The organism is Variovorax sp. CCNWLW225, assembly GCF_037204045.1.
Classification (GTDB): Bacteria; Pseudomonadota; Gammaproteobacteria; order Burkholderiales; family Burkholderiaceae_C; genus Variovorax.
Genome location: NZ_JBBCBV010000001.1, coordinates 782,139 through 838,004, shown reverse-complemented (window position 1 = coordinate 838,004; position 55,866 = coordinate 782,139). Strand labels below are relative to the sequence as shown.

The window sequence follows — 55,866 nt, the reverse complement described above, 5'->3', positions numbered from 1 at the left end:
CCCGAACTGCCCCCTGAGCCCGTTGCGGCGCCTCCGCCGCAAGCCGCCGCCCCCGAGCCTGAACCGGAGACCGAGCCCCAGCGCATGCTGCTGCACATGCCGGTCGATGTGCGCAGCGCCTCGCTGGTGGTGCTTGCGGTGCTGGCCGGTGTCTTCGCGCTGCGATGGGCTTCGGCGGTCTTCATTCCGCTGATGGTGAGCCTGCTGCTGAGCTATGCGCTGTCGCCCCTGGTCGACCGGCTGGAGCACTGGAAGGTGCCGCGCTGGATCGGCGCCACGGTGATCCTACTGGGCCTGACCGGCGGCCTGGGCTGGACGGGCTATTCGCTGTCGGGCAGCGCCTCGGAGCTGCTCGATTCGCTGCCGGTTGCCGCGCAAAAGCTGCGGCAGGCCACGCGCAGCAACAAGAGCGCCACCGCCACGCCGCTCGACAGCGTGCAGCAGGCTGCCGCGCAGCTCGAACGCGCGGCCGAGGAAAATTCGGCCCGCGTTGCGGCCCGCAAAGGCGTGGCGCGCGTCGTCATCGAGCGGCCGGCCTTCAATGTGCGCGAGTACCTGTGGAGCGGCACCGTCGGGCTGCTGGCCGCCGCGGGGCAGTTCACGCTGGTGATCTTTCTGACCTTCTTCGCGCTGTGTTCGGGCAACACGTTCCGGCGCAAGCTGATCAAGATCACCGGCCCCAGCCTCGAAAAGAAAAAGATCACCGTGCACGTGCTGGACGACATCACGCGCAACATCGAGCGCTACCTGCTGGTGCAGATACTCACCAGCGTGCTGGTCGGTGTGGCCACGGGGCTCGCTTTCTGGAGCCTGGGGCTGGAGAACGCTGCCGTGTGGGGCATTGTTGCGGCGGTGACCAACCTCATTCCGTACATCGGTTCCGTCATTGTCATGGCCGCCGCGGGGCTGGTGGCCTTCCTGCAGTTCAACACGCTTGAAATGGGGCTGCTGGTGGCCGGCACGTCGCTGCTCATCCACACCCTGGTGGGCAACCTGCTCCTGCCGTGGCTCACCAGCCGCACCAGCCGCATGAACCCGGTGGCGGTGTTCGTCGGCGTGATCTTCTGGGGTTGGCTCTGGGGCGTGTGGGGGCTGCTGCTGGGCATTCCCATCACCATGGTGGTCAAGTCGATCTGCGACCGGGTGGAAGACCTGCAACCGATCGGGGAGCTGCTGGGAGACTAGGCAGGTGGCGCCACAAGGGCTTCAGCCGGGCCGGGCGCTGGCCTGGTTCAGCCTCGAGAAGCGCACGATCATCCACGGTCCGAGCAGCGCACCCAGGCCGACGGAGCTCCATGCCGCGACCCAGCCGTAGGTCCTGCCGGAGCCGAAGTGCGACTGTCCCCAGTCCAGCGCCAAGCCGAACACCCAGGGGCTCAAGGCACCGGCGCCGAAGCCCATCACCGAGCGCACGGAGTACGCCACGCCCAGGCGGTGCGGCGCCACCACGTCGGCCAGCGCGGTCGAATAGACCGACGAGTCGGCGATGGCAAGCAGGTTGTAGATGGCGGCCATCGCGGCCAGCAACCACAGCGGCCAGGTCCACATCCAGCCGAAGCTGAACGACATGCACAGGCTGGCCACCGTGGCAACCATCATGATTCGCGCACGGCCGAACCGGTCGGACGCGGCGCCGCCCGCGATGCTGCCGAACACGCTCACCAGGTGCGCAAGCGCGGCCAGTGCAATGCCCGCGCCTTGCCACGGCGCGCTACCGCCCGCGGACGCCACGAGGTAGGCGGGCAGCCACGCCCACAGGGCCATCAGCTCCCAGCAATGAAAGGCGTAGGCCCAGTTGCCGGCCATCGCGGGCTTGTCGCGCACCGTTTCGCGCAGCGCCTGCCAAGTGCCATCGCGCGGCGTGCCGGCACTGGCGGGCGGTGCGGGTGGGCGCATGCGCCGCAGCGCGGGCAGGGTCAGCAATGCACCCGCCAAGGTGCAGCCCGCCGCCACGAACAGCCCGAGCCGCCAGTGCTGCACATGGCTCAACACCGCCACCACCGCGAGCGACAAGGCATAGCCCATCGACGCCGCGCCGAGAAACAGCCCCATCGCGCGGCCGCGCACGGCGGGTTGGGTGTTGCGCGCCAGGAGCTGCAGGCCGGGCGTGTACGAGGCGCCTGCGCACAGCCCCGTCAGGCCGTAGAGCAGCATGGCCGAACGATGGTCGTGCGCGAACACCGCGAAAGCCGCTGCCGCCACAGCACTTATGACGCTGCCGATGAGGAACACGCGGTGTGGGCCGAAGCGATCGGCCAGCAGCCCCACGGCGAACAGCGAGCTCATGTAGCCGAGGTGCCAGGCGCTCTGGATGGAACCTGCCTGCGCGGCCGTCATGTGCCAGTCGGCCATCATGAACGGCAGCACGCCGGAGTAGGCGGTGACGATCATTGCCTGCAGCAGCCGGCTCGCGCACAGCAGCGCCAGCCATCCGCGTGCGGGTGCGTCCTCAGCGCAGTGCACGTTGCATGAGCACGGTGTCGACCCACTGCCCGAACTTGAAGCCCACGTTGCGCAGCACGCCCACCATCTCGAAGCCGAGGCTTTGGTGCAGGCGCTGCGATCCGGCATTGGCGCTGTTGCCGACCACCGCCACCATCTGCGTGAAGCCGCCATCGGTGCAGCGCCCGATCACCGCCTGAAGCAGCGCCTTGCCGATGCCGCGGCCCTGCATGCCTTGCGCGATGTAGACCGAATCCTCCACCGTGTGGCGGTACGCGGACCGGCTGCGGTAGGGGCTTGCATAGGCATAGCCGGCCACCTCGCCGTCCTTCATTGCCACGAGGTAGGGCAGGCCGCGTGCAAGCACGTCGGCGCGCCGCGCTTGCATCTGCTGGACGGTGGGAACCTCTTCCTCGAAGGAGCACAGGTCGTGCAGCACGTAGTGGCTGTAGATGGCCTGCACCGCGGGCATGTGGTGCGGTTCGGCGTCGAGGATCTCCAAGGAGGTGGAGGCGAGAGTCTGTGAGGGCATGCCCCGGATCTTGACGCTGCTTCATGGATAAGTGAAGCTTGGCCAGCCTATGCAAAGCATAAGGAATACTTTGGAAAAGACATTGAACCTCGACCAGTTGAAGTCCTTCGGGCTGGTCATTGAAACCGGCAGCTTCTCCGCCGCGGCCGACAGGCTCGGCCTTACGCAGCCGGCGGTAAGCCTGCAGATCCGCCAACTGGAGCGCAAGCTGGCCGTGCGCCTGGTGGAGCGTGTGGGCCGGCAGGCCAAGGCCACGCCCGCCGGTGCGGCACTGCTGCTGCACGCCCAGCACATCGAGACCGCGGTGGAGAACGCCATCGACGCGTTGGCGGACCACACCAGCGGCGTGACGGGCCGTGTTCGGCTGGGCACCGGCGCAACGGCCTGCCTTTATTTCCTGCCGGGCTTGCTGCGCGGCCTGCGGGAGCAGTTTCCGGCGCTCGGCATCGTGGTGAGCACCGGCAACACCGACGACCAGGTCCGCAAGGTGGAAGAAAACAGCATCGACCTCGCACTGGTCACGCTGCCGGCGGCGGGCCGCTCGCTGAGCGTGCTGCCGGTGCTCGACGACGAGTTCGTCGCCATCGGCCGCGGCGACCTCGCGCCGCTGAAAGCCCGCGTGGGGCCTGCCGACCTGGCCGCGCTGCCGCTGGTGCTGTTCGAGCCTGCGGCCAACACGCGCAAGCTGGTCGACCGGTGGTTTGCCGCCGAAGGCCTGCAGCCGCAGCCCGTCATGGAGCTAGGCAGTGTCGAGGCCATGAAGGAGATGGTGGCCGCGGGGCTGGGCTACGGCATCGTGCCGCGCATGTCCATGGCGGGCCGCGGCGCCCACCCCGGGTTGAAGACAAGCCGGCTGAGCCCGGGCATGCACCGCACGCTGGCCATCGTGATCCGGCGTGACAAGCCGGTCAGCAAGGCCCTGCGCGTGGTGCTCGATGCGATTCTTGCGGCGGGCAAGAAGGGGAGTTCGGCCTTTACTCCGGCCGTTATTCCGGCCGTCACTCCGGCGAAAAGGCCGAAGACGTAGCCCGTGCCGCGCCGCCGGGTGCGCGGCCCAGCGTTCCGACGATGAGCGCGGCAACCAGCACCAGCGCGCCGCTGAGCACCATCGCGCTCGAGATGCCGTAGTTGTCGACCGTCACGCCGCCGATCAGCGCGCCCGAGGCAATGGCCACCTGGAAGCCGCTCACCAGCAGTGCTTGTCCGGCCTCGGGTGCATCAGGCACCGCTTCCATCATCCAGCCCGTGAGCGCCACCGGAATCAGGCCGAAGGCCACGCCCCAGATGAAGACCACGACCGCGCCCGCGACGAAGCCGCTGCCGATCACCGTCGAGAGCAGCAGCGCGGTTGCCAGCATCAGCGCCGCGAGCAGGGTGGTGCCGCGCACACTGCGCGCCACCAGGCTACCGCCCAGGAATGTGCCGATGAAGCCCACGGCGCCGTACACCAGCAGCAGCGTGGAGACGGAGTGCGGCGCCAGGCCGAACACCTGCTGCAACAGCGGCTTCAGGTAGGTATAGGCGGCGAAATGGCCGGCAATGAAGAACAGCACGGCAAGCAGGCCGACCTGCGCCATGCGGCGCGTCAACGGCGTGAGCAGGTCGCGTGCGCCGATGGCGCGCACCGGCGGTATCGCGGGCAGCAGCCACAGCTGCACCAGCAGCACGACCGCGGCAAGCGCGCCGGTCACCGCGAACGAGGCGCGCCAGCCGAACAGCGTTCCAAGCAGGGAACCGGCGGGCACGCCGAGCACCGTGGCCGCGGACACGCCCGCCAGCACAAGCGACATGGCCCGCGCCTTCGAGGCTTGCGGCACCAGTTGCGTGGCTGCCGCCGGTGCAAAGGTCCAGAAGCCGCCCACGCACAGGCCCAGCATGAGCCGCGCAACCAGCATGGTGGCGAAGTTGGGCGCAAAGGCCGCCAGCAGGTTCGATGCGATCAGCAGCGTGGTGAGCGCGATCAGCACCGTGCGCCGGTCCAGGCGACCCGAAGCGACGATGAGCCCGGGTCCTGCGAGAGCGGCAAGCACGCCTGGCATGGTGATCATGAGCCCCGCCGTGCCGTCCGACACATCGAGCCCGCGGGCGATGTCGGTCAGAAGGCCGATGGGCATGAACTCGGTCGAAACCATTGCAAAGGTGCCGACGGCAATCGAGCTGACGGCCAGCCAGGCCGAACGGGTCGTCTTGACCGGCTCCGGCGACAGATCGTCGATGCAGGGGTTGCTGCTGGGTGAATTCATCATGGGAGGGTCCTGGAGTCGCACCGGCCAAAAAGGCGCGCGCCGATGCGTTGTTGCGAAAGGCTGTCCAGTGTCGAAGCGGACGGACTCTTCACAAAGGGCCTTGCCGGCAGTAGTCAGTTTCCCGGCGGCGAACAATCGCCGGTTTCAGCGCAACCTCAGGTGGCCGCCGAGCGATGCTGCAGCACCCGTCCGTCGGCGATGAAAGAGTCGCCGACCAGTACACGAAAGACCGCACCGTCGGGCAATCGCGCGCTTGCCGTCTCTGGCGTCAGCAGCTCGACGTCGAGCGCGTGCGGCTTTCCGCGTTCGAGCTGCGCGCCGTGCGGCACGAGCCAGCGCGCGGAAAAGCCTTCGTTGCCGATCACCAGCGCGCAGCGGTATTCGCCGGCCGCCAACGGCACGTCGTGCGAAGGCAGCGCTGGCGGGCGCAGCGTGAGTTCGACGGAAAGATGCGGCGTGAAGACGCGCGCCGAATCGAAGGTCGGAGGCTGCGCTGGCGGTGCACGCCGCGGCAGCTTGCCGATGAGCCACGCGATGACGTTGCCGATGATCGGCACCCACAACACCATCAGCAGCGTGCCGATGTCGCGCGTGGTCGAGCCGGGTGTTGCGTAGTGCCGCACGACCGCGCCGCCGACAGCCACGCACAGCAGAACGGCGACGATCAGCTTGCGCCGGGACTGTATGGTGCTCATGGCGGAGCGGTTGCCTGTGCGTTCACTCGCATCAGCCCGTGTTGCGCAAGCCGGCCGCCACCCCGTTGATCGAAATGTGGATGCCCCGCTGCAGTCGCTCGCCGCCTTCGCCCGCGCGGTAGCGCCGCATCAGCTCGACCTGCAGGTGATGCAGCGGATCGATGTACGGAAAGCGGTGGCGCACCGAGCGCTGCATCTCGGCGTTGCCTTCGAGGCGCTGCTTGGCGCCGGTGATCAGCGTGAGCGCGTCGGAGGTGCGATGCCATTCGGTGTCGATCATCGAGAACACCTTCTGGCGCAGCTTGCGATCGCCTACCAGTTCGGCATAGCGCGAAGCCAAGGCGAGATCGCTCTTGGCAAGCACCATGTCCATGTTGGAGAGCAGGGTGCGAAAGAACGGCCACTGCGCATACATGCGGCGCAGCAGCGCCACGCGCTCCTTGCGCGCAGCCGGTGTGCCGGCCGACGCGAGGAACTGCTCCACGCCCGAGCCGAAGCCGAACCAGCCCGGTATGGTGAGCCGGCACTGGCCCCAACTGAAGCTCCATGGCACGGCGCGCAGGTCGTCGATCTTGTGGCTCGGGTTGCGCGATGCGGGGCGTGAGCCGATGTTGAGTTCGGCAATTTCGCGAATCGGTGTGGAGCCAAAGAAGTAGTCGCCGAAGCCTGGGGTTTCGTAGACCAGCTTGCGGTACGCCGCCATGCTCGCGGTCGACAGCTCCGCCGCCGCCGAAAGAAAGGTGGCGGGGGCCGACTTGCCCTGCGGCAGCAGCGTGGCTTCGAGCGTGGCGGCCACCAGTGTCTCGAGGTTGCGCCGGCCGATCTCGCGGTTGGCGTATTTCGAGCCGATGACTTCGCCCTGTTCGGTCAGACGGATCTGGCCACGCACCGTGCCCGGCGGCTGCGCGAGGATGGCCTGGTAGCTCGGGCCGCCGCCGCGTCCCACCGTGCCGCCGCGGCCATGGAACATGCGCAGGCGGATGGGGATGGTCTTCTTTTTCTTGTTGAGCTCGTCGAACAGCGACACCAGCGCAATGCCGGCGCGGTAGAGCTCCCAGTTGCTGGTGAAGATGCCGCCGTCCTTGTTGCTGTCGCTGTAGCCGAGCATCACGTCCTGCTCAGCGCCGGAGCGTTCGATCAGCTCTGCAATGCCGGGCAGGGCGTAGAAGGCGCGAACGATGGGGGCGGCATTGCGCAGGTCTTCGATGGTTTCGAACAGCGGCACCACGATCAGGTCGCAGGTTGCGTTGCTGTTCATTGCACCGCGCAGCAGGCCCACTTCCTTTTGCAGCAGCAAGGCCTCGAGCAGGTCGCTCACCGTTTCGGTGTGGCTGATGATGTAGTGGCGAATGGCCGCCGCGCCGTAGCGTGCACGCGCGGTGCGCGCGGCCGCGAAGATCGCGAGTTCGCTCTGTGCGAGCGGCGAATATTCGGCATCGGGCACGCGCAGCGGACGTGCATCGTCGAGCAGCTTGAGCAGCAATTGCTGCTTGGCTTCTTCGGCCAGCGACGCATACGAGGGCTCGATGCGCGCGGTGGCCAGCAGTTCGGCAATCACGGCCTCGTGCTTGTCGGAGCTCTGGCGCAGGTCGACAGTGGCCAGGTGAAAACCGAACACCTCGACCGCGCGGATCAACGGCCGCAGGCGCGGCGCGGCGAGCACGCTGCCGTGCTTTTCGTTGAGCGACTCTTCCACGGTGCGAAGGTCGGCCAGGAATTCTTCGGCCGCGGTGTAGGGGTTTTGCGGCGGCACCGCGTGGCGTGCCGCCTCGCCGCCGGTCAGGTCGCGCAGCGTGGCCGCAAGGCGTGCATACACGCCCGTGAGTGCGCGGCGGTAGGGCTCGTCCTTGCGGTGCTCGCTGGTGTCGGGCGAACGCTCGGCCAGCGCCTGCATCTCGACCGACACATCGACCAGCGTGGCCGACAGCGAGAGCTCTCCGCCGAGGTAGTGCACTTCGGTCAGGTAGTGGCGCAGCGCCAGCTCGGCCTGACGGCGCAATGCGTACTCGAGCGTTTCGGCCGTGACGTTCGGGTTGCCGTCGCGGTCGCCGCCGATCCACTGGCCCATGCGCAGGAAGGGCGCCACCGAGGGCACCACGCCGTTCTGGCCCAAGGTCTTTTCCAGGTCGGCATAGACGCGCGGTATTTCGCGAAGGAAGGTGGCTTCGTAGTAGCTCAGCGCGTTTTCGATTTCGTCGGCCACGGTGAGCTTGGAGAAGCGCAGCAGGCGCGTCTGCCAGATCTGCGTGACGCGGATGCGCATCTGTGTTTCGTTCTCGGCAAATTCGAGCGGCGTGAGCGCGTCCTTGCCGCCCGCGTAAGCGTTCTGGCGCAGCTTGATTTCATCGCGCGTCGTGAGCAACTGCGCAATGGCGCGCTCGGCGTCGAGGATGCTCTTGCGCTGCACTTCGGTGGGGTGCGCGGTGAGCACCGGCGACACGTAGCTGTGCGCGAGGGAGGCGACCACTTCGTCGGGCTTGACGCCGGCCTTGCGGATGCGTGCAAGAGCGGTCTGCAGGTCGCCGTCGGCGCTCTCGCCGGCACGCTCGGCCTCGGTGCGGCGGCGAATCAGGTGCCGGTCTTCCGCCAGGTTGGCCAGGTGGCTGAAGTAGGTGAAGGCGCGAATCACGCGCACTGTTTCGGCCGCGCTCAGGCCCTTGAGCAGGTTCTTGAGTGCGCGGTCGGCCGCATGGTCCGCGTCACGCCTGAAAGCCACCGAGAGCGTTCGGATCTTCTCGACCAGCGCGTAGCTTTCTTCGCCCTCCTGCTCGCGGATGACGTCGCCGAGGATGCGGCCCAACAGCCGGATGTCGTCGATCAGTGGCTGGTCTTCGGCTTGCCGGCGCTTGGCGGGCGCAGGAGTCTTGCTGGCTTTCATTCGATGTTTTTCCTGGACTAGAAAGGAGACGTCGCCTGCGTTGCTGCGGCGCAACATGCTAGCATTCCGGCGGTCTGAAACATGTACTTTTTGGGAGCGATCTTGAGCAACATCGTGATCGCCACGCGCGAAAGCCGGCTGGCCCTGTGGCAAGCCGAACACGTGCAAGCGCTGCTGCAAGAAAGAGGCCACACGGTCAGCCTGCTGGGAATGACCACGCGGGGCGACCAGATCCTCGACAAGTCGCTCAGCAAGGTGGGCGGCAAGGGCCTCTTCGTGAAAGAACTCGAACTCGCCCTGGAAGAAGGCCGCGCCGACATCGCGGTGCATTCGCTCAAGGACGTGCCGATGGATTTGCCCGAGGGCTTTGTGCTGGCCTGCGTGCTGGAGCGCGAAGACCCGCGCGACGCGCTGGTGTCGCCCCGCTACGCCTCGCTGGACGAACTGCCGCAGGGCGCAGTCGTCGGTACCTCCAGCCTGCGGCGCGTGGTGCTGCTGCGCGCCATGCGGCCCGACCTGCGCATCGAGCCGCTGCGGGGCAACCTCGACACCCGGCTGCGCAAGCTCGACGAAGGCCAGTACGACGCCATCGTGCTCGCTGCAGCCGGGCTCAAGCGGCTTGGCCTTGAATCGCGCATCCGGGTTGCGTTCGATCCCGACATCATGCTGCCGGCCGCAGGGCAGGGTGCGCTCGGCATCGAGGTGCGGGCCGACCGCGCCGACCTGATTGCATTGCTCGCGCCGCTGTCGTACCGCAGCGACTGGCTGGCCACCGCCGCCGAGCGCGCGGTGAGCCGTTCGATGGGCGGCAGCTGCTCGATGCCGCTGGCGGCGCACGCGCGCTGGCAGGCCGACGGCACGCTGCGCATCGACGCGGCCTGGGGCGATCCGGAAGGAAACGCCGCGCTGGTGCGGATTCACGCCCAGGCCGAAACGGCCGATTTCGCGCAGGCAGGCGCGCTCGGCGAACGGGCCGCAGACCTGCTGCGCGGCGCAGGCGCGCACTGAGCGCAGACCAAAGACAGATGGCCGCCAAGCCCGTCATCGTCACGCGGCCGGCGCGCGAGGCCGCGCAGTGGGTGGACGACTTTCGCGCCGCAGGGCTGGTTGCTGCGGCACTGCCGTTGATCGTGATCGAACCGGCCGCCGACGCCGAGCCCCTGCGGGCCGCTTGGCGCCGCATCTCGGAATATGCCGCGCTGATGTTCGTGAGCGCGGCTGCAGTGGAGCACTTCTTTTCCTATGCCGAGAAGAATGCCATTGCGGCGGGTCCGCGCTTCTGGGCCACCGGCCCCGGCACGGCGCGCGCCCTTCGGCGCGCCGGCGTGCCCGACGAAGCCATCGACGCACCGCCGCCCGATGCATCGAGCTTCGACTCCGAAGCCTTGTGGGAGCGCGTGAAAGGCCAAGTTTCGGCGGGCGTGCGGGTGCTCATCGTCCGCGGCGGCGACGCGGCGGGAAACCCGAAGGGGCGCGACTGGCTCGCCAATGAAATCGATGCCGCGCGTGGATTGCGCGACACGGTGGTCGCCTACCGCCGCCTGTCGCCCTCATTCGGCGACGAGGAGCGCGCACTCGCACTCGATGGTGCAGAAGGGCGCGCGGTCTGGCTGTTCAGCAGCTCCGAGGCCATCGCCAATTTGCAAGTGGCAATGCCCACGATCGGCTGGCAGGCAGCCAGCGCCGTGGCAACGCACGCACGCATCGGCGAGGCCGCGCGCGCCGCGGGATTCGGATCGGTGCGCGTGTGCAGTCCCCAGCGTGAGGCGTTGATCGCGTCGATAGAATCCTTCTCATGAGTGCCGCGTCTCCGTCCGACGACTTCTCCCCCCCAACTGCCGCCGCGCCGGTGCCCGCAACGCTCGTGGCGCCGCAGTCGCCAGAGGCGCTGGCGGCCGCCGCAACAACGCTCTCCCGTATCGGCTTGGGCCTGCTGGCCCTCGTGTCGCTCGCGGCATTGGCCATTGCGATTGCGCTCTGGCAGAAGGTGAGCGGCATGCAGGAGCAGCTGGCGCGCCAGAGCGCGGATGCGCAGGCCCAGTCGCTCGAGGCGCGCACGCTCGCGCGGCAGGCCATGGACACCGTGCGCGACACCGCAGCGCGCGCCGCCCTTACCGAAACCCGTGTCGCCGAAGTTGCGCTGCAGCGCTCGCAACTCGAAGAACTCATGCAAAGCCTCTCGCGTTCGCGCGACGAGAACCTGGTGGTCGACATCGAATCGGCCGTGCGCCTGGCGCTGCAGCAGGCCCAGGTCACCGGCAGCGTGGAGCCCTTGCTGGCAGCGCTCAAGTCCGGCGACCTGCGTATCGCGCGCGCCGCGCAGCCCAGGCTCGCGCCGCTGCAACGCGCCATGCAGCGCGATGCCGACCGCCTGCGCAGCAGCGCCAGTGCCGACAGCGGCGAGGCGCTGCAGAAACTCGACGAACTGATGCGCAGCGTGGACGACCTGCCGCCGCTCAACGCCGTGGCGACGCGCGGCTCCGGCGTCAACGCCTGGCAGCCAGAGCCCATTCCGGCCGATGCGGCCTGGTGGGAGCGGGCGCTGCTGACCGTGCGTGCCGAACTGCGCTCACTGGTGCGCGTTGGCCGCATCGAGCGCCCCGAAGCCGTGCTGCTGGCGCCCGACCAGACGTACTTTCTGCGCGAGAACCTCAAGCTCAAGCTGCTCAACGCAAGGCTTTCGCTGCTCTCGCGGCAGGTGGATGCCGCGCGCAGCGAGCTCGCCACGGTGTCCGCATCGCTGAACCGCTATTTCGATCCCGCGTCGCGGCGCACGCAAGCGGCCGCCACGCTGCTGCAGCAGCTCCAGGCACAGGTGAAGACCTCCGAACCTCCGCGCATCGATGACACGCTGGCCGCGCTGGCAACCGCAGCGGCGGGGCGCTGACATGAGCCCCCACGCTCATCACTTCGTGTATTCGCTGCCCCCCCAGGGGGCGCAGGCCCCCCTTGGGGCGGCCCGGCGGAGGGCCTGACATGCGGGCGGCACTCTGGCTTCTGGCGCTGTTCGCCATCGCCGCGGCGGTGGCGCTGTTCGCCGGCAACAACCAGGGCACGATCACCGTGTTCTGGCCGCCGTGGCGCGTGGATCTTTCGCTGAACCTGGTACTGGTGATCCTGCTGGGCGCCTTCGCTTTGCTGCATCTTGCGCTGCGGGGCCTGGCGGCGCTGTTCTCTCTTCCGACCCAGGCACGCCAGTGGCGGCTGCAGCAAAAGGAACGCACGCTGCATTCGGCTTTGCTCGATGCCATGGTGCAGTTGCTCTCAGGCCGCTTCTCGCGTGCGCGCAAAGCCGCGCAAGCCGCGCTGGTGCAAGAGAAAACGCTGGCAGCGCTGGGCGCCAACCTGCCGCAGGCGCAGCAGGTCCGCGTGATCTCGCATCTGCTGGCCGCCGAGAGCGCACAAGCATTGCAAGACCGGCCGGCGCGCGATGCCCATCTGCAGCAAGCCCTCAATGAAAGCGTCGACCGGACCGTGCTGGCAAGCCCCGAGACGCGCGAGGGCGTTCAGCTGCGTGCCGCGCGCTGGGCGCTCGAAGACCACGATCCAGCAGGCGCACTGGCCCGGCTCGAAGAGCTTCCGCAAGGCGTGCAGCGCCGAACGCTTGCGCTGCGCATTCGCCTGAAGGCGGCCCGCCAGGACCGGCGCACTTTGGAAGCGCTGGAAACCGCACGCCTGCTTGCCAAGCACCGCGCTTTTTCCGACGCCGCTGCGCAGAGCATCGTGCGCGGCCTGGCCACCGAACTGCTGGGCGGCGCGCACGACCCGGCGCAATTGCTCCGCGCCTGGGGCGAGCTCGATGCCGCCGAGCGCGAAATGCCAGAGGTGGCGATTCACGCCGCCCAGCGCATGGTGGCCTTGCGCGGCGACCTGGCGCTGGCACGCGGCTGGCTGCTGCCGGCCTGGGAGCGCATGGTGTCGCAGCCGCGGGGCCTCGGCGATGCATTGCGCGTCAGGTTGGCGCGCGCGCTCGAGGCGGGGCTCGATTCGGTGGACGCCGATTGGCTCGCCCGCATCGAGACGGCGCAACGCAACAACCCGAGCGACCCCAATCTGCAATACCTGGCCGGCATGGCGTGCATGAAGCGGCAGCTGTGGGGCAAGGCCCAGCAGCTGCTCATGCAGGCCGGCATGGGCTTGCAGGACACGGACCTTTATCGCCGTGCATGGCTCGCGCTGGCCGAACTGGCCGAGGCGCGTGGAGACGCGGAGCAGGCCGCTGCAGCGTGGAAGCGCGCGGCCCAGGCGGAGAAGGCCTGAGCATTCGGCTGCGACGTTGCTGCGGGTCGCTGTTGCCGGCAGGCATCTCTTCGTTTCCCCCTAAAAAAACGGCGCCAATCGGCGCCGTTTTTTATTGCGTCAGGCCCGAGGGCCTGAGCATCTTCAGTTCACGCCTTGCGCGTCGGTCGATGCCTTCTCGAAAGGCAGCGTCATCGCGCTGAGCTCGCGGCGGGTTTCAACCAGCACCAGCGGACCTTCATCGAGCGTGATCGCGGGCGGGCGTTCGCGCGGCACATGCACCGGCTTCGGCTCGGCCGCGATGGCGGCGCGGGCCTGTGCAATGCGCTCTGCATCGGAGTTGACCCACTGCAGACCCGAGCGCTCGGCGATTTGCGCGAGTTCGTTCAGCGGCAGTTCGAAGGGCTGAACCTTAGGCAGGGCACGGCCGTTGGCTGCGGGCTTGCTGCTGCTCTTTTCGACGGCAATCGGTGCCGCGGCGGGAGCGGGAGCGAAGCTTGCCACCGGTGCAACTGCTTCCACAGGCGCAACGGCTTGCACAGGTGCCACCGGCGCGGCAACCGGTGCAGGCGCCGCTGCAGGGCGGTCGAAGTAGCTCCGCGGTGCTGCGGGTGCACGCGATTCTTCTTCGGGCATTGCGGCGCGGGCTTCGTTCGGCTCGGCCACGGCGTTGTCGGCCGATGCGCCCGCCACGTTGGCTTCGCTTTCGTCGCGCGGACCGCGTTCACGGCGGTCGCGGCCGTAACGGTCGCGCGAACGGCCGCGGCGCTCGTCGCCTTCACGGCGCGGTGCCTGATCGTTGGCATCGGTTTCGCCTTCAGCGCCCGGAGCGACGGCAGTTGCCTCGTCGGCGGGTGCCTGTGCTTCGCCGTTGGCAAAGCGCGGCTGGCCTTCATTGCGGCGCTCACGGCGGCCGTCGTTGCGCTCGCCACGCTGGCCACGCTCTTCACGGCCATTGCGCGGTGCGCGCTCGGCTTGCGAGCCGTCCTGCGGAGCGACGTTGTTGTCGTCGCCGGACGCTTCGCGCGGTGCGTCGGTGCCATTGCGCTGTTCGTTGCGCTCACCGCGTTCGCCACGGTCCGCACGTTCGCCGCGCTCACCGCCACGTTCACGGCGTTCGCCGCGGGCGCGGGGCGCGCGTTCTGCCGGGGCATTGCTTTCGTCGCCGGTGGGCGCGAGTTGCTGCGCTTCGAGGTTGCCGTCGATCAGCTCGGCCGATGCGGGCCGTGCTTCGCGGCCTTCGCCTTCGCGGCGCTCGCCGCGGCCACCACGGCGCTGTTCGCCTTCGCGCGGACCGCGTGCTTCACGGGGTTCGCGCTGTTCGCGGGGCTCGCGCTGTTCACGCGGTTCGCGTTGCTCGCGCGGCAGTGCGGCTTCGTTGCGCAGTTCGCCGCTGCGGCCTTCGCGGCCTTCGCGGCCTTCGCGTCCTTCACCACGGCGCTCGCCACCGCGACCGCCGCGGCGTTCGCCGTCGCGGCCGCCGGAACGGCCACCGTTTTCGCTGCGGCCTTCGCCGCCGCGGCCACCGCGGCGCTGCTCGCCGTCGCGGGCGCCGCGTGCTTCGCCGTCACGGCCGGAACGGCCGCCATCACGGCGCGCGGGCTTCGGCGCTTCCACGGGAATCACGGCAGGTGCGGGCGCCGGTGCCGGCGTGCCGCCGAACCAGCTCTTGATGCGAGCGAAGAAGCCCATTTCGGCCGGTGCGGGTGCGCTTGCCACGGGCGGTGCAACCGGCGCCGGAGCAACGGCGGGCGTGCGCACGGCTTCGGGCTTGGGCGGCACCACGGGTGCCGGTGCGTCGGGCAGCACACCCTTGATGACCGGCGTCTGCTTGTTGGTCGGTTCCTGCGAACGGCGCGTGACGGCCGTCGGGTCTTCGATCTCGTCAGCCATCTTGTAGCTGGCTTCGATGTGGTCGAGGCGCGGATCGTCGTGCTTCAGGCGTTCGAGCTTGTAGTTCGGCGTTTCGAGCGTCTTGTTGGGCACCATCAGCACGGTGACGCGCTGCTTGAGCTCGATCTTGGCGATTTCAGGGCGCTTTTCGTTCAGCAGGAACGACGCCACTTCGACGGGCACCTGAACGTGCACGGCGGCCGTGTTGTCCTTCAGGCACTCTTCCTGGATGACGCGCAGGATCTGCAGCGCGCTCGATTCGGTGTCGCGGATGTGGCCCGAGCCGCCGCAGCGGGGGCAGGGGATCGACGAACCTTCGCTGAGCGCCGGCTTCAGGCGCTGGCGGCTCATTTCCATCAGGCCGAACTTGCTGATGGAGCCGAACTGCACGCGGGCGCGGTCTTGCCGGAGCGCGTCGCGCAGGCGGCTTTCGACTTCGCGGCGGTTCTTCGACTCGTCCATGTCGATGAAGTCGATGACGATCAGGCCGCCCAGGTCGCGCAGGCGCATCTGGCGGGCCACTTCGTCGGCGGCTTCGAGGTTGGTGCGGGTGGCGGTTTCTTCGATGTCGCCGCCCTTGATGGCGCGGGCCGAGTTCACGTCGACCGAGACCAGCGCCTCGGTGTGGTCGATCACGATGGCGCCGCCCGAGGGCAGCTGCACGGTGCGGGCGTAGGCCGATTCGATCTGGTGCTCGATCTGGAAGCGGCTGAACAGCGCCGCGTCGTCGCGGTACCGCTTCACGCGGGCGGCATGCTCGGGCATGACGTGCGCCATGAACTGCTGCGCCTGGTCGTAGATGTCGTCGGTGTCGATCAGGATGTCGCCGATGTCGTGATTGAAATAGTCACGAATGGCGCGAATGACGAGCGACGATTCCTGATAGATCAGGAAGGCGCCCTTGCCGCCCTTGGCCGCGCCGTCGATGGCCGTCCAGAGCTTGAGCAGGTAGTTCAGGTCCCACTGGAGTTCGGGCGCCGAGCGGCCGATGCCGGCGGTGCGCGCGATGATGCTCATGCCCTTCGGGTACTCGAGCTGGTCCATCGCCTCCTTGAGTTCGGCGCGGTCGTCGCCCTCGATGCGCCGGCTCACGCCGCCGCCGCGCGGGTTGTTGGGCATCAGCACCACATAGCGGCCGGCCAGCGAAATGAAGGTGGTGAGGGCTGCGCCCTTGTTGCCGCGTTCTTCCTTCTCGACCTGGACGACCAGTTCCTGGCCTTCCTTGATGACGTCCTGGATGCGTGCCTGGTTGGCAGAAACGCCTTCGGCGAAGTATTGCTTGGAGATTTCCTTGAACGGCAGGAAGCCGTGGCGGTCTTCGCCGTAGTCGACGAAACAGGCTTCGAGCGAGGGCTCGACGCGCGTGACAACGGCCTTGTAGATGTTGCCCTTGCGCTGTTCGCGCCCTTCGATCTCGATTTCGTAGTCGAGCAGCTTTTGCCCGTCGACGATGGCCAGGCGGCGTTCTTCGGCCTGCGTGGCATTGATCAGCATCCGCTTCATGATGCGTTGTCCTTATATGTATCGTTCTACCGGCCCATGACGGGCCAACGATGCACGGACGACGCCCGCGAAACGAGGGGAATTGCCGCTTGGCCCCGGATGCTGTCACTGCCGCGGCAAGCGCGAGCAGGCCTCTTGAACGTCAGTTCAAGAAGACAGCCGGGGTGGGGGCGCGTGGATGGGCGCGAGCCAGATTCGGTGTTGAGCAGCTATCTTATTGATAGCTGGTTGCGCAATGGTGGCGCGCGGTGCGGATGATTCAATGCCTGAGGCCGCTGGCAAAAGCCAGGTGGGCCAACGCAGGCACAGTTGAATCAGCAGCATCAACACAAGGGACTCGCTTCGATCCGCCTGCAGCTTGGAAGCTGCAGGCTGGGTATTCCGTATCGGTGTTTCGTGGGTGTCGGCTTGACTTGGGCGCAGGGGCTGCCACTTTGCGCAATTGCGCGGGGTTTGCAGTCTCGGCGCCAAAGCGGCATCGACCTCGCAGCGTTGTCCTGGGCGTTTGACTGCAGTGATCTAAACTTCTGTCTAATCAAGCACTTACACGACCGCGCTGGTGAAAAACATTATAGGTGCGAAGCGAAGCCCCGCGGCCGCTCCAAATCCCGCAGTTCCGGATCCCGCGGCTCAAAAAGCCGCGGAGGGTGCGGGGGCGCCGCACGCCTCCATCAAATTCATTACCGTGGATGCGGAATCCGCGGGCCAGCGGCTCGACAACTTCCTGTTCCGCCACCTGAAAGGCGTGCCCAAGACGCACGTCTACCGGATCATCCGGTCGGGCGAGGTGCGCATCAACAAGGGGCGGGCGCAGGCCGAAACCCGCATCGAGGTGGGCGACGTGCTGCGGCTGCCGCCGGTGCGCATATCTGCCCGCGCCGAAGAAGGCGCCACGCCGCCCGCGCCGCCGCGCGAATTTCCGGTGCTGCTGGAAGACGACGCGGTGCTGGCCATCGACAAGCCGGCCGGGGTGGCGGTGCATGGCGGCAGCGGTGTGAGCTTTGGCGTGATCGAGCAACTGCGTACCGCGCGGCCGGCCGCCAAGTTCCTGGAACTGGTGCATCGGCTCGACCGCGAGACCTCGGGCATTTTGCTGGTCGCCAAGAAGCGCAGCGCACTGGTGGCGCTGCAAGACCAGTTCCGCGACCGCGAAACGGGCAAGACCTATCTTGCGCTGGTCGAGGGCGCCTGGCCCGCCAACAAGAAGGTGCTCGATGCGCCGCTTGCCAAATACCTGCTGCCGGGTGATGGCGCCGGTGCCGGCGAGCGTCGTGTGCGCGTGGTCGCCAAGGACCATCCCGACGCGATGCGCGCCGTCACGCTGGTGCGCGTGCTGGCGCGGCTCACGCTGCCGGGCGACGCCACGCCGCTGTCATTGCTGGCGGTCACCATCAAGACCGGCCGCACTCATCAGATTCGCGTGCACCTTGCTTCGGCCGGCCATCCGATTGCGGGCGACGACAAGTACGGCGACTTCGAGCGCCAGCGCACGCTGCAAAAACTCGGCCTCAAGCGCATGTTCCTGCACGCCTGGCGCTTGCAGTTCAGCCACCCAGCGACCGGCGAGCGCGTGGCGCTGCAGGCCAGCCTGCCGCCTGAACTGCACGGCTTGATGCCCCCGCAGGCGCTCGAGGCGCTCGCCCAACATCCCACTCCCACGGCCAATGACTGATTCTTCCCGACCCCTGCGCTTCGATCTGATCGCCTTTGATTGGGACGGCACGCTTTACGACTCCACGCGGCTCATCGTGCGCTGCATTCAGGCGGCCGTGATCGATGTCGGCGGCGCCAAGCCGAGCGAAAACGATGCCGCATGGGTCATCGGCCTGGGCCTGGCCGAGGCCCTGGCGCGCGCGGCCCCCGATGTGCCGAAGGAAAAATACGCCGAGCTCGGCGCGCGCTACCGCTATCACTATCTGCAACACCAGGACGACCTGGTGCTGTTCGACGGCGTGCTGCAGATGATCGATGCCCTGCGCGCGCGCGGCCACAAGCTGGCCGTGGCCACGGGCAAGTCGCGCCGCGGATTGAACGAGGCGCTGAAGACGGTCGCGCTGCGCGACCGTTTCGATGCGTCGCGCACCGCCGACGAGACATTCGGCAAGCCGCATCCGCGCATGCTGCTGGAGCTGATGGAAGAGCTCGAGGTGCCGGCCGAACGCACCCTGATGATCGGCGACACCACGCACGACCTGCAGCTGGCGCTGAATGCCGGATGCGCGAGCGTGGGCGTGAGCTACGGAGCGCACGAGCCCGAAAGCTTCGACGCGCTGAAGCCGCTGTTCATTGCCCACTCGGTGGCCAGCCTCGAGGCATGGCTCCTGGACAACGCCTGAGCGAAGATCTTGCGATGAGCGAAGAAGAGCCCATTCCCCTTTGCAACGCCTCGGACCTGGTCGAAGGCAGCCTCGCCATACCTTTCGACGTGGTCTACGGCGGCGAAACCTGCCGTGCTTTTGCAGTGCGCTTCGAAGGGCAGCCGCACGCCTACCTGAACCGATGCAGCCACGTGGCCATGGAGATGGATTTTCAGCCCGACCGCTTCTTCGACGACAGCGGCCAGTGGCTGCTCTGCGCCACCCACGGCGCGGTCTACAAGCCGGACACCGGCGAATGCGCCGGCGGCCCGTGCCGCGGCGGCCTGGTGAAGATCGCCCTCAGCGAACGTGACGGCGTGGTGCACTGGCATACTGCCTGGAACCTCCATCCCCTGACCTTTTGACAATGACCGACCCGAACCGCACGGAACCTGAAGGTTTTGATCCTTTTGAGCCGGCCACTCCCATTGCGTCTTCTCAAGGCGCGCCGAAAAACATGGCCAAAGACCCCACGCAGCGTCCCGGGTGGGAGCGCGCAACGCTCGAGAAACTCGCCTTCGCCTCCCTGAACGAGCAGAAGGCCGCACGCCGCTGGAAGACCTTTACGCGTCTGTCGTGGCTCGCCTTCTTCATCTTCCTGGTCTGGCTGGCCATGTCGCGCAGCACGCCGAGCACCGCCAAGACCACGGCCCACACGGCGGTTGTCGAGATCAAGGGCGAAATTGCCAACGGCGGCGACGCGAGCGCCGAATTCGTCATTGCCGCAATGAAGACGGCCTTCGAGGACGAGGGCGCCAAAGGTATCGTGCTGCTCATCAATTCGCCCGGCGGAAGCCCCGTGCAGGCCGGCATCATCAGCGACGAGATCAAGCGGCTGAAGGCCAAGCACAAGAAGCCGGTGTATGCCGTGGTCGAAGAAACCTGCGCCTCAGCCGCCTATTACATTGCCGCCGCCACCGACAAGATCTTCGTCGACAAGGCCAGCATCGTCGGCAGCATCGGCGTGCTGATGGATGGCTTCGGCTTTACCGGCGTGATGGAAAAGGTCGGCGTCGAGCGCCGGCTGCTGACGGCCGGAGACAACAAGGGCTTTCTCGACCCGTTCAGCCCCATGAGCGATGCGCAGCGCGCGCACGCCCAGGCCATGCTGAACCAGATTCACCAGCAGTTCATCAACGTGGTGAAGGCGGGGCGCGGCGACCGGCTCAAGCTCGATACCCCGGGCCTTTTCAGCGGACTCTTCTGGAGCGGCGAGCAGGCCGTCGAATTCGGCCTGGCGGACCAGCTGGGCAATGTCGACTACGTGGCACGCGAAGTCATCAAGGCCGAAGAGGTGACCGATTACACCCGCCGCGACAACGTGGCCGAAAAACTCGCCAAGAAGTTCGGCGCCGCCATGGGCGACGCCACGGTGCGCTCGCTGCAGTCCGCCGCCCCGGCGCTGCGCTAAGGCTTCCCCCGGCGGCCGGCTCAGGCGGGCTGGTCGCCGCCGCTGTTCGTGTATCGGGCGGAGGCCGCAAGCGCCACGGCAAACACCACCACCACATACAGCGCGGCCGTCAGCGAACTGGCCCGTGCCAGCAAGCCGATGACTGCCGGCCCGGCCATGAACCCGAGATAGGCCACGGCCGAGACGGCGGCAATGCCGGTGGCGGGTTCGACGCCGGGCACGCGCGCCGATGCGCCGAACAGAATCGGCACCACGTTCGCGAAACCGACGCCCACGCCCGCAAAGCCGATCAGCGCAAGCCAGGGGAGGTTTGTCAGCAGCACCAGCGTCATGGCCGCCGCCGCCAGCACGCCGCTGCCGAGCAGCAGCGCGGCCGGCGAAAAGCGGGCGCGCATGGCGTCGCCGCCGAAGCGCGCGGCCGCCATCGCCGCCGAGAAGCTCGCGTACGCCAGCGCGGCCTGCTTTTGCGGGCTGCCGAGTTCCTGCTGCATGTAGAGCACGCTCCAGTCGTAGATGGCGCCCTCGGCAATCAGGCCCAGCGCCGCGAGCACGCCCAGCACCGCAAGCGCGCCGCGGGGCAGCCGGAATTTGCGGTCTGCGGCAGTTGCATCGCTTGCGGCCGGCGGGTTGGGCAGCATGCGCATCGAAGACACGGCCACCAGCAGCGCCATGGCGCCCGCAACCCACAGCAGGTGCGCCTGCGCGCCCAGGCCTGCCGCGAGTGCGGCGCTGCCGCTCGCGGCTCCGGCCATGCCGCCCAGGCTGAACATGCCGTGCATGCCGCTCATCAGCGGCGTGCCGCCATGCAGTTCGAGCTGCGCCGCTTCGGTATTGATGGCCACGTCGAACACGCTGGTCACCAGGCCGAAGGCCGCCAGCAACGCCAGCAGGGCGAGGTAGCCGGGCATGGCGATGAGCCCGGCCAACAGCAGTGCGTAGACGCAGCCGCAGACGGCCGCCATGCGCCGGGGGCCGTGGCGCCCGATCCAGCGGCCGGCGCTGGTCAGGCCGTACATCGCACCGGCACCGGCCGCGAGCATTGCGAGGCCGAGCTGGGCCTCGTCGATGCCGTAGTGGGCCTTGACGGTGGGAACGTGCACGCCCCAGGTCGCAAAGATGAAGCCGGAGGAAAAGAACTGCGCGCGAGAGGCCCAGCGGGTGCTGGCGGTGACCACCATCGTCAACGCCCGATCGCGAACACCGCGGGCAGGCGTTCGTCCGTAGCGGCGCCGGGCGCCTTGGCGCGCCAGACCTTCACTGTTTCGCTGCGCACGTGGGCGGTTGCCAGCGTGAGGCCGCGCGCCACCGCAAGGCGGGTGTTGTGCTGGAGCGTTTGCACCAGCGCCTGGAGCAGCGCGGCGTTGCGATAGGGGGTCTCGATGAAAAGCTGCGTCTGGCCGGTCTTGAGCGCCAGCGCCTCGAGCTCGCGGATGCGGCTTTGCCGCTCGCCCGAGTCCTGGGGCAGGTAGCCGACGAAAGCGAAGTTCTGGCCGTTGAGGCCGCTCGCGGCCAATGCGAGCAGCAGCGACACCGGACCGGTGAGCGGCACCACGGCAATGCCCAGGTCATGCGCGGCGCGCGCCACCGAAGAGCCCGGGTCTGCCACAGCCGGCATGCCGGCTTCGCTCAGCAGGCCGATGTCGTGGCCTTCGAGAGCCGCAGCCAGCAAGGGCCGGGCATCGAATTGACCGGCGTGGTCGCCCTTCTTGTGCACTTCGCGCGGCAACTCCCGGATGTCCTGCGCCTGCAGGGGAGCCGCCAGCGGAACGACGGCATCGATCCGCTTCAGGTACGCGCGCGCCGACTTGGCGTTTTCGCAGATCCAGTGGGTAATGCCGGCGGCCGCCTGCAGCGTGCCGAGGGGCAGGGCGTCCTGGAGCGGTGCCTGGGTGTCGCAGCCGAAGTCGAGCGGTGCGGGTACGAGATAGAGCTTGCCCGGCATCACAGCAATTCGACTCCGGCGGAACGCAGCATGCGGCAGGTGCGAATCAGCGGCAGGCCGACCAGGGCGGTGGGGTCGTCGCTGTCGATGGCGCTCAGCAATGCGATGCCGAGTCCTTCGCTCTTGGCGCTGCCCGCGCAGTCGTAGGGCTGTTCGGCCTGCAGGTAGCGCTCGATGGCCGCATCGCTGAGGTCCCGGAAAACGACCCGGACCGGCGCCAGATCGCGTTCGACAAAGCCGGTAGCTTGGCAAACGACGGCCACGGCAGTCTGGAATATCAGCGTCTGGCCGCGCATCTTGCGCAACTGGGCCGTGGCGCGCGCGTGGTCGCCGGGCTTGCCGAGCGCCTCGCCGGCCAGGTCGGCCACCTGGTCCGAGCCGATCACCACGGCCTCGGGAAAGCGTGCGGCCACGGCGCGGGCCTTTTCCAATGCCAGGCGCTCGGCCAGTTCGCGCGGGGTTTCGCCGGGAAGCGCGGTTTCGTCGACATCCGGGGGCTGCACGTCGAAGGGCAAATGAAGGCGGTTCAGCAGTTCGCGCCGGTAGCGCGAGGTCGAAGCAAGAATCAGGGGGCGTTGCATGGAGACGATTGTGCGTGAGGCCGCAAGAGCCTTTGGCCGCACTGCGCCAATTCCCCCGGCTGGCGCGCTAGACTGGTGCGGATGAAGAGAGAATTTGTTCCCCAGCGGCTCGACGTGGCCGCCTTTGCCGCTGAAGCCGCGGTGCTTTCAGCTGGCGACCCGGTGCCTGATTACTCCCGGCTGGCGCAAGAACTGGCCGCACCGGCGCCAGAAGCCCTGGTGCACTGGGAGGCGACCGGTGAACAGCGCACCGGCGCCGACGGCAAGGCCGAACCCTGGCTGCACCTGGTGGCCGAAACGACGGTGCCGCTGGTGTGCCAGCGCTGCCTGGCACCGGTTGATACGCTTGTTGCATCCGACCGCTGGTTCCGTTTTGTGGCCGATGAGGCCACCGCCGACGCCGAAGACGACGAATCCGAAGAAGACCTGCTGGTCGTGAGCCGCGATTTCGACCTGCATGCCCTCATCGAGGACGAGCTTTTGATGGAAATCCCCGTCATGCCCGTCCACGAGGTGTGCCCCACGCCGATCCAGCTTTCGTCCAGCGACGAGGACTTCAAGGCGGCCGAAGAGGCCAAGCCCAACCCGTTTGCGGTGCTCGGCGCGTTGCGTTCGCGCAAGCCGGAAGAGGGCAAGTAGCCCTTTCTCGCAGGCTGGGCTATAATCATGGGCTTCGCGCGCGCCGCCGTGAGCAGCAAGACAGACAAAGGCATTCCATACATGCCCCTGTATTGCCACCGCAAGAGAGCGCATCCACTCACTCACCTAACAGTCCAGGAGCCATCATGGCCGTCCAGCAAAACAAGAAGTCGCCTTCCAAGCGCGGCATGCACCGTTCCCACAATGCGCTGGTCGTGCCCGGCATTGCCGTGGAACCGACCACCGGTGAAACGCACCTGCGTCACCACATCAGCCCGAACGGTTTCTACCGTGGCCGTCAGGTCCTCAAGAACAAGTCCGAAGCCTGATTTCGCATCCCAAGGCCGAGGCCCGAAGCTACTTTTGCTGTAGCGTCGGGCCTTTGTTTTGATGGTTACGTCTTCCTCCTCCGAATCCTCCGCCGCGCCCGCCGCAATCACGCTAGCCGTGGATTGCATGGGTGGCGATCATGGGCCGCGCGTCACGCTTGCGGCCTGCCGCGCGTTTCTCGATCGGCATGCGGAAGCATCGCTGCTCCTGGTCGGCGCACCTGCGGCCCTGGCCGCTTTCGGCGAACACCCGCGGGCACGCATCGTTGCCGCCAGCGAAGTGGTGGGCATGGACGACCCGGTCGAAATTGCACTGCGCAAGAAGAAAGACTCTTCGATGCGTATCGCAATTCAGCAAGTCAAGGACGGTGCCGCCCAAGCCGCCATCTCGGCCGGCAACACGGGCGCGCTGATGGCAATTGCGCGCTACCTGCTCAAAACGCTCGACGGCATCGACCGCCCGGCGATCGCTCCGCAACTGCCGAACATCAAGGGCGGCGCCACCACCGTGCTCGACCTGGGTGCGAATGTCGACTGCGACGCTGAAGACCTGCTGCAGTTTGCCGTGCTCGGCTCGGCGCTGGTTTCCGCGCTCACGGGCAACGAGTCGCCTTCGGTCGGCTTGCTCAACGTGGGCGAAGAAGCGATCAAGGGCAGCGAAACAATCAAAAAAGCGAGCCAACTGCTTCGTACTGCGGCTAATTCCAAAGATTTGAACTTCTACGGAAACGTGGAAGGCAACGATATCTTCAAGGGAACGACCGACATCGTCGTGTGTGACGGTTTTGTCGGGAACGTTGCGCTGAAGGCGAGCGAAGGCGTCGCGTCAATGATCGGCGAATTCATTCGCGTGGAATTTTCGCGGAGCATTTTCACCAAGGCTGCAGCTATCGTTGCCTATCCGGTGCTAAAAGCGTTTAAAAATCGCCTGGATCACCGTCGTTACAACGGTGCGGCCTTGTTGGGCCTGCGCGGGCTGGTTTTCAAGAGCCATGGCTCGGCTGACGAAGTGGCTTTCGGCCATGCGCTGGATCGCGCTTATGATGCCGCTCGCAACAACCTGCTCGATCGCGTGCGGGCCCGCATCGCCCACGCCGCGCCTTTGCTCGCGCGGCAGGAGCCAGCGGTGCCAGCGGACGCGACGGCCCTTCACGCTTGATGAGCCCTTATTCACGCATCACCGGCACTGGCAGCTATCTGCCTCCGCGCCGGGTGACCAATGACGACCTTGCCAAGGAATTGGCAACGCGCGGCATCGAAACCTCGGATCAATGGATCGTCGAGCGCACCGGCATCCACGCGCGCCATTTCGCGGCGCCCGAGGTGACGAGCAGCGATCTCGGCCTTGAAGCCGCCCGAAGCGCCCTAGAGGCTGCGGGACGCAAGGCGGAAGAGGTCGATCTGATCATCGTGGCCACGTCGACGCCCGACATGGTGTTTCCGTCGTCGGCCGCCATCCTTCAGAACAAGCTCGGCATCGCCGGTTGCCCGGCGTTCGACGTGCAGGCGGTCTGCAGCGGCTTTGTCTATGCGCTGACCGTGGCCGACGCCATGATTCGCACCGGCACCGCGCGTTGCGCGCTGGTGGTCGGCGCCGAAGTGTTCTCGCGCATTCTCGATTTCAACGACCGCACCACCTGCGTGCTGTTCGGCGACGGCGCCGGCGCCGTGGTGCTCGAAGCGAGCGAAGAGCCCGGCATCCTGGCGAGCGACCTGCATGCGGACGGCAAGCACGTCGGCATTCTTTGCGTGCCGGGCCATGTGTCCGGCGGCAACGTGCTGGGTACGCCCCTGCTGCATATGGACGGCCAGGCCGTGTTCAAGCTGGCAGTGCGCGTGCTCGAAGAAGCCGCGCGTGCCACGCTCGCAAAAGCCGGCAAGACCGACGCCGACATCGACTGGCTCATTCCGCACCAAGCCAACATCCGCATCATGGAAGGCACGGCCAAGAAGCTGAAGCTTCCGCGCGAGAAGCTCATCGTCACGGTCAACGAGCACGGCAATACCTCGGCCGCCTCGATTCCGCTTGCGCTTGATGAAGCCGTGCGCTCCGGCAAGGTGAAAAAGGGCGAAACCGTCATGCTCGAAGGTGTGGGCGGTGGCTTCACCTGGGGCGCGGTGCTATTGAACTTGTAGCGTGTTGCGGCGCCTGTAGGGGCCGCAGTGCGACATGACGCTTTAAAACAATGAAATCCTTCGCTTTTGTCTTTCCGGGTCAGGGCTCGCAGGCGGTCGGCATGCTCGACGCCTGGGGCGACCACCCGGCCGTTGTCGAAACCTTGCGCGAGGCCTCCGAGGCGCTGGGCGAAGACATTGCCACGCTGATCAAGAACGGCCCCAAGGAAGAACTGGCGCTCACCACCAACACCCAGCCTGTCATGCTGGTGGCCGGCGTGGCGGCTTGGCGCACCTGGCTGGCCGAAGGCGGCGCAGCCCCTTCCGTCGTGGCGGGACATTCTCTGGGCGAATACTCCGCGCTGGTGGCGTCCGGCGTGCTCACGCTGGCGCAAGCCGCGCCGCTGGTGCGGTTTCGTGCGCGGGCCATGCAGCAGGCGGTGCCTGTGGGCACCGGCGCCATGGCCGCCGTTCTGGGCATGGAAGCTGGCAAGGTCGTGGCGGGCTGCGCGGAAGCCACCGCATCTTTCGGTGCAGGCAGCGGCGAGATCGTCGAAGCCGTGAATTTCAACGATCCGATGCAAACCGTGATCGCAGGCAGCAAGGCGGCTGTCGACAAGGCCTGCGAGCTGCTCAAGGCCAATGGCGCCAAGCGCGCGTTGCTGTTGCCCGTCTCGGCGCCGTTCCATTCGAGCCTGATGAAGCCCGCGGCCGAAGCGCTGCGCGAAAAGCTCAGCACCATCACCCTCGCCGCGCCGCAGATTCCGGTACTCAACAATATCGATGTGGCCGTGGAAACCGATCCGGCCCGCATCCGCGAAGCCCTGGTGCGCCAGGCCGCCGGCCCGGTTCGCTGGGTTGAAAGCGTGCAGGCCTTGAAACTGCGCGGTGTAGCCGCCATCATCGAGTGCGGGCCCGGCAAGGTGCTGGCCGGAATGGTCAAGCGCATCGCCCCCGAGCTCGAAGCCGCGTCGGTGTACGACCCGGCAACGCTCGCGGACACCCGACAACTGCTCGCCGCCTGAACGGCGAAAGGCCCGGACACTTCTTTTATGAGCATTCCCAAATTCGAAGGGCAAGTCGCCCTGGTCACCGGCGCATCGCGCGGCATTGGCGCAGCGATTGCACTCGAGCTCGCCCAGCGTGGCCTCAAGGTGGTCGGCACCGGCACCACCGAAGAAGGCGCGGCCAAGATCACCTCGGCGCTCAGCGCCTTCGGCGGCCGCGGCCGCGCACTTGACGTGAACGACGGTGCCGCCGTCGAGGCCCTGATCGACGAGATCGTGAAGGCCTATGGCGCCATCCACGTGCTGGTCAACAACGCCGGCATCACGCGCGACACGCTCGCCATGCGCATGAAGGACGACGACTGGGACGCGGTGCTGGCCACCAATCTCAAGGCTGTGTTCGGCCTTTCGCGTGCCGTGATTCGCCCGATGATGAAGCAACGGTATGGCCGCATCATCAGCATCACCAGCGTGGTAGGCGCCTCCGGCAATGCCGGCCAGGCCAACTACGCCGCCGCCAAGGCCGGTGTGGCGGGCATGACCCGCGCGCTGGCACGTGAACTCGGCAGCCGCAACATCACGGTCAATTGCGTCGCGCCGGGTTTCATCGAAACCGACATGACCGCCAGCCTGCCTGAGGCACAGCAACAGGCGCTGCTCCAGCAGATTCCGCTGGGCCACCTGGGCAAGCCGGCCGACATCGCGCATGCGGTCGCGTATCTCGCATCTCCGCAGGCTTCCTATGTGACGGGGCAGGAACTGCACGTCAACGGCGGCATGCACATGTAATTGGCCGCAAGGCGCAATCTTTCCCCGTCCCGGGTGCACGGCAAATGCCACAATGCGCCCGGCTAAAATCCACCGATTACCTACAACCCTCAGAGGGAACCAAATGAGCGATATCGAAGCACGTGTCAAGAAAATCATCGCCGAGCAACTCGGCGTGGAAGAGTCCCAAGTAACGAACGAAAAGGCCTTCGTGGCCGACCTCGGCGCGGACTCGCTCGACACGGTCGAACTGGTGATGGCACTCGAAGACGAATTCGGCATTGAAATTCCGGATGAAGACGCCGAGAAGATCACCACGGTGCAAAACGCCGTCGACTACGCCACCAAGAATCAAAAGGCCTGATCGGGCCGGCTGCAACTGCGACGGCCGGCGGCGCTTCTTTCAAGCACCGTACGCGCCGCCAGCAGCTGTTCAGCGCTTCCAGAAAGGTTTGCCGGCATGACCAAACGCCGCGTCGTCGTGACCGGACTCGGTTGCATCGCTCCTGTCGGAAACACCGCAACCGAGTCCTGGGCCAACCTGTTGGCCGGGAAGTCGGGCATTGCGAACATCACCGCATTCGATGCAAGCGCCTTCGCCTGCAAGTTCGCAGGTGAGGTGAAGGGTTTCGACATCACCCAATACATCTCGGAGAAAGAAGCGCGCCACATGGACCGCTTCATTCATCTGGGGCTTGCCGCCGCCATCCAGGCGGTGCAGGACAGCGGACTGCCGACCGGCGAAGCGCTGTCGTACGAAGAAGCCGTGCGCATCGGCTGCAACATCGGCTCCGGCATCGGTGGCCTGCCGATGATCGAAGAGACGCATGGCGAATACGCCAGCCGCGGCCCGCGCCGCATTTCGCCGTTCTTCGTGCCGGCTTCGATCATCAACATGATCTCGGGCCACGTGTCGATCAAGTACGGCTTCAAGGGCCCGAACATTGCCGTGGTCACCGCCTGCACCACCGGCCTGCACGCCATCGGCACCTCGGCGCGCATGATCGAATACGGCGATGCCGACGTCATGATCGCGGGCGGCGCCGAGTCGACCATTTCTCCGCTCGGCATCGGCGGCTTTACCGCGCCGCGTGCACTGAGCACGCGCAACGACGATCCCGCCACGGCTTCGCGTCCGTGGGACAAGGACCGCGACGGTTTCGTGCTGGGCGAGGGCGCCGGCGTGCTGGTGCTCGAAGAGTACGAACACGCCAAGGCGCGCGGCGCCAAGATCTACGCGGAAGTGGCGGGCTTCGGCCTGACCGGCGACGCGTACCACATGACGGCGCCCGACGTCGACGGCCCGAGCCGCTCGATGGCCATGGCGCTCGCCAATGCGGGCGTGAATGCGGACCAGGTGCAGTACCTGAATGCCCATGGCACTTCCACGCAGATCGGCGACCTCAACGAGACCAATGCGGTCAAGAGGACTTTCGGCGATCACGCGAAGAAGCTGGTCGTGAACTCGACCAAGTCGATGACCGGCCACTTGCTGGGCGGTGCCGGCGGCATCGAGTCGGTGTTCACGGTGCTCGCACTGCATCACCAGAAGAGCCCGCCGACCATCAACATCTTCAACCAGGATCCGGAGTGCGACCTCGACTACTGCGCCAATACGGCGCGCGATCTCAAGATCGATGTCGCGGTCAAGAACAACTTCGGCTTCGGCGGCACCAACGGCACGCTGGTGTTCAAGCGCGCTTGAGCCTTGCTCTTTCATGCATAGCGCACCGTCGGTGACCTATCCGGTGGGGCGCTCGCGCGGCGCAACCCGGATACTGATTGCCACCTGGGCCCTGGGCGCCTGCTGCGCAGGCCTCTCCTGCTATCTCTTCGATAGTGCGGGCTGGCGCCAGCTGCTCCTGGTTCTGAGTGTTCTGTTCGCCGGCATCGCGGCCGCGCTCGGCCTGCGAAGCGACGGCGCTGGCGTGTTGCACTTCGACGGGCTCCATTGGACCCTGACGGGTACCGACCGGGGCCGCGCCGTTCATGCCGCGCAGGCTTCCGTGGCGCTCGATCTTCAATCGCTGCTGCTGGTCCGGCTGACCGAGCCAGGCCGCGCCGCACGTTGGATATGGATTGAACAGCGCTCCCAGCCTGAGCGCTGGCGCGATTTGCGCCGTGCGGTATATTCGCGCCCCCCGTCCGCCTCGCCTGCCGCAGAGCCTTGGCGGGCGACCGTGCCGGCCGACGCGCCCTGAATCTCCCCGATGACCACTTCTCCGCCGCCAGTGCCACCGGACTCCGGCTTGACCGATGTGTCCGTCGAGGCGCCGCGCCCGGGTGAGGTCGATCTCCAGCTCGTCCAGCGCACTGTGGCGGGCGACCAGAAGGCGTTCGAGCTGCTGGTCATCAAATACCAGCGCCGGATCGAGCGCCTGATCGGGCGCATGGTGCGCGATGTCGACCTGGTCGAGGACATCGCGCAGGAAACCTTTATCCGGGCCTACCGGGCGCTTCACCAGTTCCGTGGCGACGCCCAGTTCTACACCTGGCTTTACCGGATTGCGGTCAACACCGCCAAGAAGGCGCTGGTCGACATGAAGCGCGACCCCACCATCTCCGAAAGCGCCTTGCGGCCGTCTTCTGACGAAGACGATGAAACTTACCGCCCCGGAAACGAACCAATCAGCGACGAAACCCCCGAATCGGTGCTGGCGGCAAACGAAATCGCCAGCGTGGTCGAAGCGGCCATGGAAGCGCTGCCTGCCGAGCTGCGGCAGGCTGTCACCCTTCGCGAGATCGAGGGCATGAGTTACGAAGAGATTGCCGAGGTCATGGATTGCCCTATCGGCACGGTGCGTTCGCGTATTTTCCGGGCGCGCGAGGCCATTTCGGCCAGGGTCAAACCGCTGCTGGACAACCAGTCGGGCAAGCGTTGGTAGGTAAGCAGGTGAATGAAATGAATCAGACGATGACGGCTCGTGAACAGGTGTCCGCACTGGCGGACGGTCATTTGCAGGGCGACGACTTCGCGCGGGCCATCGAAGCCGTCTGCGCCGAAGACGATGCGCGCGCTGCCTGGCGCTCCTATCACCTCGTGGGCGATGTTCTGCGCTCGGGTGCCCATGCGCCTTGCAGCGACAGCAACGCGTTCCTGACCCGGTTCCAGCAGCGCCTTGCGGCTGAGCCCGTGGTTGCAACCCCGATCCTGGCGCCGGTAACGGCCACCAAGGTGGTCACGCTGCAGCGCAGGGCCGATGCCGCCAACGAGCCGGTGTTCCGCTGGAAGCTGGTGGCCGGCGCCGCGTCGCTGGTGGCCGTGGCCGCCATCAGCTGGACATTGGTGGGCAACGGAGCGGGTTTCCCGTCTTCCGGGGCGCAGATTGCGGCCCAGCAGCAACCGGCCGCCAATTCGGTACTCGCCGCTGCAGCGGTCAACAGCCAATCGCCTGCGGCCAATACCCTGACGCCGACCCGCGTGATGGTCGGTAACGGCAGCCCGCAGGTCATGCTGCGCGACCCGCGGCTCGACCAGTTGCTCGAAGCGCACCAGCAGGCCGGCGGCGCTTCGCAAATGCCTTCGGGCTTTTTGCGCAACGCGACCTTCGAGGGGCCCACGCGCTGATTGCGCGCCTGTCGCTCCCAATGACCGTTCAGATGCCGATCTCCGTACGCGCGTTCGCGCTGGTGTTCACTGCTTTCTGCCTTGCGCAGGTCGCGACCGCACAGACCCGTTCAGGTCCGGTGAATGCAAAGGGAGCGGCCTCGGCGCAAGCCGGTGACGCTCCGCCGGCCATGGGTGTGGTCGAGTGGCTTCAGCGTATGCACACGGGAGCCCGGCAACGCAATTACGTCGGCACTTTCGTGGTTTCGGCAGCGGGCGGCGATCTTTCGAGCGCGCGCATCTGGCATGTGCGCGACGGCGACCTGCAGATCGAACGCATCGAGGCGCTGTCGGGGCCGCCGCGCTCGACTTTCAGGCGCAATCACCACGTCATGACCTTCTTGCCCGAGGCAAAGGTCGTGAAGGTCGAAAAGCGCGAAAACCTCGACCTTTTTCCCAACCTGCCCGACAAGCCGGATTCGTCGATCGGCGACTTCTACGACGTCCGCGCCATCGGCAAGGACCGTGTGGCGGGCTTCGACGCCGACGTGGTGCAGCTGGTGCCGCATGACAACCTGCGCTTCGGCTACCGCATCTGGAGCGAGCGCCGCTCCGGTCTCGTCATCAAGCTGCAGACCGTGGACGGTGATTCCCGCGTCGTGGAGCAGTCGGCGTTCTCCGAACTGCAGCTCGATGCGCCGGTCAAGGCGCAGGCCCTCGCGCAGATGATGACCAATACAAGCGGTTACCGCATCGAGAAGCTCGAGCTCGAGCGCACCAGCGCGCAAGACGAGGGCTGGGTTCTCAAGGCGCCGGTGGCCGGCTTCAAGCCCGGCAGCTTCTACCGGCGCCCGGCGGCCGGCGACAAGACGGGGCAGGACCGCACCGTTCAGTGGACTTTCTCCGATGGCCTGGCTTCGGTGTCGCTTTTCATCGAGCGCTACGATGAAAAGCGTGCACCGCGCGACGGCGTGCTGACCATTGGCGCAACCAACGCGATTCGCCGGCGGTTGCCCGAGCCGGCAAGCGACTGGTGGCTCACCGCCGTGGGCGAGGTGCCGCAGCAGACGCTCAACGCGTTTGCCCAAAGCCTCGCGCGCACGCGTTGACCCGGCGCACATGCGCAGTTGGCGCTGAACCAAGTCCGCATCACAGACTCATAGCTCTTCTTTTGGTCGCTCTGTTCTTTTGAAAGAAAACCGATGATGTTCAAAGTCGAGGGACACAAGCTTCGTTCCTATCTCTTCGCATTCGGCCTGGCCTGTTCGGCCAGCGTGGGTTTCCTGCCGGTAACGTCGGCCATCGCCCAGACGCCCCAGACACCGCAAGCGCGCGGCTTGCCCGACTTCGCCGATCTGGTCGAGCAGGTCGGGCCTGCCGTGGTCGGGATCCGCACCGTCGAGAAGGTTTCCTCTCGCAGCGGTGGCGGTGGAGAAATGGACGAGGAAATGCAGGAGTTCTTCCGGCGCTTCTTCGGACAGCCGCTGCCCGGCAATCCGCGTCCGGGCCCGCGTCCCAACCGGCCGCAGCCCCAGGAAGAAGAGCGTCCGCGCGGCGTGGGCTCGGGCTTCATCCTGACTGCGGACGGCTATGTGATGACCAATGCCCACGTCATCGAGGATGCGTCGGAGATCCTGGTCACGCTCACCGACAAGCGCGAGTTCAAGGCCAAGCTGATCGGCGCCGACAAGCGCAGCGACGTCGCGGTGGTCAAGATCGAGGCCACGGGCTTGCCCGTGGTGAAGGTCGGCGACATCTCGAAGCTGCGCGTCGGCGAATGGGTGATGGCCATCGGCTCGCCCTTCGGCCTGGAGAACACCGTCACCGCCGGCATCGTGAGCGCAAAGCAGCGCGACACCGGCGACCTGGTGCCGCTGATCCAGACCGACGTTGCCATCAACCCGGGCAATTCGGGCGGCCCGCTCATCAACCTGCGCGGCGAGGTGGTCGGCATCAACAGCCAGATCTACTCGCGCTCCGGCGGCTACATGGGCATTTCGTTCTCGATCCCGATCGACGAGGCGATCCGCGTCAGCGACCAGTTGCGCACCACCGGCCGCGTCTCGCGCGGCCTGATCGGCGTGACCATCGGTTCTGTCTCGAAGGACGTGGCCGAGTCCCTTGGCCTCGGCAAGGCGCGCGGCGCCGTGGTGAGCAGCGTGGTGCCGGGCTCGGCGGCCGACAAGGCCGGTGTGCGCGAAGGCGACATCATCACCAAGTACGGCGAGAAGGTCATCGAAACGCCGAGCGATCTCTCGCGCTCGGTGGCCAGCACCAAGCCGGGCGTGAAGAGCACGCTGACCGTATTCCGCAACGGCAGCTCGCGTGAACTTTCGATCACCGTGGCGGAAGGCGACCCCGAGACCAAGCCAACGAGCAAGCGCCAGTCGGACCGCGAGGAGCCGCAGGCCAAGCCGTCGTCCACCGCCGGAAAGTCGATCGGCCTCGTGGTCAGCGACCTGACGGACGCGCAGAAGAAGGAGCTCAAGGCGCGCGGCGTGCGTATCGACGCGGCGACCGATGCCGCCGCGCGGGCCGGTCTTCGCGAGGGCGACGTGATTCTTTCGGTGGGCAATATCGAAGTGACGAGCGTCAAGGAATTCGAATCCGCCTTGGCCAAGGCCGACAAGAACAAGCCGCTCAGCGTGCTGTTCCGGCGAGGCGAGTGGGCGCAATATGCCCTGATCCGACCCGCACGCTGAACTGGCGCTGCCGTCAAGTGGCCCCACCCGACAGTCGGGTTTGGGGCCTTTTTTTGAGGTGTTTGCGACGCTCGACAGCCCGGTCCAAAAAAATTTTTGGGCCGCGAAGAGTCGTTATTTTGTTTGTGTTCACTAACTTATCGATGGGCTTAGGACGGTTTTCGGTAGAATAGGAGCCCTTGGGCGGTGGGTCCATGCATAAGGAAGGTGAATTCCTTCACGATGCGAGATGTCAGACAGCAGTCCACCGCTGCTCCACAGATCGCCCACAAGTTGTTCATCGAGTGCTCCACCGATCCTGTGGATAAGTTGTTTATATCTTTCATGTTGTGGACCCGCAACGACCCGTTTTGACCCTGTCCCCGGATGTACGTGCCTCCCTTTTTGCCTACAATGAAGTTCCAACTACTGCAGTTGCCATTGCTTGTTGGTTCAGGGCGCGTCTCCAGAAGACGCGCCCTTTTTTCTTGCCTGTCGCACTCTGCGCACGAGCCAATTCAAGTACTTAAGCGTTCCCGTTGATGAATCACATCAGAAATTTTTCGATCATTGCGCACATCGATCACGGCAAGTCGACGCTCGCCGATCGCTTGATCCAGCGTTGCGGCGGTCTCGCGGAACGCGATATGGAAGCGCAGGTGCTCGACTCGATGGACATCGAAAAAGAGCGTGGGATAACCATCAAGGCGCAGACCGCTGCGCTGCATTACAAGGCGCTCGACGGACAGGTCTACAACCTCAATCTGATCGACACGCCGGGCCACGTCGACTTCTCTTATGAAGTGAGCCGCTCGTTGTCGGCGTGCGAAGGTGCGCTGCTTGTCGTCGATGCATCGCAAGGTGTCGAAGCGCAGACAGTGGCCAACTGCTACACCGCGCTCGACCTCGGTGTGGAAGTGGTGCCGGTGCTCAACAAGATGGACTTGCCGAACGCGGACCCCGACAACGCGCGCAAGGAAGTCGAAGACGTGATCGGCATCGACGCGACCGATGCGATTCCGTGTTCCGCCAAGACAGGTCTCGGCATCGAGGAGATCCTCGAAGCCATCGTGCACAAGATGCCGCCGCCGCGCGGCAACCCCGACGGCCCGCTGCGCGCGATGATCGTCGATAGCTGGTTCGATCCCTACGTGGGCGTGGTCATGCTGGTGCGCGTGGTGGACGGCCGGCTGGTGAAGGGCGAGCGCATCAAGATGATGGCGTCCGGCGCGATGTACAACGCCGACAACATCGGCGTGTTCACGCCGGCCAACGAACCGCGCGCGTCGCTCGAAGCGGGCGAGGTGGGCTACATCATCGCGGGCATCAAGGAGCTGCAGGCCGCCAAGGTCGGCGACACCGTGACGCTCATCAAGCCGGGCACGGGCGGCGCGGCCGCCACCGCCACCGAGGCGCTGCCGGGCTTCAAGGAAATCCAGCCGCAGGTGTTTGCCGGCCTCTACCCGACCGAAGCCAGCGAGTACGACTCGCTGCGCGACGCGCTCGAAAAACTCAAGCTCAACGACTCGTCGCTGCGCTACGAGCCCGAGGTGAGCCAGGCGCTGGGCTTCGGCTTCCGCTGCGGCTTCCTGGGCCTGCTGCACATGGAGATCGTGCAGGAGCGCCTCGAGCGCGAGTTCGACCAGGACCTGATCACCACCGCGCCGAGCGTGGTGTACCAGGTGGTGCGCAACGACGGCGAAGTCATCATGGTCGAGAACCCGTCCAAGATGCCCGACGTCGGCAAGATGAGCGAGATTCGCGAGCCGATCGTCACCGTGCACCTCTACATGCCGCAGGAATACGTGGGCGCGGTGATGACGCTGGCCAACCAGAAGCGCGGCGTGCAGATGAACATGGCCTACCACGGCCGCCAGGTCATGCTGACCTACGAAATGCCGCTCGGCGAAATCGTGCTCGACTTCTTCGACAAGCTGAAGTCGGTGAGCCGCGGCTACGCCTCCATGGACTACGAGTTCAAGGAGTACCGCGCGTCCGACGTGGTCAAGGTCGACATCCTGCTGAACGGCGAGAAGGTCGACGCGCTGTCCATCATCGTGCACCGCACCCAGTCGCAGTACCGCGGCCGGGCGGTGGTGTCGAAGATGCGCGAGATCATTTCGCGCCAGATGTTCGACGTTGCCATCCAGGCGGCCATCGGGGTGAACATCATTGCGCGTGAGACAATCAAGGCGCTGCGCAAGAACGTTCTTGCCAAGTGCTACGGCGGCGACATCACCCGCAAGAAGAAGCTGCTCGAGAAGCAGAAAGCGGGCAAGAAAAGAATGAAGCAGATCGGCTCCGTCGAGGTCCCGCAAGAGGCCTTCCTCGCGATTCTGCAAGTCGAAGACTGATTCTCAAAAAATGGCATTCATTACTACTCTGGTCCTCGCGGCCTTCACCGGCTACGTCGGTGCCTGGTACTTTGGTGCCATCGAAGGCAACTTCGCGCTGCTTCTGTTCTGCGCCACCGTGGTCACCGGGCTCTACTGGTTGGCTGAGCGCTTCTACTTCCTGCCGCGGCGCGAACGCGCCGCCGCCGCGCTCGAGGCTTCGCTGAGCGAACGCAACGCCCGCCTGGCCGGCCAGGGCATCACGCAGGTCGACACGGTCGACGCCAAGGCGAGCGAGCGCCTGCTCATGCAGCCGTGGTGGCTCGACTGGACGGCCGGGCTGTTCCCGGTGATCCTGGTGGTGTTCCTGCTGCGCTCGTTCCTGTACGAGCCCTTCAAGATCCCGTCGGGTTCGATGATGCCGACGCTCCTCACCGGCGACCTGATCCTGGTCAACAAGTTCACCTACGGCCTCCGGCTGCCGGTCATCAACACCAAGATCACCGACGGCACGCCGCTGGCGCGCGGCGACGTGGTGGTGTTCCGCTACCCGCCCAAGCCCAGCATGGACTACATCAAGCGCGTGGTCGGCATTCCGGGCGACGAGGTGGCCTACCTGAACAAGAAGCTCACGATCAACGGACAGCCGGTTTCCAAGAACCCGATGCCCGACTACCTCGACGGCGACTCGATGCGCCTGCTCAAGCAGTTCACCGAAGACCTCGGCGGCAAGCAGCACAGGCTCCTCAACGACGATGCCGGCCCGGCTTTCGTCCAGGGTGCCACCGACTTTCCCTACCGCGAAAACTGCCGCTATTCGGTCGAAGGCGTGGTGTGCAAGGTGCCCGCCGGCAATTACTTCATGATGGGCGACAACCGCGATAATTCGGCGGACTCCCGGTTCTGGGGTTTCGTGCCGGACAAGAACATCGTGGGCAGGGCGTTCTTTGTGTGGATGAACTTCGGCGATCTGGGTCGCATCGGTCCATTTCAATAAGTAATCAGCATTGTTCGAGGGGTAAGAGGGCATGAGAACAAATCGGTCCATCCGCAGCAGGGCCGCGCACCAGCGCGGCATCTCGTTCATCGGTCTGGTGTTTGTCGCCGTGGTGCTGGGTTGCCTGGGCGTGGTCATCGCGCAGGTCATTCCGACGCTGATCGAATACCAGGCCATCGACAAGGCCGCCAACAAGGCCAAGGAAGGCACCACCGTGCCCGAAGTGCGCGCCATCTTCGACCGGGCCCAAGCCATCGACGACTTCAAGTCCGTTTCGGGCAAGGACCTCGACATCAAGAAGGTCGGCGACAAGGTCGTCGTGTCGTATGCCTACGAGCGGGAAATTCCGCTGTTCGGCCCGGCCTACCTAGTGCTCAAGTACAAAGGCGAGACCCGCTGAACGCGGCGACACGCAAGGTGGACGGCGGCCTCGTAGCGCTGCAGGAGCGCCTCAAGCATTCGTTCTCCGACACGCGGCTGCTTCAGCTCGCGCTCACGCACCGCAGTTTTTCGGCTGACCACAACGAGCGCCTGGAGTTTCTCGGCGACTCGGTGCTCAACCTCGCGGTTTCGCACCTGCTCTACACCCGTTTATCGGCCCTGCCCGAAGGCGATCTGTCGCGCGTGCGGGCCAACCTGGTCAAGCAGGACACGCTGCACCGCCTGGCGCTCGAACTGCAGCTGTCGCCGCTGCTTCGGCTCGGGGAGGGCGAAGCGCGTTCCGGCGGGCCCAACCGGCCTTCGATCCTGGCCGATGCCCTTGAAGCGCTGATCGGCGCGGTCTATCTCGACGCGGGCTTTGCGGCCGCCGAGGCGCTGGTGCGCCGCCTCTATGAGTCCGTGGAGATCAATCCACGCATGGAAGCGGCCGCCAAGGACCCGAAGACCGAATTGCAGGAATGGCTCCAGGGCCACAAAATGAAGTTGCCGGTGTACCGCGTAGCGGCCACGCTCGGCGCCGCGCACAAACAGACTTTCGATGTCGAGTGCGAGGTGCCGGAGTTGGGCCTGCGCGAACGCGGCATCGGTGGCTCGCGCCGCGCCGGCGAGCAGGCTGCCGCGGCGGCCATGTTGATCCGGCTCAAGGCACGCGGGGCCGCGTGAAACCAGAATGAACGACGTTACAAATTCAGCAGCAGAAAACCCCGAAGACGCAGCGGGCGGTACGGGTACAACGGGGCCGCAGCACTGCGGCCTGGTGGCCATTGTCGGCAAGCCCAACGTGGGCAAGTCGACGCTGCTCAACGCGCTGGTGGGCCAGAAGATCAGTATTACCTCGCGCAAGGCGCAGACCACGCGGCACCGCATCACGGGCATGCGCACCATCGGTGCCACGCAGTTCGTGTTCGTCGATACGCCGGGTTTCCAGACCCTGCACGCCAATGCGCTGAACAAGTCGCTCAACAAGACGGTGCAGGGCGCGGTCGGCGATGTGGACCTGATTCTTTTCGTGGTCGAGGCGGGCAGCTTCACGCCGGCCGACGAGCGGGTGCTCAAGCTGCTCGGCAAGGGTATTCCGACCGTGCTGCTGGCCAACAAGCTCGACAACGTGCACCGCCGCGGCGATATCGCGCCCTGGCTGCAGACCATGCAGGCGAAGCACCCCTTCGCCGAGTTCGTGCCGATGTCGGCCAAGAACTCCAAGGACGTCGAACGGCTGTTCGGCATCTGCGAAAAATACCTGCCTGAACAGCCCTGGTTCTACGCAGAGGACGAGCTCACCGACCGCAGCGAGAAATTCCTTGCCGGCGAGCTGGTGCGCGAAAAACTGTTCCGGCTGACCGGCGACGAGTTGCCCTACACCTCGACCGTGATCATCGACAAGTTCGAGGAAGAGCCGCCGCAGAAAAAGGGCCAGAAGCGCCTGCTGCGCATTGCCGCCACCATCGTGGTCGAGCGCGACGGGCACAAGGCCATGGTGATCGGCGACAAGGGCGAGCGCATCAAGCGCATCGGCATGGAAACCCGGGTCGAGCTCGAGAAGCTGGCCGATGCCAAGGTTTTCCTCGAACTGTGGGTGAAGGTGCGCTCCGGCTGGGCCGACGACGAAGCCCGCGTGCGCTCGTTCGGTTACGAATGAAGTGGCAACTGCCCACCGCGTTTCGCATGAACCGGCGTATGTGCTCCATCGCTACGACTGGAGCGAGTCGAGCCTGATCCTCGAGGTCTTCACCCGCCACCACGGGCGCATCGCGCTCGTGGCCAAGGGGGCGAAGCGGCCGAGCTCCAACTTCAGGCCCGTGCTGCTGCCGCTGCAGCCGCTGCAGCTCAACTATGGCGGCGACGCCGAGATCCGCACGCTCAAGGGCGCCGAGTGGATGGGCGGCCACGTCATGCCGACAGGCGAGGCGCTGCTCTCGGGCTACTACGTCAACGAACTGCTGCTGCGCCTGCTGGCGCGGGACGATGCCCATGAGGCGCTGTTCGACGCCTACGCGGGCGTGGTGCAGGTGCTGGCGGGCGACCACGCCGGCGCGCAGGCCGCAACCCAGGCCGCGGCGCTGCGGGCTTTCGAGCTGCTGCTGCTGCGCGAAGTGGGCCTCTTGCCGTCGCTCGATGCGCAGACCCTCACGCTCGAACCGCTCGTGGCCGATGCACGCTACAGCTTGGTGCCGGAAGCCGGCTTGCGGCTGGCGGGCGAGGGCGAGGCGGCCTTGGCCGGTGCCGATTGGCAATCGCTGCAAGGCGTTCTCGACGACCGCGCCCCCTTCACCGCCACGCTGCGAGAGGTGGCCACCATGAACGCCGGCAGCAACAGTGCCCTCAGAAACCAGCTGCGCGCCTTGCTCAACTACCATTGCGGTGTGTCCACGCTGCGCACGCGGCAGATGATGAGAGATTTGCAAGCCCTATGAGCACTCCCGGCCATTCCGCTACCACCTCGCTGTCGGTCAACCTGAACAAGGTGGCCCTTGTGCGCAACACGCGCCACCTGGGCATTCCGAGCGTGCTGAAGGCTGCCAACGCCTGCCTTGCCGCCGGTGCACAGGGCATCACGGTGCATCCGCGGCCAGACGCGCGCCATATCCGCGCGCACGACGTGAGCGACCTCTCCGCGCTGCTTGCAAAGGACTGGCCGGGCATCGAGTTCAACATCGAGGGCAATCCGTTCCACAACCTGATGGACTTCGTGCGCGAGCTCAAGCCGCACCAAGCCACCTTTGTGCCCGACAGCGAATCGCAATCGACCAGCGACCATGGCTGGAGCTTTCCCGAAGACGCCGAGCGCCTGCGCCCGGTGATTGCCGAGGCCAAGGCCCTGGGCGTCCGCGTGAGCCTGTTCATGGACCCGATTCCCGAGATGATGGCTGCGGTGAAGGCCGTGGGTGCCGATCGTGTCGAGCTGTACACCGAGGGCTATGCCGCATCGCGCGGCACTTCGAACGAAGCAGCCGTGCTTGCGCGCTATGTCGAATCGGCGCGTGCGGCGCAGGCTGCGGGCCTTGGCGTCAACGCGGGCCATGACCTGAGCCGCGACAACCTCACGGCTTTCCTGCGTGCCGTGCGCGGCGTCCAGGAGGTCTCGATCGGCCACGCCTTCATCGCCGATGCGCTCGAATTGGGCTACGCGGCCACCACGCGGGAGTACCTGCGCTGCATCGACGAAGCCAAGTGAGCGCTCCAGCGGCATGATCTACGGCATTGGTACCGACATCTGCGACCTGCGTCGCATCGCCGCCACCTTCGAGCGGCAGGGCGAGCGCTTTGCCCACCGGGTGCTCAGCGATGCCGAGTTCGCAGTGTGGAAGGCCCGCAGCGAGCGCTGGCCCAAGCGCGGCCTGAGTTATCTGGCCACCCGCTTTTCCGCCAAGGAGGCCTTCAGCAAGGCCATCGGCCTGGGCATGCGCATGCCGATGACCTGGCGCCTGTGCGAGATTGCGAACCTGCGCAGCGGCAAGCCCGTCATCGTGCTGCATGGTGAGCTCAAGGAGTGGTTCGAGGCCAAGGGCCTCACGGCGCACGTGACGGTGACCGACGAAACCGAATATGCCGCGAGCTTCGTCGTGGTCGAATACAAGAACGAGGCATGACCCTGGCAACGACAACCCTTCACGCGCCGCTGATCATCGATGTGGCGGGCACGGAACTCAATGATGCGGATCGCCGCCGGGTAGCAAACCCCTTGGTCGGTGGCGTGATCCATTTCGCCCGCAACTGGCAGAGCCGTGCACAGATGACCGCGCTCAATGCAGAGTTGAAGGCCATTCGCCCCGATCTGCTGATTTGCGTCGATCACGAAGGCGGCCGCGTTCAGCGGTTTCGTACCGACGGCTTCACGCGCCTGCCCTCGATGCGCGCCCTGGGCGAGCTGTGGATGCGCGACGCGATGCGCGCCACGCAGGCCGCAACGGCAGCGGGCCAGGTGCTTGCGGGCGAGCTGCGCGCCTGCGGCGTCGACTTCAGCTTTGCGCCGGTGCTCGACCTCGACCACGGCGGCAGCAGCGTCATTGGCGACCGCAGCTTTCACCGCGACCCCCGGGTGGTGGCGCTGCTGGCAAAGAGCGTGATGCACGGCATGCTGCAGATGGGCATGCGCAACTGCGGCAAGCACTTTCCGGGACATGGCTTCGTCACGGCCGATTCGCACGTCGAGATTCCGGTCGACCGCCGCGGCCTGAAGGCGATCCTGGAAGACGATGCGCGGCCGTTCGACTGGCTGTCGGGAGCGCTCACAGCGGTGATGCCGGCGCACGTGATCTACCCGAAGGTGGACAAGCGGCCTGCCGGGTTCTCTTCGAAATGGCTGAAAGATGTGTTGCGCACCCGGCTCGCTTTCGACGGCGCGATCTTCAGCGATGACCTGAGCATGGAGGCCGGGCGCTACATCGACGGCCGGCTGCTGAGCTATGCCGATGCCGCGCTGGCGGCGCTCGATGCGGGCTGCGACCTGGCGATGCTGTGCAACCAGAGCATCGGCGAAGGACGGGCGCTCGATGAGCTGCTCGACGAGTTTGGCGACGCAGCCAAGACAGGGCGTTGGCAGCCCGAAGCCGCTAGCGAGGCGCGTCGGCGGGGGCTGCTTCCCGAAGCGCCGCACGCCGGCTGGAATGCGCTCGTCGGCTCGACGGGATACAGGCAGGCAAGGCAAGTACTGGCGAAGGCCGGCCTGGCCAGCGCCTGAGGCCTGGCTACGGGGCCTTGCCCTCGACCGGAGGCGGCGGCGAGTTCGTCCACAGGCGTTCGCCGCCCGAATCCAGGTGCGTCAGGTACAGCCGGACATCGAATTCCAGCCGGTGGTAGCTGGGCTCCATGTGTTCGCACAGCGCATAGAAGCTCTTGTCATGGTCGCGCTCCTTCATGTGCGCGAGCTCGTGGACCACGATCATGCGCAGCCACTCGAGCGGCACCTCCTTGAACAGGGTCGCCACGCGAATCTCGCGCTTGGTCTTGAGCTTGCTGCCCTGCACGCGTGAAACGGTGGTGTGCGTGCCGAGCGCATTGCGGATCACATGCAGCTTGCTGTCGAACGCCACCTTGGAGAGCGGCGGCGCCTTGCGCATGAAGTCGCTCTTGAGCTCGCTCACGTACTCATAAAGCGCGCGGTCCGTCTGCACCTCGTGCATGGGGCCGGGATAGCGGCTGCGCAGCAACGGCGCGAGCCCTTCGGTTTCGACCAGTTGCCGGACCTGGGCCAGCAGCGTGGGCGGATAGCCCGCGAGATACTTCATGCAGCCGATCCGGCGCAGGCGAGCCCGGTGGCCACGCCGCCGAACAGGTCGCCTTCGACGAGCGTCACGCCGGCAAAGCTCTTGCGCAAGGCCTGCTGGAATGGCCGCAGGGCCGAAGAGCCGCCGGTCAGGTAGATGGCGTCGAGATCGCCGCTGCGCAGCCCGGCGCGCTTGACGCAGGCGTGGGCGCAGGCAATCACGCTGTCGAGCAACGGCGAGAGCTGCTGAGTCATGTCGGCGGGCGAGAGCGTGGCGACCAGGCCTGGTTCGGCGCACGACAGATCGATGGCCGTGGGCACATCATTTACCGAGGTGTCGATCTTCGCCTGCTCCACTTCGCTGGCAATGCGGTGTCCGTGCCGTTCTTCGAGTACCGCCATCAGCCGGTCGTGCAGCCGCACATCGCTGTAGCTCGTGCGCAGGTCCTTCGCCTGCCGTACCGCCTTGGCGGCATACAGCCAGTTGATCAGGTGCCAGGACGAAAGCTCGAAGAACACCTTGCTCGGCACTTCGCGCCCCTGCGGGCCCGTGTGGCGAAAGCCGAATTCCGGCATGACGCGGTCGAGGTTCAGGCGCTGGTCGAAGTCGGTGCCGCCGATGTGCACGCCGCTGGTGGCCAGCACATCGTCGCTGCGGTCTTCACGCGCGGCGCGGTCGGGTCCGACGCGCACCACGGTGAAGTCGGAAGTGCCGCCGCCCACGTCGACGATCAGCACCAGCGACTCTTTCGTGATGCGCTGCTCGTAGTCGAAGGCCGCCGCAATCGGTTCGAGCTGAAAAGCGATGTCGCGAAACCCCGCCGCGCGCGCCGCGTGGCGCAGGCTTTCCTCCGCGCGCTCGTCGCGCTTCGAATCGTCGTCGACAAAATGAACCGGGCGGCCGATGACAACGCGCTCGGGCACCCCGCCCAGTTCACGGCCGGCCCGCGCGGCCAGCTCGCGCAAGAAGCGGGCGATGATGTCCTCGAAGCTCACGAGCCCGTCGTAGATGGCCGTTTTTTCCTGCATCAGCGCGCTGCCGAGCAGGCTCTTCAGCGAACGCATCAGGCGGCCTTCGACACCCGCGAGGTAGAGCGCAACCGCATCGCGGCCGAAGTGCGTGGTGCGGTCTTCGGCGTTGAAGAAGATTGCGGTGGGCAGCGTGGTGGCCGCACCTTCGATGGGCAGCAGGCGGGCCACGCCGTCGACCCGGCAGGCCACGGCGGAATTGGAGGTGCCGAAGTCGATGCCGATCGTCGGCAGCGACGACGGTAACTTCACGCTCAAGATTCCCTGCGCAGCGCCGGGAACAGGATCACGTCGCGGATGCTCGGCGAATCCGTCAGCAGCATCATCAGCCGGTCGATGCCGATGCCGCAGCCGCCGGTGGGCGGCATGCCGTATTCGAGCGCGCGCACAAAGTCGTGGTCGTAGTACATGGCTTCGTCGTCGCCGCTGTCCTTCGCGGCCACCTGCGCGTTGAAACGGGCGGCCTGGTCTTCGGCGTCGTTGAGCTCGCTGAAGCCGTTACCGAACTCGCGGCCCGTGATGTAGAGCTCGAAGCGCTCGGTAACCTCGGGCCGCTCGTCGTTGGCGCGCGCCAGCGGCGAGATCTCGGTGGGGTGCTCCATGATGAAGGTCGGCTGCCAGAGCTTCTCTTCCACCGTCTCTTCGAAGTACATCACCTGCAGGCTGGCCAAGCTGCGCTGCGAGAGCTTGTCCTTCTCTTCGCTCAGGCCGATCTTCCGCAGGGCGTTGATGAGCCAGGTGCTGTCATCGACGCCGGTACCGGCGTCCGTGTACTTGAGGATGGCTTCGCGGATCGTCAGGCGCTCGAAGGGCTGCGTCAGGTCGACCGGCTTGCCCTGGTAGGTGAGCTGCTGCGTGCCCACGGCCTTGTCGGCAATGGTGCGGATCAGCGTTTCGGTGAAGTCCATCAGGTCGCGGTAGTTCCAGTAGGCCGCGTAGAACTCCATCATGGTGAACTCGGGGTTGTGCCGCACCGAGATGCCTTCGTTGCGGTAGCTCCGGTTGATTTCGAACACGCGCTCGAAGCCGCCGACGATCAGGCGCTTGAGGTACAGCTCCGGCGCGATGCGCAGGAACATCTCCTGGTCGAGTGCGTTGTGGTGCGTCTTGAACGGCTTGGCATTGGCACCGCCCGGAATCGGATGCAGCATGGGCGTTTCGACTTCGAGGAAGTCGTTGGCCACCATGAACTCGCGCAGCGCGCTCACGGCCTTGCTGCGAGCGGTGAAGCGCACGCGCGCCGATTCGTCGGTGATCAGGTCGACGTAGCGCTGGCGGTACTTCTGCTCCTGGTCGGCCATGCCGTGGAACTTGTCGGGCAGCGGACGCAGGCTCTTGGTGAGCAGGCGCAGCTTGGTCACCTTGACCGAGAGCTCGCCGGTCTTGGTCTTCATCAGCGTGCCTTCGGCGCCGACGATGTCGCCCAGGTCCCAGCGCTTGAACTCGGCGTACGCCTCTTCGCCGACCGCGTCGCGCGTCACGTAGAGCTGGATGCGGCTCGTGGCGTCTTGCAGCGTCGCAAAGCTGGCCTTGCCCATCACGCGCTTGAGCATCATGCGGCCCGCCACGCTAACCGAGACGGCTTGCGCTTCGAGCGCTTCGGCTTCGGTGGCGCCGTGCGCCTCGCTCAGCGCAGCCGCACGATGGCCCGGCTTGAAGTCGTTCGGAAACGCGACGCCCTTGCCTTCGGCCTGTGCGGCGCGCATCAGCTTGAGCTTTTCGCGGCGTTCGGCGATGAGCTGGTTGTCGTCGACGGCGGGTGCGGAAGCCGGAGCCGCAGCGGGCGTGGGAATGGAAGGGATCAGGTGGTCGGACATGGAGAGCGGAGGAGGGCGCAACGGGAGCGTGCGCAACCCGCCATTTTAGCCGATAGGGTTCGAATGAAACCGGCCTCTAGTGCCCGCCAATCCTGTGCGATACGCTATGAAAAAAGTAGCGAACTATCCAGTGATGCCCGCGCGCGCGAGCAGATCGCTGACCAGTTCGAGCCGCATCAGCGGGCTCTCGAGCTCCATGAGCCGTTGCCGCAGTTCGAGTTGCATGGGCACCAGTTCGCACCAGCGGTTGGCAACCCAGCCGCAATCGTTGAACTGGTAGGGCTCGCCGATGGGCAGGCGCACTGTTTCCGCGCCCCGCGCGCGGCGGCGTTCTTCGAGCGTGTCGACCAGGCGCCGGAGTGCCGTGGCGGTGTGCTGGAGGTCGTCGGGAATTTCGATGGCGGTGTCTGCAATCACTGCTTCGACTTCGGCCACCCACAAGCCGTATTTCTGCAACTCGGTGCGGCGAACCCGGAACCGCTGCGTGCCGACGCATTCGATCTGGAGCAGGCCGCTTTGCGGCGAATCGAATTCGCGGATGACGGCCAGCGTGCCGATGGCCGCAAAGCTTTCCGCATCGGCACCGGCCTTGCGCACTTCGCTGCCGCTCGTGAGGCTGACCACGCCGAACGGTGCATCGGCCTTGCGGCACTTGCCCACCATGTCGAGATAACGTACCTCGAAAATACGCAGTGGAAGCACGCCGCCCGGGAACAGAACCGTACCGAGCGGGAACAATGGCAGTGAATGCAAAAGGGGCTGTGTCGTCATCGAAGAACCTTGCATGGCTATCATCGCATTCCGCTCACGACCCTGCCCCATGCTCTACCAGATCCCCTCGTTTCTTCTCGACGTGATCGTCGGCCTGCTCGGCGGCGCCTGCCTGCTGCGCCTTTACATGCAGTACCACCGGGTGCCTTTCGGCAATCCGCTCGGGCGCTTCGTGTTTGCGATTACCGACTGGATCGTGCTGCCGCTGCGCCGCATCGTGCCGTCGGTCAAGCGCTGGGACCTGGCGAGCGCCATCGCGGCGTGGCTGCTGGTGATCGTGAAGTTCCTGCTGCTGTGGCTGCTGATCGGCAACCTGGGACGTATCGCGGCCTTGCCGCTGGTGTCGCTGGTGGGGCTGATGCAGCTCGCGGTGTCGGGCCTTACCGCGCTGCTGGTGGTCTATGCCGTGCTGTCGTGGATACCGGGCGCGTCGCCGATGCTGCTCGACCTCATCTCGCGATTGGCCGAGCCGCTGGTGCGGCCCTTTCGGCGCTTCATTCCGCTGATTGGCGGCGTGGACCTGTCGCCCCTGGCCGCCATCGTGGTGCTGCAGGTGATTGCCATCGTGCTGGGCAACCTGCTGGTCTGGGCCTACCGGTTGGGTTGAGGCCCTTCCGGCAGGATTCTTGTCAGATGACTGCGTCGGCCGGCTGACGCAGCAGCATGGCCAGCGTGCTCGCAATGGTCTTGCGCAGCTCGCGGCGGTCGCTGATGAAGTCGATGGCGCCCTTGGTCTGCAGGAACTCCGCGCGCTGGAAGCCTTCAGGCAGCGTCACGCGCACGGTCGATTCGATCACGCGCGGGCCGGCAAAGCCGATGAGCGCCTTGGGCTCCGCAATGACCACGTCGCCCACGAAGGCGAAGCCGGCCGAAACGCCGCCCATGGTGGGGTCGGTCAGCACGCTGATGTAGGGCAGGCCCTTCTTCGCAAGACGCGTGAGCGCCGCGTTGGTCTTGGCCATTTGCATCAGCGACAACAGGCCTTCCTGCATGCGCGCACCGCCGGTTGCGGTGAAGCAGATGAACGGCACCTTCTGCTCGATGGCCGTTTCGACACCGCGCACGAAGCGCTCGCCGACCACACTGCCCATGCTGCCGCCCATGAATTCGAATTCGAAGCAGGCCACGACCACGCTGATGCTGTGGACCGAGCCGCCCATGACGACCAGCGCGTCAGTTTCGCCGGTGTTCTCGAGCGCTTCCTTGAGCCGCTCGGGGTACCGGCGGCTGTCCTTGAACTTCAGCGCGTCGACGGGGAGCACTTCCTGGCCGAGTTCATAGCGGCCTTCCGCGTCGAGGAAGGCGTCGAGCCGTGCGCGGGCGCCGATGCGGTGGTGATGGCTGCAGCTAGGGCAGACATTCTGGTTGTGCTCGAGATCGGTCTTGTAGAGAACCGTTTCGCAGGCGGGGCATTTGATCCACAGGCCCTCGGGCACCTGGCGGCGCTCCGACGGGTCGGTTTGTGCGATCTTGGCGGGTAGCAGTTTTTCAAGCCAGCTCATAGGACTCCGAATTAGCTCCCCTCTTCCGCAATGCGGAAAAGGGGCTGGGTGAGGGCAGCGGCGATTATCTGCCAGCCGCGTTCTTGGGGGTAGCGGCAGGCAAGGCGTCCAGCGCCTCTCGGATTCCGGCGAGAAATTCGCGTACCGCGGGCACGACCTTTTCACGCGGCTGTCCGTCGATCAGCTGGATGATCTTGGTGCCGATCACGACCGCATCGGCGGCCGATCCCACCGCCTGGGCGGTGCGCGCGTCGCGAATGCCGAAGCCCACGCCGACGGGAATGTTCACATGCTCGCGGATGCGCGGGATCATCTGGCCGACAGCCTCGGTGTCGAGGTGGCCGGCGCCTGTCACGCCCTTGAGTGAGACGTAGTAGACATAGCCGCTCGCAATGCGCGCGACCTGCGCCATGCGCTCGTTGGTGCTGGTGGGGGCCAGCAGAAAGATCAGGTCGATGTTCGCGGCCCTGAGCTCCGCGGCGAAGTCTTCGCATTCCTCGGGCGGGTAGTCGACCACCAGCAGCCCGTCGACGCCCGCGGCGGATGCATCGCGGATGAAGGCCTTCTTGCCGTGCACAAGGTCATAGCGCTCGACCGGATTGGCGTAGCCCATCAGCACCACGGGCGTGGTGGTGTCCTTCTGGCGGAAGGCAGTGACAATGGCCAGCACCTGCTTCATGCCGACGCCCAACGCCAGCGCCGCTTCGCCGGCTTTCTGGATCACCGGGCCGTCGGCCATGGGGTCGGAGAACGGCACGCCCAGCTCGATCACATCGGCACCGGCTTCAACCATGCCGTGCATCAGCTCGGGCGTGATGTCAGCGAAGGGAAATCCGGCGGTAACGTAGGGAATCAGCGCGCGGCGGCCGTCTTTTTTCAGTGCGTCGAAGGTGGCGGCAATGCGGCTCATCACTTGCCTCCTTTCACGCTCAGGCCGCGCATCGAGGGCCGGTCGTAGAAGTCGACGCCCGACAGGTCGGCCACGGTGCCGATGTCCTTGTCGCCGCGGCCAGAGAGGTTGACCAGGATCGATTGGTCCGGCCGCATGGTCTTGGCGAGCTTCATCGCGTAGGCCACGGCGTGGCTCGATTCGAGGGCCGGAATGATGCCCTCGGTTCGGCACAGGTGGTGAAAAGCTTCGAGCGCTTCGGTGTCGGTGATGCCCACGTATTCCGCGCGGCCGATGTCGGCCAGGTGCGCATGCTCGGGGCCCACGCCCGGGTAATCGAGACCGGCGCTGATGCTGTGGGTTTCGGTGATCTGGCCGTCTTCGTTCTGCAGCAGGTAGGTCCGGTTGCCGTGCAGCACGCCCGGGCTGCCGCGCAGGATCGATGCCGCGTGCTTGCCGCTGTCCAGGCCTTCGCCGGCTGCTTCGACGCCGATAAGCCGGGTGCCGGCAAACGGAATGTAGGGATGGAAGATGCCGATCGCATTGCTGCCGCCGCCTACGCAAGCGACCACCACGTCGGGCTGCTTGCCCTCGGCCTCGCCGGTAATGCCGTCGGCCGCGAGTATGGCGGGCATCTGCTCGATGCATTCGGTGCCGATCACGCTCTGGAAGTCGCGCACCATCGTCGGGTAGGGGTGCGGGCCTGCCACGGTGCCGATGATGTAGAACGTGTTTTCCACGTTGGTCACCCAGTCGCGCATGGCTTCGTTGAGCGCGTCCTTCAGCGTCTTGCTGCCCGATTCCACCGGCACCACGGTCGCGCCGAGCAGGTTCATGCGGTAGACGTTGGGGCTCTGGCGCTTCACGTCCTGGCTGCCCATGTAGACCACGCATTCGAGCCCGTAGCGCGCGCAGATGGTGGCCGTGGCCACGCCGTGCTGGCCCGCGCCGGTTTCAGCGATGACACGGGGCTTGCCCATGCGCCGCGCGAGCATCGCCTGGCCGATCACGTTGTTGATCTTGTGCGCGCCGGTGTGGTTGAGGTCTTCGCGCTTCAGGTAGATCTGCGCACCGCCCATCTCACGGCTGGTGCGGGCCGCGTGGTAGATGGGGGAGGGCCGGCCGACGAAGTGCTTCAGCTCGTAGTGGAATTCGGCCAGAAACGCCGGATCGTCCTTGAACCTGGCGTACGCATCGCGCAGTTCGTTGATCGCGTGGGTGAGCGTTTCGCTCGCGAAGGTGCCGCCGTAGTTGCCGAAATGGCCGGTGGCGTCGGGTTGCTGGTAGTCCTGAAATTGGCTTTGCATGGTTCTCGATCGTTGGGCCGCAGCCCGAAATCACGATCGGGTGCGGCGGCTAACTGGAGAAGGACGAGGCGTCCGCCGCTCTCACGGCGGCGACGAATTGCCGGATTTTTTCGGCGTCCTTCAGGCCCTTGTTTCCCGGGCCGTCGATTTCGACGCCCGAGCTCACATCAACGGACAGCGTCTTGCAGCGCGTCCGCAGGATGCGAATGCCATCGCTCACGTTTGCAGGTGTGAGCCCACCACTCAAGACGAGGTGAGCGTCGACGGCGGGTGGAAGAAGTGACCAATCGAATGCCTTGCCGCCACCGCCATAACCTTCGACATGGGCGTCGAGCAGGATGGCCTGGGCGTGGGAGTAATCGGAAGCGTATTTTACGAGGTCGAAGCCCGCTCCGGCAGCCCCCAGCGGAATACGCGCGGCGCGCATGTAGCGAAAGCGGCCGTGGCCGGCGGATTCTTCGCATTGTGCCGGCGTTTCCTCGCCATGAAATTGCGCGATCGATCCTCTCACACGTGCGAGGGATGCTACGACTTCAGGAGCAGCCTCGTTGACGAACAGCAGCACCGGCGTGATGAAGGGGGGAAGGCGCGAAGCCAGTTCCGCGGCGCGAGCCGCTGTTATGGCGCGGGGGCTCCTGGGATAGAGCACGAAGCCGACCGCATCTGCGCCCGCGTCGACCGCGGCATCGACGTCGGCTTCACGCGTGAGGCCACAGATCTTGATGCGGGTGCGGGGCGACGTCATGGCGGCCCATCATAAGGAGCACCGCCGGCCTGCAGCGTGGCCTCAGCCGGCAGACCCCACTTGGCGTCGTACAAAGGCCCCAGAAAGTACAGCCCGTCGGCAGAGAAGGTGGGCGCCGCCACCTTGCGGCTGCGCGCCTCGAGCACTTCCGTGATCCATTCGGGTCGCTCGTCGCCGCGGCCGATGCGCACCAGGCAGCCCATCAAATTGCGGATCATGTGGTGCAGGAAGGCATCGGCCTCGAATTCGAAGTGCCAGCGGCAGCGGTCGCCTGTGCCATGGCGCGTGATCTCGATGCGCCGCAGGTCCTTCACCGGAGAGCGCGCCTGGCAGGCCGAGGCGCGAAACGAGCTGAAGTCGTGCTTGCCCACCAGCAGGGCGGCGGCCGCGCGCATGGCGTCGCCGTCGAGCGCATGCATCGACCAGCCGACCCGGCCCGAGTCGAGGCTGGGCCGCACGGGCGATTGCGAGAGCACGTAAAGGTAGCGGCGGGCCAGGGCGCTGGCGCGGCAATGGAATTCGTCGGGCACCGGATGCGCCCACTGCACGGCGATGTCGTCGGGCAGGTAGCGGTTGGTGCCGCGCATCCAGGAGAAGGGTTCGCGTTCCACGTCGGTGTCGAAGTGCACCACCTGCATCAGCGCATGCACGCCGGCGTCGGTGCGGCCGGCGCACAGCGTGCCGATGGGCTGCGCGGCGAATTTGCCGAGCGCCGCTTCCAGCTTGTCTTGAACCGTGCGGCCCGAGCGCTGGCTCTGCCAGCCCTCGTACGCCTGGCCGTTGTAGCGGATGCCTAGCGCCAGCCTCACGAATTCAGGAACAGGGGAAAACGCCGCTCAGCGCAGCTCGGCGAGCAGTTGCCTTGCCTGCGACTTGAGGTCGCCGGCGCTTTCGGCTTCGACTTCTTCCACCAGCGAGCGGGCGCCTTCGACGTCGCCGATGGCCTGCAGCTCGCGGGCCAGCGACAGCTTGACCGCGTGGGGGCTGTCGTCGCCGTCGTCTTGCGGCATGGCCGCAGCGGGGCGGGTGGCCTCAGCGGTGCCGGCCACCGGGCGGGCGGGAAGGCCGGCCAGTGCACTCATGTCGAATTCGATGAAGCCCGAATCCGCAGGAAGGTTGTTGCCGCTGCGCAGCGTTGCCGGGCGGGTGTTGTCGTCGGCGTCGTTCAATCCCGCGGGGCGGCTGATCGGAGCCAGCGCGCCAGGAGCGGTGTCGAAATCGTTTTCGAGGTCGACCGGTGCCGGTGCATGCGCATGTCCGTTGGACAGGGGAGCGGATGCGGCGGGGGCGTAGGCCGTCTTCGGCAGGCTGGCGCTCACCGGAGCGGGGCTCGGTGCGAGTGCGGCCGGCTGGCTCAGGTCCAAGTCGAAGTCCAGCGGTGCGACGGACGGCACGAAGGCTGGCGCGGCGACAGCAGCTGCCACGGGGGCGGGCGCTGCGGCCGGAGGCGTTGCGGCAGCAGGCTTGGCCGCGGTAGCCAGGGCGCCGGCAAATGCGGCGCTTTCGGCCGCGCTCACGCCGCCCCGGGCCGTACCGGACTCGTACAGCGGATTGCCCGGATCGAGGTCCTTGCCCATTTCGACCACGCGGTTCCAGTCGGAGCCGGTGCCGTTGGTCAGCTTGTGCACTTCGGTCGCCAGGCCTTCATAGGCCCGGACGTCGCGGCGCTTGGCGTGGATTTCGAGCAGCTTGAGGTGAATGGCCGTGCGGTCCGGATTGACGCGCAGTGCCTCGCGGAGGATTTCCTCGGCCTGCAGGTCGCGGCCATAGGCAAGGTACACGTCGGCCTCGGCCACGGGGTCGACATCGCCCGCGTCGAGCTGGCTCGGCGAGTACGACAGCGACGAAACCGTGGAATCGCCGCGGTGCTTGGTGTCGACCGATTCGCCGCCGCTTGCGCCGAAGAACGAGTCTTTGGGAATGCGGCTTTCGAGGAACACGCTTTCGCTCATTTCCTCGCGCCGGCGGCCCAGCACGCGGTAGAGCAGGAAGCCGATCAGCAGCGCGATCAGCGCCGCGCCGGCCAGCATCAGCGGGTTCTCCATCAACTCGTCGAGGAAGCTGCGCTCGACCGGGGGCGGCGGCGGGGCTGCCTTGACCACCGGCTTGGGCGCCGGTGCAGGTGCGGCGGCGCTCGCGGCAGCCGCGGGAGCGCCGGGCATGGTTTCAGCCGACGCGTTGGCGTCAGGGGCCGCGGCGGTGGGAGCGGTTGCGGGCGTTGCTGCCGCGACGGGCGCGGAAGCTTCTGCCGGGGCCGAAGCAGCGGCCGGTGCTGTGGCGGGCGCTGCAGCTGGAGCAGCAGGCGCTGCAGCCGGAGCCGCGGGAGCGACAGGCGCCGCAGCCGCAGCGGGCGCTGGCGCCGGGCTGGCCGCCGTCGGCGATGCCGTGGCGGCTACGCCCGGATTGGGAACCGGAATGCCCGGCGTGGCCGGTACCGGTGCGGGCGCCGCGCCCGTGGCGGGAGCGGCCGAACCGGTGGCCGCCTTGAGCTTGGCCAGGTCGTTGATGTTCTTGGAAAGCTCCGCAACGCGGTTGTTGCTCTCCTGCGCCTGTCGTGCCTGCGCGACCTTCTCGTCGGCCGCACGGGCAGCCGCGCTGCCTTGGGAGATCGTCAGCTTGTCGGGTGCGCTTGCGGTGGCGTTGCGGTCTTCGACATTGGCTTGCACCTTGCCCGACGCATTGCGGCTGGCAGCGGCCACGTTGGCTGTGGGCGCGTTCTCTGCCAGGCGCTGGCGGTAGGCGCCGAAGTCGCGGCTTTGCGCGGTGATGGTGCGCTTCGCTTCCGCGGGAAGAATGGCACCGGCCTCGGCTGCACTCGGCAGGTCGAGCACTGCGCCGGCCTTGATGCGGTTGACGTTGCCGCCGATGAACGCATCGGGGTTGGAGAGCAGGAGCGCCACCAGCATCTGGTCGAGCGAGACGTCGGCGGACTTGTGGGCTCCGGCGATCTTGCTGGCGGTGTCGCCGCGCTGCACCGTCACCTGCTCGCCGCTTGTCGGACGAATCGGCGCCGCGGCGCTGGGGGCTGGGGCAGCCGGCGCAGCAGGTGCGGGCGCGGCGGCCGGCGGTGCGGTGACGGGTGCGACAGGTGCGCGCTCGCGGCGCGTGCGGGCTGCTGCCTGGCCCGGGCGTTCCGCCGGGGCTGTGCCGATCTGCGGGGTAGAAGGAGAAATCGGCGCGCTCGGCGCTGCCTGGCGCGTCACGGGCGGGTCGAGCAGCACCGTGTAGTCGCGCACCATGCGGCCCGACGAGCCGTTGGCTTCGAGCAACAGGTCGATGAAGGGATCGTTGAGCGGACGGGTACCCGTGAGGCGCACCACGTACTGGCCGCCGGCGCGGCGCTGCAGCGTCGCCTTCACGTCGCTCAAGGCCGCGTTGTACGGAACGCCCGCGTTCTTGAAGGCGTCGGCGCTGGCAACGTTGATCTTCAGGCTGTCCGCTTCGGCGGCCGCCATTTCGGTCACGTCGATTTCAGCGCGAAGGGGTTCGCCCAGTGCCGATTGCACCTTCAGTTGGCCCAGTGCAAAAGCGCTCGCATCGGTGCTCGCAACGCCCAAGGCAACCGCCATGGCGGCACCGAGGACGGAAAGGCGGAGACCTTTCAAAGGCAGAGAAGGGCGAGCGGCCGATGGGCGGGCCGCGGGCAACAGATGTCTTGTCATGCTGATAGGGGGCGGCTCAGGCCCAGAAATTGTAAGAGGACGTTAGCACCAACACCGGGTACTGACAAGGCGCTGCGCCTGTTCTACCCAGTACGCGCATACTTACGCACACATCTTCCGTTGCTGTTAAGCAACATTTCGGGCTTATGGTGAGCCGGCGCGCCCCCATCAAGCCTCGAGCAAGATGCGCAGCATGCGGCGCAGCGGTTCGGCCGCGCCCCACAGCAGCTGGTCGCCGATGGTGAAAGCGCCGACGTATTCAGGGCCCATTGCAAGCTTGCGGATGCGGCCCACCGGGATGTCCATGGTGCCCGTGACGGCCACCGGCGTCAGGTCCTTGAGGCTGGCTTCGCGGGTGTTCGGCACCACCTTGGCCCATTGGTTGTCGGCCGCGATCATGGCCTCGAGGTCTGCCAGCGGCACGTCCTTCTTGAGCTTGAAGGTCAATGCCTGGCTATGGCAGCGCATCGCGCCGATGCGCACGCAGAAGCCGTCGACCGGCACGGCGGCGGTACCGAAGCCTGCGCCCTGGCCAAGAATCTTGTTGGTTTCCGCGCCGGCCTTCCATTCTTCCTTGGAGGTGCCGTCGCCCAGGTCCTTGTCGATCCAGGGAATCAGCGAGCCGCCCAGCGGGGCGCCGAAGTTGGCAGTTTCGGCGGCGCTGAGGTTCTGCTGCTTGTGCAGTACCTTGCGGTCGATTTCGAGAATGGCCGACTTCGGGTCGTCCAGCAGCGCGCGCACTTCGGCGTTCAGGGTGCCGAACTGCGTCAGCAGCTCGCGCATGTGCTGCGCACCGCCGCCCGAGGCAGCCTGGTAGGTCATGCTGGTCATCCACTCGACCAGGCCCGCCTTGTAGAGGGCGCCCACGCCCATGAGCATGCAGCTCACGGTGCAGTTGCCGCCGATCCAGTTCTTGCCGCCGTTGGCGAGCGCGTTCTGGATGACCGGCAGGTTGACGGGGTCGAGCACGATGACCGCGTCGTTGTTCATGCGCAGCGTGGAAGCAGCGTCGATCCAGTGGCCGCTCCATCCCGCAGCGCGCAGCTTGGGGAACACCTCGCTGGTGTAGTCGCCGCCCTGGCAGGTGATGATGATGTCGCACTTCTTCAGTGCGTCGATGTCGTTCGCATCCTTCAGCGCGGTCTCGTTCCTGGCCATGGCCGGGGCCTTGCCGCCGGCGTTGGAGGTCGAGAAGAACAGCGGCTCGATGAGCCCGAAGTCGCCTTCGGCCTGCATGCGGTCCATCAGGACCGAGCCGACCATGCCGCGCCAGCCTACAAGGCCGACCAGAGGTTGAGATGCGTTCGCCATTTCAGTTTGCCCTTGTGAAAAAGAAAGAAATTGTCTTTTTTGCCCCCGACT

At 66.3% G+C, this 55,866-nt stretch carries 53 protein-coding genes (1 of these 53 cut by a window edge); 33 read left to right on the top strand and 20 right to left on the bottom strand.

All coding sequences use genetic code 11. From position 1 onward, the window contains the following. Nucleotides 1-1,185 carry the 3' portion of an AI-2E family transporter gene (locus tag V9L20_RS04070; RefSeq protein ID WP_337295577.1) on the top strand. 72 nt of this gene lie to the left of the window's left edge, so only the last 1,185 of its 1,257 coding nucleotides appear in the window; its start codon lies beyond the left edge, outside the window; the stop codon is at nt 1,183-1,185. A 21-nt stretch (nt 1,186-1,206) separates the two neighbouring features. Here the strand turns inward: V9L20_RS04070 and V9L20_RS04065 are convergent, their stop codons facing one another. Then, complete coding sequence (locus V9L20_RS04065; protein ID WP_337295576.1) at nt 1,207-2,463, bottom strand: MFS transporter; 1,257 nt, start codon at nt 2,461-2,463, stop codon at nt 1,207-1,209. After that, the gene (locus tag V9L20_RS04060) at nt 2,450-2,974 is read right to left on the bottom strand and encodes a GNAT family N-acetyltransferase (RefSeq protein ID WP_258504708.1); all 525 of its coding nucleotides are present in this window, start codon (nt 2,972-2,974) and stop codon (nt 2,450-2,452) included. The genes V9L20_RS04065 and V9L20_RS04060 overlap by 14 nt, the downstream gene beginning before the upstream one ends. Nucleotides 2,975-3,023: 49 nt before the next feature. Between V9L20_RS04060 and V9L20_RS04055 the strand changes: the two genes are divergently transcribed. Then, entirely contained in the window at nt 3,024-4,001 is a 978-nt protein-coding gene (locus V9L20_RS04055) for a LysR family transcriptional regulator (protein WP_337295575.1), read from the top strand. Here the strand turns inward: V9L20_RS04055 and V9L20_RS04050 are convergent. The 3 genes from V9L20_RS04050 to ppc all read right to left on the bottom strand — a co-directional run bounded on the left by V9L20_RS04050 (nt 3,973) and on the right by ppc (nt 8,793). Then, the gene (locus V9L20_RS04050; protein WP_337295574.1) at nt 3,973-5,220 is read right to left on the bottom strand and encodes an MFS transporter; all 1,248 of its coding nucleotides are present in this window, start codon (nt 5,218-5,220) and stop codon (nt 3,973-3,975) included. The genes V9L20_RS04055 and V9L20_RS04050 overlap by 29 nt on opposite strands. Nucleotides 5,221-5,375: 155 nt before the next feature. Then, nucleotides 5,376-5,915: a hypothetical protein gene (locus V9L20_RS04045; protein WP_337295573.1), complete on the bottom strand. Its 540-nt coding sequence runs from the start codon at nt 5,913-5,915 to the stop codon at nt 5,376-5,378. A 31-nt stretch (nt 5,916-5,946) separates the two neighbouring features. Continuing rightward, nucleotides 5,947-8,793 carry a phosphoenolpyruvate carboxylase gene (ppc, locus tag V9L20_RS04040; RefSeq protein ID WP_337295572.1) on the bottom strand — a complete coding sequence of 949 codons (2,847 nt, stop codon included), beginning with the start codon at nt 8,791-8,793 and terminating at the stop codon, nt 5,947-5,949. Nucleotides 8,794-8,874: 81 nt separating this feature from the next. Here ppc and hemC point away from each other — a divergent pair, with 81 nt between their 5' ends. From hemC to V9L20_RS04020, 4 genes are all read left to right on the top strand, one after another. After that, entirely contained in the window at nt 8,875-9,801 is a 927-nt protein-coding gene (hemC, locus tag V9L20_RS04035) for a hydroxymethylbilane synthase (RefSeq protein ID WP_258504717.1), read from the top strand. Between the two features lie 17 nt (nt 9,802-9,818). Continuing rightward, the gene (locus V9L20_RS04030; RefSeq protein WP_337295571.1) at nt 9,819-10,592 is read left to right on the top strand and encodes a uroporphyrinogen-III synthase; all 774 of its coding nucleotides are present in this window, start codon (nt 9,819-9,821) and stop codon (nt 10,590-10,592) included. After that, nucleotides 10,589-11,680 carry a uroporphyrinogen-III C-methyltransferase gene (locus V9L20_RS04025; protein WP_337295570.1) on the top strand — a complete coding sequence of 364 codons (1,092 nt, stop codon included), beginning with the start codon at nt 10,589-10,591 and terminating at the stop codon, nt 11,678-11,680. Before V9L20_RS04030 ends, V9L20_RS04025 begins: the two co-directional genes overlap by 4 nt. 89 nt (nt 11,681-11,769) lie before the next feature. Then, nucleotides 11,770-13,053 carry a heme biosynthesis protein HemY gene (locus tag V9L20_RS04020; protein WP_126745735.1) on the top strand — a complete coding sequence of 428 codons (1,284 nt, stop codon included), beginning with the start codon at nt 11,770-11,772 and terminating at the stop codon, nt 13,051-13,053. A 123-nt stretch (nt 13,054-13,176) separates the two neighbouring features. Here the strand turns inward: V9L20_RS04020 and V9L20_RS04015 are convergent, their stop codons facing one another. Further along, entirely contained in the window at nt 13,177-16,428 is a 3,252-nt protein-coding gene (locus V9L20_RS04015) for an Rne/Rng family ribonuclease (RefSeq protein ID WP_337295569.1), read from the bottom strand. Between the two features lie 559 nt (nt 16,429-16,987). Here V9L20_RS04015 and V9L20_RS04010 point away from each other — a divergent pair. From V9L20_RS04010 to V9L20_RS03995, 4 genes are read left to right on the top strand one after another with little or no spacing between them, the layout of a single operon-like run. Further along, nucleotides 16,988-18,100, top strand: a complete 1,113-nt coding sequence (locus tag V9L20_RS04010) for an RluA family pseudouridine synthase (RefSeq protein ID WP_337295568.1) — start codon at nt 16,988-16,990, stop codon at nt 18,098-18,100. Next, on the top strand, nt 18,093-18,764 hold the full coding sequence (locus V9L20_RS04005; RefSeq protein WP_126745738.1) for an HAD family hydrolase: 672 nt from the start codon (nt 18,093-18,095) through the stop codon (nt 18,762-18,764). The genes V9L20_RS04010 and V9L20_RS04005 overlap by 8 nt, the downstream gene beginning before the upstream one ends. A 14-nt stretch (nt 18,765-18,778) precedes the next feature. Beyond that, on the top strand, nt 18,779-19,150 hold the full coding sequence (locus tag V9L20_RS04000; protein WP_337295567.1) for a Rieske (2Fe-2S) protein: 372 nt from the start codon (nt 18,779-18,781) through the stop codon (nt 19,148-19,150). Between the two features lie 2 nt (nt 19,151-19,152). Continuing rightward, nucleotides 19,153-20,196: a S49 family peptidase gene (locus V9L20_RS03995; RefSeq protein WP_337295566.1), complete on the top strand. Its 1,044-nt coding sequence runs from the start codon at nt 19,153-19,155 to the stop codon at nt 20,194-20,196. 20 nt (nt 20,197-20,216) lie between these two features. On the opposite strand, the gene V9L20_RS03990 is transcribed toward V9L20_RS03995, so the two are convergent. The 3 genes from V9L20_RS03990 to V9L20_RS03980 are packed head-to-tail and all read right to left on the bottom strand — an operon-like array spanning nt 20,217 to nt 22,719. Next, nucleotides 20,217-21,374 carry an MFS transporter gene (locus V9L20_RS03990; RefSeq protein ID WP_337295565.1) on the bottom strand — a complete coding sequence of 386 codons (1,158 nt, stop codon included), beginning with the start codon at nt 21,372-21,374 and terminating at the stop codon, nt 20,217-20,219. A 2-nt stretch (nt 21,375-21,376) separates the two neighbouring features. Beyond that, complete coding sequence (locus V9L20_RS03985) at nt 21,377-22,138, bottom strand: SAM-dependent methyltransferase (RefSeq protein WP_337295564.1); 762 nt, start codon at nt 22,136-22,138, stop codon at nt 21,377-21,379. Further along, entirely contained in the window at nt 22,138-22,719 is a 582-nt protein-coding gene (locus tag V9L20_RS03980; protein ID WP_337295563.1) for a Maf family protein, read from the bottom strand. Before V9L20_RS03980 ends, V9L20_RS03985 begins: the two co-directional genes overlap by 1 nt. 81 nt (nt 22,720-22,800) lie before the next feature. On the opposite strand from V9L20_RS03980, the gene V9L20_RS03975 reads away from it, so the two are divergent. The 22 genes from V9L20_RS03975 (at nt 22,801) to nagZ (ending at nt 42,257) form a co-directional block, all read left to right on the top strand. Next, nucleotides 22,801-23,358: a YceD family protein gene (locus V9L20_RS03975; protein ID WP_258504732.1), complete on the top strand. Its 558-nt coding sequence runs from the start codon at nt 22,801-22,803 to the stop codon at nt 23,356-23,358. Nucleotides 23,359-23,504: 146 nt separating this feature from the next. Continuing rightward, a complete protein-coding gene (rpmF, locus tag V9L20_RS03970; protein WP_007830466.1) occupies nt 23,505-23,687 on the top strand; it encodes a 50S ribosomal protein L32 in 183 nt (60 codons plus the stop codon). A 61-nt stretch (nt 23,688-23,748) separates the two neighbouring features. Continuing rightward, nucleotides 23,749-24,846: a phosphate acyltransferase PlsX gene (gene plsX, locus V9L20_RS03965; protein WP_258504735.1), complete on the top strand. Its 1,098-nt coding sequence runs from the start codon at nt 23,749-23,751 to the stop codon at nt 24,844-24,846. Next, on the top strand, nt 24,846-25,823 hold the full coding sequence (locus V9L20_RS03960; RefSeq protein ID WP_337295562.1) for a beta-ketoacyl-ACP synthase III: 978 nt from the start codon (nt 24,846-24,848) through the stop codon (nt 25,821-25,823). Before plsX ends, V9L20_RS03960 begins: the two co-directional genes overlap by 1 nt. A gap of 50 nt (nt 25,824-25,873) precedes the next feature. Beyond that, on the top strand, nt 25,874-26,827 hold the full coding sequence (gene fabD, locus V9L20_RS03955; protein ID WP_337295561.1) for an ACP S-malonyltransferase: 954 nt from the start codon (nt 25,874-25,876) through the stop codon (nt 26,825-26,827). 27 nt (nt 26,828-26,854) lie between these two features. Continuing rightward, complete coding sequence (fabG, locus tag V9L20_RS03950; protein ID WP_258504739.1) at nt 26,855-27,598, top strand: 3-oxoacyl-ACP reductase FabG; 744 nt, start codon at nt 26,855-26,857, stop codon at nt 27,596-27,598. Nucleotides 27,599-27,701: 103 nt separating this feature from the next. Next, a complete protein-coding gene (gene acpP, locus V9L20_RS03945) occupies nt 27,702-27,941 on the top strand; it encodes an acyl carrier protein (RefSeq protein WP_007830471.1) in 240 nt (79 codons plus the stop codon). Nucleotides 27,942-28,037: 96 nt separating this feature from the next. Then, nucleotides 28,038-29,282: a beta-ketoacyl-ACP synthase II gene (fabF, locus tag V9L20_RS03940; RefSeq protein WP_337295560.1), complete on the top strand. Its 1,245-nt coding sequence runs from the start codon at nt 28,038-28,040 to the stop codon at nt 29,280-29,282. Between the two features lie 13 nt (nt 29,283-29,295). Beyond that, nucleotides 29,296-29,778, top strand: coding sequence for a hypothetical protein (locus V9L20_RS03935; RefSeq protein WP_337295559.1), 483 nt, complete (start codon nt 29,296-29,298; stop codon nt 29,776-29,778). A gap of 9 nt (nt 29,779-29,787) precedes the next feature. Next, the gene (gene rpoE / locus V9L20_RS03930) at nt 29,788-30,462 is read left to right on the top strand and encodes an RNA polymerase sigma factor RpoE (RefSeq protein ID WP_258504745.1); all 675 of its coding nucleotides are present in this window, start codon (nt 29,788-29,790) and stop codon (nt 30,460-30,462) included. Between the two features lie 17 nt (nt 30,463-30,479). Continuing rightward, a complete protein-coding gene (locus tag V9L20_RS03925) occupies nt 30,480-31,145 on the top strand; it encodes a sigma-E factor negative regulatory protein (RefSeq protein ID WP_258504746.1) in 666 nt (221 codons plus the stop codon). A 20-nt stretch (nt 31,146-31,165) separates the two neighbouring features. Further along, nucleotides 31,166-32,233, top strand: a complete 1,068-nt coding sequence (locus V9L20_RS03920; protein WP_337295558.1) for a MucB/RseB C-terminal domain-containing protein — start codon at nt 31,166-31,168, stop codon at nt 32,231-32,233. Nucleotides 32,234-32,326: 93 nt separating this feature from the next. Then, a complete protein-coding gene (locus V9L20_RS03915) occupies nt 32,327-33,826 on the top strand; it encodes a DegQ family serine endoprotease (protein WP_258504749.1) in 1,500 nt (499 codons plus the stop codon). 521 nt (nt 33,827-34,347) lie between these two features. Continuing rightward, the gene (gene lepA / locus V9L20_RS03910) at nt 34,348-36,159 is read left to right on the top strand and encodes a translation elongation factor 4 (protein ID WP_258504750.1); all 1,812 of its coding nucleotides are present in this window, start codon (nt 34,348-34,350) and stop codon (nt 36,157-36,159) included. A 10-nt stretch (nt 36,160-36,169) separates the two neighbouring features. Further along, nucleotides 36,170-37,135, top strand: coding sequence for a signal peptidase I (gene lepB / locus V9L20_RS03905; RefSeq protein ID WP_157612811.1), 966 nt, complete (start codon nt 36,170-36,172; stop codon nt 37,133-37,135). 31 nt (nt 37,136-37,166) lie between these two features. Beyond that, nucleotides 37,167-37,535, top strand: a complete 369-nt coding sequence (locus V9L20_RS03900; protein WP_126745756.1) for a DUF4845 domain-containing protein — start codon at nt 37,167-37,169, stop codon at nt 37,533-37,535. Between the two features lie 17 nt (nt 37,536-37,552). After that, entirely contained in the window at nt 37,553-38,239 is a 687-nt protein-coding gene (gene rnc / locus V9L20_RS03895; RefSeq protein ID WP_126745757.1) for a ribonuclease III, read from the top strand. 7 nt (nt 38,240-38,246) lie between these two features. After that, complete coding sequence (gene era / locus V9L20_RS03890) at nt 38,247-39,215, top strand: GTPase Era (RefSeq protein ID WP_337295557.1); 969 nt, start codon at nt 38,247-38,249, stop codon at nt 39,213-39,215. A gap of 1 nt (nt 39,216) precedes the next feature. After that, nucleotides 39,217-39,990: a DNA repair protein RecO gene (recO, locus tag V9L20_RS03885; RefSeq protein WP_337295556.1), complete on the top strand. Its 774-nt coding sequence runs from the start codon at nt 39,217-39,219 to the stop codon at nt 39,988-39,990. Then, nucleotides 39,987-40,751 carry a pyridoxine 5'-phosphate synthase gene (locus tag V9L20_RS03880; protein ID WP_337295555.1) on the top strand — a complete coding sequence of 255 codons (765 nt, stop codon included), beginning with the start codon at nt 39,987-39,989 and terminating at the stop codon, nt 40,749-40,751. The genes recO and V9L20_RS03880 overlap by 4 nt, the downstream gene beginning before the upstream one ends. Nucleotides 40,752-40,764: 13 nt before the next feature. After that, the gene (acpS, locus tag V9L20_RS03875) at nt 40,765-41,166 is read left to right on the top strand and encodes a holo-ACP synthase (RefSeq protein ID WP_126745761.1); all 402 of its coding nucleotides are present in this window, start codon (nt 40,765-40,767) and stop codon (nt 41,164-41,166) included. Beyond that, nucleotides 41,163-42,257, top strand: coding sequence for a beta-N-acetylhexosaminidase (nagZ, locus tag V9L20_RS03870; RefSeq protein ID WP_337295554.1), 1,095 nt, complete (start codon nt 41,163-41,165; stop codon nt 42,255-42,257). Before acpS ends, nagZ begins: the two co-directional genes overlap by 4 nt. A 7-nt stretch (nt 42,258-42,264) precedes the next feature. Here nagZ and V9L20_RS03865 read toward each other — a convergent pair whose 3' ends face one another. From V9L20_RS03865 to V9L20_RS03850, 4 genes are all read right to left on the bottom strand, one after another. Beyond that, nucleotides 42,265-42,804 (bottom strand): M48 metallopeptidase family protein, encoded by a 540-nt coding sequence (locus V9L20_RS03865; RefSeq protein WP_337295553.1) that lies wholly within the window; start codon nt 42,802-42,804, stop codon nt 42,265-42,267. After that, on the bottom strand, nt 42,801-44,063 hold the full coding sequence (locus V9L20_RS03860) for an Hsp70 family protein (RefSeq protein ID WP_337295552.1): 1,263 nt from the start codon (nt 44,061-44,063) through the stop codon (nt 42,801-42,803). The genes V9L20_RS03865 and V9L20_RS03860 overlap by 4 nt, the downstream gene beginning before the upstream one ends. A gap of 2 nt (nt 44,064-44,065) precedes the next feature. Further along, nucleotides 44,066-45,628, bottom strand: a complete 1,563-nt coding sequence (lysS, locus tag V9L20_RS03855; RefSeq protein WP_337295551.1) for a lysine--tRNA ligase — start codon at nt 45,626-45,628, stop codon at nt 44,066-44,068. A gap of 123 nt (nt 45,629-45,751) precedes the next feature. Next, entirely contained in the window at nt 45,752-46,399 is a 648-nt protein-coding gene (locus tag V9L20_RS03850) for an LON peptidase substrate-binding domain-containing protein (protein WP_337295550.1), read from the bottom strand. Nucleotides 46,400-46,448: 49 nt separating this feature from the next. On the opposite strand from V9L20_RS03850, the gene V9L20_RS03845 reads away from it, so the two are divergent. Then, on the top strand, nt 46,449-47,006 hold the full coding sequence (locus V9L20_RS03845; protein WP_126745766.1) for a YggT family protein: 558 nt from the start codon (nt 46,449-46,451) through the stop codon (nt 47,004-47,006). A 22-nt stretch (nt 47,007-47,028) separates the two neighbouring features. On the opposite strand, the gene accD is transcribed toward V9L20_RS03845, so the two are convergent. From accD to asd, 7 genes are all read right to left on the bottom strand, one after another. Beyond that, nucleotides 47,029-47,901: an acetyl-CoA carboxylase, carboxyltransferase subunit beta gene (gene accD, locus V9L20_RS03840; protein WP_126745767.1), complete on the bottom strand. Its 873-nt coding sequence runs from the start codon at nt 47,899-47,901 to the stop codon at nt 47,029-47,031. A gap of 64 nt (nt 47,902-47,965) precedes the next feature. Beyond that, on the bottom strand, nt 47,966-48,811 hold the full coding sequence (gene trpA, locus V9L20_RS03835) for a tryptophan synthase subunit alpha (RefSeq protein ID WP_337295549.1): 846 nt from the start codon (nt 48,809-48,811) through the stop codon (nt 47,966-47,968). Further along, nucleotides 48,811-50,097, bottom strand: a complete 1,287-nt coding sequence (gene trpB / locus V9L20_RS03830; protein ID WP_337295548.1) for a tryptophan synthase subunit beta — start codon at nt 50,095-50,097, stop codon at nt 48,811-48,813. Before trpB ends, trpA begins: the two co-directional genes overlap by 1 nt. Before the next feature lie 49 nt (nt 50,098-50,146). Continuing rightward, nucleotides 50,147-50,842 (bottom strand): phosphoribosylanthranilate isomerase, encoded by a 696-nt coding sequence (locus V9L20_RS03825; protein WP_337295547.1) that lies wholly within the window; start codon nt 50,840-50,842, stop codon nt 50,147-50,149. Continuing rightward, nucleotides 50,839-51,651 (bottom strand): tRNA pseudouridine(38-40) synthase TruA, encoded by an 813-nt coding sequence (gene truA / locus V9L20_RS03820; RefSeq protein WP_157612822.1) that lies wholly within the window; start codon nt 51,649-51,651, stop codon nt 50,839-50,841. The genes V9L20_RS03825 and truA overlap by 4 nt, the downstream gene beginning before the upstream one ends. Nucleotides 51,652-51,678: 27 nt before the next feature. Then, complete coding sequence (locus V9L20_RS03815) at nt 51,679-54,411, bottom strand: FimV/HubP family polar landmark protein (protein ID WP_443098534.1); 2,733 nt, start codon at nt 54,409-54,411, stop codon at nt 51,679-51,681. 261 nt (nt 54,412-54,672) lie between these two features. Next, nucleotides 54,673-55,815 (bottom strand): aspartate-semialdehyde dehydrogenase, encoded by a 1,143-nt coding sequence (gene asd, locus V9L20_RS03810; protein ID WP_258504772.1) that lies wholly within the window; start codon nt 55,813-55,815, stop codon nt 54,673-54,675. Nucleotides 55,816-55,866: the final 51 nt, after the last annotated feature.

What these genes read in the sequence shown, in the direction of transcription:
- V9L20_RS03920 (WP_337295558.1), top strand. Translation starts at nt 31,166, where the DNA reads ATGACCGTTCAGATGCCGATCTCCGTACGCGCGTTCGCGCTGGTGTTC.
- lepB (WP_157612811.1), top strand. Translation starts at nt 36,170, where the DNA reads ATGGCATTCATTACTACTCTGGTCCTCGCGGCCTTCACCGGCTACGTC.
- fabG (WP_258504739.1), top strand. Translation starts at nt 26,855, where the DNA reads ATGAGCATTCCCAAATTCGAAGGGCAAGTCGCCCTGGTCACCGGCGCA.
- plsX (WP_258504735.1), top strand. Translation starts at nt 23,749, where the DNA reads ATGGTTACGTCTTCCTCCTCCGAATCCTCCGCCGCGCCCGCCGCAATC.
- lysS (WP_337295551.1), bottom strand. Translation starts at nt 45,628, where the DNA reads ATGTCCGACCACCTGATCCCTTCCATTCCCACGCCCGCTGCGGCTCCG.
- V9L20_RS04025 (WP_337295570.1), top strand. Translation starts at nt 10,589, where the DNA reads ATGAGTGCCGCGTCTCCGTCCGACGACTTCTCCCCCCCAACTGCCGCC.
- V9L20_RS03880 (WP_337295555.1), top strand. Translation starts at nt 39,987, where the DNA reads ATGAGCACTCCCGGCCATTCCGCTACCACCTCGCTGTCGGTCAACCTG.
- V9L20_RS04000 (WP_337295567.1), top strand. Translation starts at nt 18,779, where the DNA reads ATGAGCGAAGAAGAGCCCATTCCCCTTTGCAACGCCTCGGACCTGGTC.
- V9L20_RS04005 (WP_126745738.1), top strand. Translation starts at nt 18,093, where the DNA reads ATGACTGATTCTTCCCGACCCCTGCGCTTCGATCTGATCGCCTTTGAT.
- V9L20_RS03925 (WP_258504746.1), top strand. Translation starts at nt 30,480, where the DNA reads ATGAATCAGACGATGACGGCTCGTGAACAGGTGTCCGCACTGGCGGAC.
- lepA (WP_258504750.1), top strand. Translation starts at nt 34,348, where the DNA reads ATGAATCACATCAGAAATTTTTCGATCATTGCGCACATCGATCACGGC.
- acpS (WP_126745761.1), top strand. Translation starts at nt 40,765, where the DNA reads ATGATCTACGGCATTGGTACCGACATCTGCGACCTGCGTCGCATCGCC.
- V9L20_RS03850 (WP_337295550.1), bottom strand. Translation starts at nt 46,399, where the DNA reads ATGACGACACAGCCCCTTTTGCATTCACTGCCATTGTTCCCGCTCGGT.
- V9L20_RS03815 (WP_443098534.1), bottom strand. Translation starts at nt 54,411, where the DNA reads ATGGCGGTTGCCTTGGGCGTTGCGAGCACCGATGCGAGCGCTTTTGCA.
- rpoE (WP_258504745.1), top strand. Translation starts at nt 29,788, where the DNA reads ATGACCACTTCTCCGCCGCCAGTGCCACCGGACTCCGGCTTGACCGAT.
- V9L20_RS03960 (WP_337295562.1), top strand. Translation starts at nt 24,846, where the DNA reads ATGAGCCCTTATTCACGCATCACCGGCACTGGCAGCTATCTGCCTCCG.
- V9L20_RS03865 (WP_337295553.1), bottom strand. Translation starts at nt 42,804, where the DNA reads ATGAAGTATCTCGCGGGCTATCCGCCCACGCTGCTGGCCCAGGTCCGG.
- hemC (WP_258504717.1), top strand. Translation starts at nt 8,875, where the DNA reads ATGTACTTTTTGGGAGCGATCTTGAGCAACATCGTGATCGCCACGCGC.
- trpA (WP_337295549.1), bottom strand. Translation starts at nt 48,811, where the DNA reads ATGAGCCGCATTGCCGCCACCTTCGACGCACTGAAAAAAGACGGCCGC.
- V9L20_RS03975 (WP_258504732.1), top strand. Translation starts at nt 22,801, where the DNA reads ATGAAGAGAGAATTTGTTCCCCAGCGGCTCGACGTGGCCGCCTTTGCC.
- V9L20_RS03900 (WP_126745756.1), top strand. Translation starts at nt 37,167, where the DNA reads ATGAGAACAAATCGGTCCATCCGCAGCAGGGCCGCGCACCAGCGCGGC.
- V9L20_RS04060 (WP_258504708.1), bottom strand. Translation starts at nt 2,974, where the DNA reads ATGCCCTCACAGACTCTCGCCTCCACCTCCTTGGAGATCCTCGACGCC.
- V9L20_RS03915 (WP_258504749.1), top strand. Translation starts at nt 32,327, where the DNA reads ATGATGTTCAAAGTCGAGGGACACAAGCTTCGTTCCTATCTCTTCGCA.
- accD (WP_126745767.1), bottom strand. Translation starts at nt 47,901, where the DNA reads ATGAGCTGGCTTGAAAAACTGCTACCCGCCAAGATCGCACAAACCGAC.
- V9L20_RS03995 (WP_337295566.1), top strand. Translation starts at nt 19,153, where the DNA reads ATGACCGACCCGAACCGCACGGAACCTGAAGGTTTTGATCCTTTTGAG.
- fabF (WP_337295560.1), top strand. Translation starts at nt 28,038, where the DNA reads ATGACCAAACGCCGCGTCGTCGTGACCGGACTCGGTTGCATCGCTCCT.
- V9L20_RS04015 (WP_337295569.1), bottom strand. Translation starts at nt 16,428, where the DNA reads ATGAAGCGGATGCTGATCAATGCCACGCAGGCCGAAGAACGCCGCCTG.
- V9L20_RS03980 (WP_337295563.1), bottom strand. Translation starts at nt 22,719, where the DNA reads ATGCAACGCCCCCTGATTCTTGCTTCGACCTCGCGCTACCGGCGCGAA.
- V9L20_RS03990 (WP_337295565.1), bottom strand. Translation starts at nt 21,374, where the DNA reads ATGGTGGTCACCGCCAGCACCCGCTGGGCCTCTCGCGCGCAGTTCTTT.
- V9L20_RS03825 (WP_337295547.1), bottom strand. Translation starts at nt 50,842, where the DNA reads ATGACGTCGCCCCGCACCCGCATCAAGATCTGTGGCCTCACGCGTGAA.
- fabD (WP_337295561.1), top strand. Translation starts at nt 25,874, where the DNA reads ATGAAATCCTTCGCTTTTGTCTTTCCGGGTCAGGGCTCGCAGGCGGTC.
- V9L20_RS04030 (WP_337295571.1), top strand. Translation starts at nt 9,819, where the DNA reads ATGGCCGCCAAGCCCGTCATCGTCACGCGGCCGGCGCGCGAGGCCGCG.
- acpP (WP_007830471.1), top strand. Translation starts at nt 27,702, where the DNA reads ATGAGCGATATCGAAGCACGTGTCAAGAAAATCATCGCCGAGCAACTC.
- rpmF (WP_007830466.1), top strand. Translation starts at nt 23,505, where the DNA reads ATGGCCGTCCAGCAAAACAAGAAGTCGCCTTCCAAGCGCGGCATGCAC.
- ppc (WP_337295572.1), bottom strand. Translation starts at nt 8,793, where the DNA reads ATGAAAGCCAGCAAGACTCCTGCGCCCGCCAAGCGCCGGCAAGCCGAA.
- V9L20_RS04050 (WP_337295574.1), bottom strand. Translation starts at nt 5,220, where the DNA reads ATGATGAATTCACCCAGCAGCAACCCCTGCATCGACGATCTGTCGCCG.
- V9L20_RS04020 (WP_126745735.1), top strand. Translation starts at nt 11,770, where the DNA reads ATGCGGGCGGCACTCTGGCTTCTGGCGCTGTTCGCCATCGCCGCGGCG.
- V9L20_RS03985 (WP_337295564.1), bottom strand. Translation starts at nt 22,138, where the DNA reads ATGCCGGGCAAGCTCTATCTCGTACCCGCACCGCTCGACTTCGGCTGC.
- era (WP_337295557.1), top strand. Translation starts at nt 38,247, where the DNA reads ATGAACGACGTTACAAATTCAGCAGCAGAAAACCCCGAAGACGCAGCG.
- asd (WP_258504772.1), bottom strand. Translation starts at nt 55,815, where the DNA reads ATGGCGAACGCATCTCAACCTCTGGTCGGCCTTGTAGGCTGGCGCGGC.
- V9L20_RS04045 (WP_337295573.1), bottom strand. Translation starts at nt 5,915, where the DNA reads ATGAGCACCATACAGTCCCGGCGCAAGCTGATCGTCGCCGTTCTGCTG.
- trpB (WP_337295548.1), bottom strand. Translation starts at nt 50,097, where the DNA reads ATGCAAAGCCAATTTCAGGACTACCAGCAACCCGACGCCACCGGCCAT.
- V9L20_RS03845 (WP_126745766.1), top strand. Translation starts at nt 46,449, where the DNA reads ATGCTCTACCAGATCCCCTCGTTTCTTCTCGACGTGATCGTCGGCCTG.
- nagZ (WP_337295554.1), top strand. Translation starts at nt 41,163, where the DNA reads ATGACCCTGGCAACGACAACCCTTCACGCGCCGCTGATCATCGATGTG.
- V9L20_RS03935 (WP_337295559.1), top strand. Translation starts at nt 29,296, where the DNA reads ATGCATAGCGCACCGTCGGTGACCTATCCGGTGGGGCGCTCGCGCGGC.
- V9L20_RS04055 (WP_337295575.1), top strand. Translation starts at nt 3,024, where the DNA reads ATGCAAAGCATAAGGAATACTTTGGAAAAGACATTGAACCTCGACCAG.